The organism is Agrobacterium sp. NPDC058088 (assembly GCF_042885035.1).
Taxonomy (GTDB): domain Bacteria; phylum Pseudomonadota; class Alphaproteobacteria; order Rhizobiales; family Rhizobiaceae; genus Agrobacterium.
Genome location: NZ_JBHVSU010000015.1, coordinates 1 through 55,804 on the forward strand (window position 1 = coordinate 1; position 55,804 = coordinate 55,804).

The 55,804-nt window shown below is 55.8% G+C and carries 53 protein-coding genes, 5 pseudogenes and 2 other annotated features; of the genes and pseudogenes, 27 read left to right on the forward strand and 31 right to left on the reverse strand.

All coding sequences use genetic code 11. The features are described 5' to 3' along the window. Nucleotides 1-197 precede the first annotated feature (197 nt). The 8 genes from ACFVTJ_RS23825 to ACFVTJ_RS23860 all read right to left on the reverse strand — a co-directional run bounded on the left by ACFVTJ_RS23825 (nt 198) and on the right by ACFVTJ_RS23860 (nt 7,608). Nucleotides 198-956 (reverse strand): hypothetical protein, encoded by a 759-nt coding sequence (locus tag ACFVTJ_RS23825; protein WP_386911037.1) that lies wholly within the window; start codon nt 954-956, stop codon nt 198-200. Further along, a complete protein-coding gene (locus ACFVTJ_RS23830; RefSeq protein WP_386911038.1) occupies nt 956-1,987 on the reverse strand; it encodes a zinc-binding dehydrogenase in 1,032 nt (343 codons plus the stop codon). Before ACFVTJ_RS23830 ends, ACFVTJ_RS23825 begins: the two co-directional genes overlap by 1 nt. A 29-nt stretch (nt 1,988-2,016) precedes the next feature. Next, on the reverse strand, nt 2,017-2,745 hold the full coding sequence (locus ACFVTJ_RS23835) for an ABC transporter permease (protein WP_386911065.1): 729 nt from the start codon (nt 2,743-2,745) through the stop codon (nt 2,017-2,019). A gap of 121 nt (nt 2,746-2,866) precedes the next feature. Then, nucleotides 2,867-3,634: an ABC transporter ATP-binding protein gene (locus tag ACFVTJ_RS23840; RefSeq protein ID WP_386911039.1), complete on the reverse strand. Its 768-nt coding sequence runs from the start codon at nt 3,632-3,634 to the stop codon at nt 2,867-2,869. A gap of 49 nt (nt 3,635-3,683) precedes the next feature. Next, nucleotides 3,684-4,706 carry an ABC transporter substrate-binding protein gene (locus tag ACFVTJ_RS23845; RefSeq protein ID WP_386911040.1) on the reverse strand — a complete coding sequence of 341 codons (1,023 nt, stop codon included), beginning with the start codon at nt 4,704-4,706 and terminating at the stop codon, nt 3,684-3,686. 128 nt (nt 4,707-4,834) lie between these two features. Next, nucleotides 4,835-5,758, reverse strand: a complete 924-nt coding sequence (locus ACFVTJ_RS23850; protein ID WP_186376859.1) for a LysR family transcriptional regulator — start codon at nt 5,756-5,758, stop codon at nt 4,835-4,837. Between the two features lie 10 nt (nt 5,759-5,768). Then, nucleotides 5,769-6,683 (reverse strand): alpha/beta fold hydrolase, encoded by a 915-nt coding sequence (locus tag ACFVTJ_RS23855; protein ID WP_386911041.1) that lies wholly within the window; start codon nt 6,681-6,683, stop codon nt 5,769-5,771. Further along, nucleotides 6,676-7,608 carry a LysR family transcriptional regulator gene (locus ACFVTJ_RS23860; protein ID WP_386911042.1) on the reverse strand — a complete coding sequence of 311 codons (933 nt, stop codon included), beginning with the start codon at nt 7,606-7,608 and terminating at the stop codon, nt 6,676-6,678. The genes ACFVTJ_RS23855 and ACFVTJ_RS23860 overlap by 8 nt, the downstream gene beginning before the upstream one ends. A 164-nt stretch (nt 7,609-7,772) precedes the next feature. Here ACFVTJ_RS23860 and ACFVTJ_RS23865 point away from each other — a divergent pair. From ACFVTJ_RS23865 to ACFVTJ_RS23890, 6 genes and pseudogenes are all read left to right on the forward strand, one after another. Next, nucleotides 7,773-7,940: pseudogene (locus ACFVTJ_RS23865) on the forward strand (shikimate dehydrogenase); the annotation flags it as partial. A gap of 94 nt (nt 7,941-8,034) precedes the next feature. Next, a complete protein-coding gene (locus ACFVTJ_RS23870) occupies nt 8,035-8,538 on the forward strand; it encodes a shikimate dehydrogenase family protein (RefSeq protein WP_386911066.1) in 504 nt (167 codons plus the stop codon). Beyond that, nucleotides 8,531-9,796 carry an FAD-dependent oxidoreductase gene (locus ACFVTJ_RS23875; protein ID WP_386911043.1) on the forward strand — a complete coding sequence of 422 codons (1,266 nt, stop codon included), beginning with the start codon at nt 8,531-8,533 and terminating at the stop codon, nt 9,794-9,796. Before ACFVTJ_RS23870 ends, ACFVTJ_RS23875 begins: the two co-directional genes overlap by 8 nt. Before the next feature lie 687 nt (nt 9,797-10,483). After that, nucleotides 10,484-11,008, forward strand: a complete 525-nt coding sequence (locus ACFVTJ_RS23880; protein ID WP_386911044.1) for a hypothetical protein — start codon at nt 10,484-10,486, stop codon at nt 11,006-11,008. After that, the gene (locus ACFVTJ_RS23885) at nt 11,008-11,574 is read left to right on the forward strand and encodes a hypothetical protein (RefSeq protein WP_386911045.1); all 567 of its coding nucleotides are present in this window, start codon (nt 11,008-11,010) and stop codon (nt 11,572-11,574) included. Before ACFVTJ_RS23880 ends, ACFVTJ_RS23885 begins: the two co-directional genes overlap by 1 nt. Beyond that, nucleotides 11,564-12,136, forward strand: coding sequence for a hypothetical protein (locus tag ACFVTJ_RS23890; protein ID WP_386911046.1), 573 nt, complete (start codon nt 11,564-11,566; stop codon nt 12,134-12,136). Before ACFVTJ_RS23885 ends, ACFVTJ_RS23890 begins: the two co-directional genes overlap by 11 nt. A gap of 2 nt (nt 12,137-12,138) precedes the next feature. On the opposite strand, the gene ACFVTJ_RS23895 is transcribed toward ACFVTJ_RS23890, so the two are convergent. The 4 genes and pseudogenes from ACFVTJ_RS23895 to ACFVTJ_RS23910 all read right to left on the reverse strand — a co-directional run bounded on the left by ACFVTJ_RS23895 (nt 12,139) and on the right by ACFVTJ_RS23910 (nt 17,634). After that, nucleotides 12,139-13,455, reverse strand: coding sequence for a hypothetical protein (locus ACFVTJ_RS23895; RefSeq protein ID WP_386911047.1), 1,317 nt, complete (start codon nt 13,453-13,455; stop codon nt 12,139-12,141). A 1,188-nt stretch (nt 13,456-14,643) separates the two neighbouring features. Beyond that, nucleotides 14,644-14,979: pseudogene (locus ACFVTJ_RS23900) on the reverse strand (acyl-CoA thioester hydrolase/BAAT C-terminal domain-containing protein); the annotation flags it as partial. 380 nt (nt 14,980-15,359) lie between these two features. Then, nucleotides 15,360-15,920 carry a hypothetical protein gene (locus tag ACFVTJ_RS23905; RefSeq protein ID WP_386911048.1) on the reverse strand — a complete coding sequence of 187 codons (561 nt, stop codon included), beginning with the start codon at nt 15,918-15,920 and terminating at the stop codon, nt 15,360-15,362. A 226-nt stretch (nt 15,921-16,146) separates the two neighbouring features. After that, entirely contained in the window at nt 16,147-17,634 is a 1,488-nt protein-coding gene (locus ACFVTJ_RS23910) for a SulP family inorganic anion transporter (RefSeq protein ID WP_386911049.1), read from the reverse strand. Nucleotides 17,635-17,708: 74 nt separating this feature from the next. Then, nucleotides 17,709-17,764 (reverse strand) — a sequence feature (sul1 is cis-regulatory element that is thought to sense ions involved in sulfur or methionine metabolism; They are found in Alphaproteobacteria). Nucleotides 17,765-17,875: 111 nt separating this feature from the next. On the opposite strand from ACFVTJ_RS23910, the pseudogene ACFVTJ_RS23915 reads away from it, so the two are divergent. Continuing rightward, nucleotides 17,876-17,998 (forward strand): annotated as a pseudogene (locus ACFVTJ_RS23915) (DDE-type integrase/transposase/recombinase); the annotation flags it as partial. A gap of 232 nt (nt 17,999-18,230) precedes the next feature. Here ACFVTJ_RS23915 and ACFVTJ_RS23920 read toward each other — a convergent pair. Further along, complete coding sequence (locus ACFVTJ_RS23920) at nt 18,231-19,115, reverse strand: LysR family transcriptional regulator (protein WP_386911050.1); 885 nt, start codon at nt 19,113-19,115, stop codon at nt 18,231-18,233. A gap of 94 nt (nt 19,116-19,209) precedes the next feature. Here ACFVTJ_RS23920 and ACFVTJ_RS23925 point away from each other — a divergent pair, with 94 nt between their 5' ends. Together ACFVTJ_RS23925 and ACFVTJ_RS23930 are read left to right on the forward strand one after the other, a co-directional pair. Further along, nucleotides 19,210-19,623 (forward strand): CidA/LrgA family protein, encoded by a 414-nt coding sequence (locus tag ACFVTJ_RS23925; RefSeq protein WP_386911051.1) that lies wholly within the window; start codon nt 19,210-19,212, stop codon nt 19,621-19,623. Beyond that, nucleotides 19,595-20,305 carry an LrgB family protein gene (locus tag ACFVTJ_RS23930; RefSeq protein WP_386911052.1) on the forward strand — a complete coding sequence of 237 codons (711 nt, stop codon included), beginning with the start codon at nt 19,595-19,597 and terminating at the stop codon, nt 20,303-20,305. The genes ACFVTJ_RS23925 and ACFVTJ_RS23930 overlap by 29 nt, the downstream gene beginning before the upstream one ends. Nucleotides 20,306-20,541: 236 nt before the next feature. On the opposite strand, the gene traA (ACFVTJ_RS23935) is transcribed toward ACFVTJ_RS23930, so the two are convergent. Then, a complete protein-coding gene (traA, locus tag ACFVTJ_RS23935) occupies nt 20,542-24,264 on the reverse strand; it encodes a Ti-type conjugative transfer relaxase TraA (RefSeq protein WP_386911053.1) in 3,723 nt (1,240 codons plus the stop codon). Between the two features lie 301 nt (nt 24,265-24,565). On the opposite strand from traA (ACFVTJ_RS23935), the gene ACFVTJ_RS23940 reads away from it, so the two are divergent. From ACFVTJ_RS23940 to ACFVTJ_RS23960, 5 genes are all read left to right on the forward strand, one after another. Next, nucleotides 24,566-25,672 carry an IS110 family transposase gene (locus ACFVTJ_RS23940; RefSeq protein ID WP_386911054.1) on the forward strand — a complete coding sequence of 369 codons (1,107 nt, stop codon included), beginning with the start codon at nt 24,566-24,568 and terminating at the stop codon, nt 25,670-25,672. A gap of 636 nt (nt 25,673-26,308) precedes the next feature. Then, complete coding sequence (locus ACFVTJ_RS23945; RefSeq protein ID WP_065660187.1) at nt 26,309-27,223, forward strand: nucleotidyltransferase and HEPN domain-containing protein; 915 nt, start codon at nt 26,309-26,311, stop codon at nt 27,221-27,223. A gap of 185 nt (nt 27,224-27,408) precedes the next feature. Then, nucleotides 27,409-27,717, forward strand: a complete 309-nt coding sequence (locus ACFVTJ_RS23950) for a mobilization protein (protein ID WP_386911055.1) — start codon at nt 27,409-27,411, stop codon at nt 27,715-27,717. Continuing rightward, nucleotides 27,714-29,378 (forward strand): type IV secretory system conjugative DNA transfer family protein, encoded by a 1,665-nt coding sequence (locus tag ACFVTJ_RS23955; RefSeq protein ID WP_386911056.1) that lies wholly within the window; start codon nt 27,714-27,716, stop codon nt 29,376-29,378. The genes ACFVTJ_RS23950 and ACFVTJ_RS23955 overlap by 4 nt, the downstream gene beginning before the upstream one ends. Before the next feature lie 519 nt (nt 29,379-29,897). Beyond that, on the forward strand, nt 29,898-30,128 hold the full coding sequence (locus ACFVTJ_RS23960; protein ID WP_386911057.1) for a hypothetical protein: 231 nt from the start codon (nt 29,898-29,900) through the stop codon (nt 30,126-30,128). 148 nt (nt 30,129-30,276) lie between these two features. Here the strand turns inward: ACFVTJ_RS23960 and ACFVTJ_RS23965 are convergent, their stop codons facing one another. The 3 genes from ACFVTJ_RS23965 to ACFVTJ_RS23975 all read right to left on the reverse strand — a co-directional run bounded on the left by ACFVTJ_RS23965 (nt 30,277) and on the right by ACFVTJ_RS23975 (nt 32,201). Beyond that, entirely contained in the window at nt 30,277-30,555 is a 279-nt protein-coding gene (locus ACFVTJ_RS23965) for a helix-turn-helix transcriptional regulator (protein WP_386911058.1), read from the reverse strand. Nucleotides 30,556-30,572: 17 nt separating this feature from the next. Then, a complete protein-coding gene (locus tag ACFVTJ_RS23970; protein WP_386911059.1) occupies nt 30,573-31,895 on the reverse strand; it encodes a type II toxin-antitoxin system HipA family toxin in 1,323 nt (440 codons plus the stop codon). 78 nt (nt 31,896-31,973) lie between these two features. Next, nucleotides 31,974-32,201, reverse strand: a complete 228-nt coding sequence (locus ACFVTJ_RS23975; protein ID WP_386911069.1) for a hypothetical protein — start codon at nt 32,199-32,201, stop codon at nt 31,974-31,976. On the opposite strand from ACFVTJ_RS23975, the gene ACFVTJ_RS23980 reads away from it, so the two are divergent. From ACFVTJ_RS23980 to ACFVTJ_RS23990, 3 genes are all read left to right on the forward strand, one after another. Next, entirely contained in the window at nt 32,151-32,279 is a 129-nt protein-coding gene (locus tag ACFVTJ_RS23980) for a HipA domain-containing protein (protein ID WP_386911067.1), read from the forward strand. The genes ACFVTJ_RS23975 and ACFVTJ_RS23980 overlap by 51 nt on opposite strands. A gap of 398 nt (nt 32,280-32,677) precedes the next feature. Beyond that, entirely contained in the window at nt 32,678-33,367 is a 690-nt protein-coding gene (locus ACFVTJ_RS23985; protein ID WP_386911060.1) for a hypothetical protein, read from the forward strand. Nucleotides 33,368-33,483: 116 nt separating this feature from the next. Beyond that, complete coding sequence (locus tag ACFVTJ_RS23990; protein ID WP_386911061.1) at nt 33,484-33,750, forward strand: type II toxin-antitoxin system prevent-host-death family antitoxin; 267 nt, start codon at nt 33,484-33,486, stop codon at nt 33,748-33,750. Nucleotides 33,751-33,867: 117 nt separating this feature from the next. On the opposite strand, the gene ACFVTJ_RS23995 is transcribed toward ACFVTJ_RS23990, so the two are convergent. Both ACFVTJ_RS23995 and ACFVTJ_RS24000 read right to left on the reverse strand, forming a co-directional pair. Then, on the reverse strand, nt 33,868-34,236 hold the full coding sequence (locus ACFVTJ_RS23995) for a hypothetical protein (protein ID WP_004444360.1): 369 nt from the start codon (nt 34,234-34,236) through the stop codon (nt 33,868-33,870). Next, the gene (locus tag ACFVTJ_RS24000) at nt 34,233-34,523 is read right to left on the reverse strand and encodes a DUF6516 family protein (RefSeq protein WP_386911062.1); all 291 of its coding nucleotides are present in this window, start codon (nt 34,521-34,523) and stop codon (nt 34,233-34,235) included. Before ACFVTJ_RS24000 ends, ACFVTJ_RS23995 begins: the two co-directional genes overlap by 4 nt. A gap of 986 nt (nt 34,524-35,509) precedes the next feature. Here ACFVTJ_RS24000 and ACFVTJ_RS24005 point away from each other — a divergent pair. Both ACFVTJ_RS24005 and ACFVTJ_RS24010 read left to right on the forward strand, forming a co-directional pair. Then, on the forward strand, nt 35,510-35,800 hold the full coding sequence (locus ACFVTJ_RS24005) for a DUF6516 family protein (protein ID WP_386911062.1): 291 nt from the start codon (nt 35,510-35,512) through the stop codon (nt 35,798-35,800). Continuing rightward, nucleotides 35,797-36,165: a hypothetical protein gene (locus tag ACFVTJ_RS24010; RefSeq protein ID WP_004444360.1), complete on the forward strand. Its 369-nt coding sequence runs from the start codon at nt 35,797-35,799 to the stop codon at nt 36,163-36,165. Before ACFVTJ_RS24005 ends, ACFVTJ_RS24010 begins: the two co-directional genes overlap by 4 nt. 117 nt (nt 36,166-36,282) lie before the next feature. On the opposite strand, the gene ACFVTJ_RS24015 is transcribed toward ACFVTJ_RS24010, so the two are convergent. The 4 genes from ACFVTJ_RS24015 to ACFVTJ_RS24030 form a co-directional block, all read right to left on the reverse strand. Next, the gene (locus ACFVTJ_RS24015; RefSeq protein ID WP_386911061.1) at nt 36,283-36,549 is read right to left on the reverse strand and encodes a type II toxin-antitoxin system prevent-host-death family antitoxin; all 267 of its coding nucleotides are present in this window, start codon (nt 36,547-36,549) and stop codon (nt 36,283-36,285) included. 116 nt (nt 36,550-36,665) lie between these two features. Further along, nucleotides 36,666-36,959 carry a hypothetical protein gene (locus ACFVTJ_RS24020; protein WP_386911063.1) on the reverse strand — a complete coding sequence of 98 codons (294 nt, stop codon included), beginning with the start codon at nt 36,957-36,959 and terminating at the stop codon, nt 36,666-36,668. A 6-nt stretch (nt 36,960-36,965) separates the two neighbouring features. After that, on the reverse strand, nt 36,966-37,355 hold the full coding sequence (locus ACFVTJ_RS24025) for a hypothetical protein (protein ID WP_386911064.1): 390 nt from the start codon (nt 37,353-37,355) through the stop codon (nt 36,966-36,968). 398 nt (nt 37,356-37,753) lie between these two features. Next, a complete protein-coding gene (locus ACFVTJ_RS24030) occupies nt 37,754-37,882 on the reverse strand; it encodes a HipA domain-containing protein (RefSeq protein ID WP_386911068.1) in 129 nt (42 codons plus the stop codon). Here ACFVTJ_RS24030 and ACFVTJ_RS24035 point away from each other — a divergent pair. From ACFVTJ_RS24035 to ACFVTJ_RS24045, 3 genes are all read left to right on the forward strand, one after another. Further along, a complete protein-coding gene (locus tag ACFVTJ_RS24035) occupies nt 37,832-38,059 on the forward strand; it encodes a hypothetical protein (RefSeq protein ID WP_386911069.1) in 228 nt (75 codons plus the stop codon). The genes ACFVTJ_RS24030 and ACFVTJ_RS24035 overlap by 51 nt on opposite strands. Nucleotides 38,060-38,137: 78 nt before the next feature. Beyond that, nucleotides 38,138-39,460, forward strand: coding sequence for a type II toxin-antitoxin system HipA family toxin (locus tag ACFVTJ_RS24040; RefSeq protein ID WP_386911059.1), 1,323 nt, complete (start codon nt 38,138-38,140; stop codon nt 39,458-39,460). 17 nt (nt 39,461-39,477) lie between these two features. Then, complete coding sequence (locus tag ACFVTJ_RS24045) at nt 39,478-39,756, forward strand: helix-turn-helix transcriptional regulator (protein ID WP_386911058.1); 279 nt, start codon at nt 39,478-39,480, stop codon at nt 39,754-39,756. Between the two features lie 148 nt (nt 39,757-39,904). On the opposite strand, the gene ACFVTJ_RS24050 is transcribed toward ACFVTJ_RS24045, so the two are convergent. The 5 genes from ACFVTJ_RS24050 to ACFVTJ_RS24070 all read right to left on the reverse strand — a co-directional run bounded on the left by ACFVTJ_RS24050 (nt 39,905) and on the right by ACFVTJ_RS24070 (nt 45,467). Next, nucleotides 39,905-40,135, reverse strand: a complete 231-nt coding sequence (locus tag ACFVTJ_RS24050; protein WP_386911057.1) for a hypothetical protein — start codon at nt 40,133-40,135, stop codon at nt 39,905-39,907. 519 nt (nt 40,136-40,654) lie between these two features. Beyond that, on the reverse strand, nt 40,655-42,319 hold the full coding sequence (locus ACFVTJ_RS24055) for a type IV secretory system conjugative DNA transfer family protein (RefSeq protein ID WP_386911056.1): 1,665 nt from the start codon (nt 42,317-42,319) through the stop codon (nt 40,655-40,657). Continuing rightward, nucleotides 42,316-42,624 carry a mobilization protein gene (locus ACFVTJ_RS24060; protein ID WP_386911055.1) on the reverse strand — a complete coding sequence of 103 codons (309 nt, stop codon included), beginning with the start codon at nt 42,622-42,624 and terminating at the stop codon, nt 42,316-42,318. Before ACFVTJ_RS24060 ends, ACFVTJ_RS24055 begins: the two co-directional genes overlap by 4 nt. A 185-nt stretch (nt 42,625-42,809) precedes the next feature. After that, entirely contained in the window at nt 42,810-43,724 is a 915-nt protein-coding gene (locus ACFVTJ_RS24065; protein ID WP_065660187.1) for a nucleotidyltransferase and HEPN domain-containing protein, read from the reverse strand. Between the two features lie 636 nt (nt 43,725-44,360). Next, nucleotides 44,361-45,467, reverse strand: coding sequence for an IS110 family transposase (locus ACFVTJ_RS24070; RefSeq protein WP_386911054.1), 1,107 nt, complete (start codon nt 45,465-45,467; stop codon nt 44,361-44,363). A 301-nt stretch (nt 45,468-45,768) separates the two neighbouring features. Between ACFVTJ_RS24070 and traA (ACFVTJ_RS24075) the strand changes: the two genes are divergently transcribed. Further along, entirely contained in the window at nt 45,769-49,491 is a 3,723-nt protein-coding gene (gene traA / locus ACFVTJ_RS24075; protein ID WP_386911053.1) for a Ti-type conjugative transfer relaxase TraA, read from the forward strand. A 236-nt stretch (nt 49,492-49,727) separates the two neighbouring features. Here the strand turns inward: traA (ACFVTJ_RS24075) and ACFVTJ_RS24080 are convergent, their stop codons facing one another. Then, nucleotides 49,728-50,438 carry an LrgB family protein gene (locus tag ACFVTJ_RS24080; protein WP_386911052.1) on the reverse strand — a complete coding sequence of 237 codons (711 nt, stop codon included), beginning with the start codon at nt 50,436-50,438 and terminating at the stop codon, nt 49,728-49,730. After that, nucleotides 50,410-50,823, reverse strand: a complete 414-nt coding sequence (locus ACFVTJ_RS24085; RefSeq protein ID WP_386911051.1) for a CidA/LrgA family protein — start codon at nt 50,821-50,823, stop codon at nt 50,410-50,412. The genes ACFVTJ_RS24080 and ACFVTJ_RS24085 overlap by 29 nt, the downstream gene beginning before the upstream one ends. Before the next feature lie 94 nt (nt 50,824-50,917). Between ACFVTJ_RS24085 and ACFVTJ_RS24090 the strand changes: the two genes are divergently transcribed. Further along, nucleotides 50,918-51,802, forward strand: coding sequence for a LysR family transcriptional regulator (locus ACFVTJ_RS24090; RefSeq protein ID WP_386911050.1), 885 nt, complete (start codon nt 50,918-50,920; stop codon nt 51,800-51,802). Between the two features lie 232 nt (nt 51,803-52,034). Here ACFVTJ_RS24090 and ACFVTJ_RS24095 read toward each other — a convergent pair. Continuing rightward, nucleotides 52,035-52,157 (reverse strand): annotated as a pseudogene (locus tag ACFVTJ_RS24095) (DDE-type integrase/transposase/recombinase); the annotation flags it as partial. Between the two features lie 111 nt (nt 52,158-52,268). Continuing rightward, nucleotides 52,269-52,324, forward strand: a sequence feature (sul1 is cis-regulatory element that is thought to sense ions involved in sulfur or methionine metabolism; They are found in Alphaproteobacteria). A 74-nt stretch (nt 52,325-52,398) separates the two neighbouring features. Between ACFVTJ_RS24095 and ACFVTJ_RS24100 the strand changes: the two are divergent. The 3 genes and pseudogenes from ACFVTJ_RS24100 to ACFVTJ_RS24110 all read left to right on the forward strand — a co-directional run. Continuing rightward, the gene (locus ACFVTJ_RS24100) at nt 52,399-53,886 is read left to right on the forward strand and encodes a SulP family inorganic anion transporter (protein WP_386911049.1); all 1,488 of its coding nucleotides are present in this window, start codon (nt 52,399-52,401) and stop codon (nt 53,884-53,886) included. A 226-nt stretch (nt 53,887-54,112) separates the two neighbouring features. Further along, nucleotides 54,113-54,673, forward strand: a complete 561-nt coding sequence (locus ACFVTJ_RS24105) for a hypothetical protein (protein WP_386911048.1) — start codon at nt 54,113-54,115, stop codon at nt 54,671-54,673. A gap of 380 nt (nt 54,674-55,053) precedes the next feature. Next, nucleotides 55,054-55,389 (forward strand): annotated as a pseudogene (locus tag ACFVTJ_RS24110) (acyl-CoA thioester hydrolase/BAAT C-terminal domain-containing protein); the annotation flags it as partial. Nucleotides 55,390-55,804: the final 415 nt, after the last annotated feature.

The window sequence follows — 55,804 nt, forward strand, 5'->3', positions numbered from 1 at the left end:
GCAAACACGTCAGAAACGGAATGCTGTCGCCCGTCGAGTTCGAGAGGCAGCAGAAAATCTAACCCGGGGGTGTCTACGAAACTCGGGGCTATTCACCCAGTCCCAAATCAGTCGTGCGATGAAGCAAGCTCTTGGTTAGCAAAACGAATCTCGAACTAAGGAGACTTCGTAATAACGGGTCGTAGGTTCACATCCATTCAAGGCGATATGTATGAACGGATGGGTCGTGGGTCCGTAAAATCAGTTTCACGTCTTGAAACTCTGGTCGTATCGATTTTCGTTCGGTCTTTTGGAAACTCATCGCCGCGATAGCTGATTAACATCGTGAAAAGGTCGTTGCGCAGAATTTTCTGAGGTTCGAGCGTGGTTTGGATCTGCTCGGTTAATATGTTCTGCACGGCAACAAGCGATTGAACGGATTCGCCTTCAGCGATTACCACCACGTTGACAGTGTCCGGGTCGGTCTTCTCGTCCTGCGAAAAAACCTCGTAAATCTGGTTTGGTTCGGCAAGAGCCACTCTGAAACTAATTAGGCGGGACTGCGTGACCAAATGGTACAACAATGTCTCGAGTGCGCGCACCGATGCTTGCGCTTTGCCACGATTTACGGAGTAAGCCTGAACGTTCGCGGCTCCACCAATTCCTTTTCCTCCAGTTGCCGCGATCTTGCCTGGAATTCTAAGGACCTTCGAGAAATTTCGACGCATCTTGAGCGACCAGGGGGTGGGGTTGCGTACGAGGTCGATATAAGCGGGGTGTTCAATCACGCTAATATCCTCAAGATCGTAGAGCGTGAAATAGGTTTCGACTTGGCTGGCCGACACGTAACGGCGTGCGGCCTCCATGCCTGGTACGGTCAAACGCTCGGGCACGTGCTCGAACGTGTGCCATGATGCGTACTCTTCGGCGAGGTCTGCCGGATAGTCGTTCCAGAGCGCGAGAATGGCTGCGGCCATCAAATTTCTCCCATACGTAAAATCACTTTGGAGGCGACATGGTCACGCGCAGCCTGAAAGCCGATAAGAGCGTCGGTTAGTGGCAGTGTGTGGGAAATCAGTTGCCGCATCAAATCCTGATGGCCATCAAGAAAGGCGATGACAGCGTCCCAATCGGCTGCGGGGGCTCGATAGGATCCACGTATTTGCTGGTGCATGCGCACAAGTGTTGTAAGATCGATTTCGGCGGGTCTGGGATGGATGCCGACGACGGTGAAAATTCCGCGCTTCTTAAGAAATGGCAAAGTAGCGGCGACCAGCGTTGGCACACCTGCCGCTTCGATGATCGCATCGAACGGAGCAAATTTGGAAAGCGCGGTTTCCATGTCGACATCGCTCGTATCGATCAGATGCTGAAAACCAGCAGCGGCAAGGTTTTTGAGACGTGGCCCATCATCGCGCCCCATGATGACGACTTTCGCGCCGCGCGAGCGCGCCAGGATTGCTATACCCTGGCCGATGAAGCCCGGCCCAATGACGAGTATGGTCTGACCTGCCGCAACCTCGGTCGTCGCGACGGCCTCTGCGCAGACAGTCATCGGTTCCGTTAGCGCAGCGATATCCATATCGAGACTGTCCGGCAGCGTGTGACAATTGCTGTAGGGAACGCAGACATAGGAAGTGAAGGCACCGTTTCGGCCAATGCCAACGCCCTTGCGTGAAGTGCAATTATCTTCGTCGTCTTTCAGGCAGGCCTCGCAATGGCCGCATGTTGTAGAGGGTCGGGCGGTGACACGGGTTCCGATGACGTCAGTTGGGACGTTTTTTCCGACTTGTTCTATCGTGCCTGAAAATTCGTGGCCGAGCGTGACGGGCATGGCACTTTCCATCGACTCGTAGCCCGGCGTCCAGTGGGCGATATGCAGGTCGGTCCCGCAGATGCCAGCGAAATGCACACAGATCAACACCTCGCCAGCAGCAATGTTTTCAGGCTTGGCTATCGTATTGAAGTGCACGCCCCTGCCGGGCCGGACTTTTTGCAATGCCAGCATATTCAATCTCCATTGATAAGGTGCAGGTATTAGCCGCGCCAGCTTAAAAAGCGCTTCTCGACCAGTCCGATTGCGAAGTTCACGATCAGGCCCATGACAGAGAGGATCGTGACACCGGCAAACAGCTTTTCGAGATCATAGAGCGAGCCTGCCTCGAGAATGTAGGAGCCGACACCATATTGGGCACCAAGCATTTCGGCCGCGACGAGGAGGATAATGGCAATCGAGATCGACACCCGTAGGCCCGACAGGATGGCAGGGAACGCACCGGGCAGGACAATCTTGCGAACGATCGACCACCAGCTTAGCCCGAAACTCTGGCCCATACGGATCAGGGTGCGATCGACATTGTCGACGGCGCCGTAAGTCGCGACCACGGTTGGCGTGAATGTGCCGAAAGCAATCAGGGCGTATTTCGACGTCTCATCGATGCCGAACCAGATCACGAATAGCGGCAGAAGCGCAATCTTCGGGATTGGAAACAGCGCCGCGACCAGCGGCACCAGCCCTGCGCGAACGTAGCTGAAAAGGCCGATCATCACGCCGACCGATATACCAACAGCGATGCCAATGAATGCGCCGATGAACAGCCGCTGAAGCGATGGCAGGAGGTGTTTCCAAAGCAATCCAGTCTGCCAAAGCTGCACGAATGTATCGAGGACGGCGGAGGGCCTCGGCAGTGTCAGGTTGGAAATAAAACCGCTGCGCGTTCCAATCTCAGCAAGAGCGATCAGGATGATGAACACCGCAATGCCCATGCCGCGCACTGGGATCGGCGCAAAGCCGCCGCCACGAAATGCGACAGGGCGCACAGGCGCAGTTCTCGTTTCCGTCCTGTTGTCGCCGGATGCTCCAGCGGGGTTTGCAAGTGTGGTGATGTTAGACATTGACCAACTCCTTGTCGGCAGCCATGGCCTCTTCGCGCATCAGGTCCCAAAGCTGCTTCTGCTTGTCTTCCAGCACGGGATCGCCAAGGTGGCGTTCGGACAGAGGGATATCGATATCGACGATTTCGCGAATCAGGCCTGGGCGGCGGGAAAGAACGACAACGCGGTGGCCAAGCCGAACCGCTTCGTTGAGATTGTGGGTGACGTAGACGGATGTGAAAGGCTGCCGTGTCCACAGAGCGACAAGATCATCCATCAAAAGTTCGCGCGTCTGGCTGTCGAGGGCCGAAAGCGGCTCGTCCATCAGCATCAGCGCGGGGCGCACTGCCAGTGCCCGGCTGATCGCGACACGCTGGCGCATGCCGCCCGAAAGTTGCTTGGGAAGTGCCATGCGGAAATCCGTCAGGCGGGTACGGTCAAGAACGTCTGTGACGATCTCGTCCATTTCCCGCCGAGTGAGATTGTGATCTTCGAGCACAAGGCGAATATTGCCTTCGACTGTGCGCCAGGGCAGCAGGGCGAAATGCTGGAAGACGTAGGTGAGGGGATTGAGGGAGCCGGGTGGAGGATTCCCGATCTGCAGCACCTCGCCTGAACTTGGTCTTTCAAGGCCGCCGAGAAACCGAAGCAAGGTCGATTTGCCACAACCGGATGGCCCGATCAGACAGATGATCTGCCCTTGCGGGATATCGAGTGAGATATCTTTCAGAACCTCTACGGCTCCGTAGGAATGGCTGATGTTTTTCAGCTTCAGATCCATGGTTCCTCCATGCGAAGGCCGTGAGGCCTCCGCAAAAATAGCTGGCTGATCAAATGGTTTTTACGAAGGACGTGTCGAACAGCTGTTCGTTCGTAATTGCGTCCTTGACCATGCCTTCTGCCTTGAACCATTCAAGCTGCTCGACACAGCTGCCAAGCGACAGTGCCAATCCCGAATTGATGCGCATGGCGCCGTCGATCAGATTTTGTTTGGCAGCGTCGAACGGGCTATCGCTTTCGACATATTTGTGGACGATTTTCGCCAGAGCGTCGCGTTCGGCATCGTCCGCCTTGTTGTCTGCGAAGGCGGCATTGTAATCGTCAATAGCGCGCGAATAGGCTTTGACGAACGCTGCCGTCATCTCGCGTTCACTGGCCGCATTCTTGGTCGAGGTGAAGGCGGTAGTGACCTGATAATCCGGCGCGTAATCAGATACCAGACCGATCTGCTTGGCGGCACCCTCGCGGATCATCTTCTTGGCGACATTCGGCTGGATCGCCCACGCATCGATCTGACCTGTGGTCAGGGCTCCGACGATGGCGCCCAACTTCTGCAATGGGCGCAGTTGGATATCGGAAAGCTTAATCTTGTTAGCAACGGCAATCTTGTGGGCCATAAAGTGGAATGACGAGCCAGCGGTCGTGATGCCGAAGCTTTTGCCGGACAGCTTGGACGGGTCGGTCAGACCGGCCTCATAGGCTTTGTTGGATGCCAGAATGATCGCGCCGGTGACACCCTTCTCCTCAGTCAGCGCGCCGCCGATAACCTTAATGGCGTCCTTCTGTGCGAGGCTGATAAGACCACCGCTCATCGAGGTCACGCCGAAGTCGGCATCGCCGGACGCAATTGCCACGGCCATAGGCTGGGCGGCCTCGAAGAACTTCAGCTCGATATCGAGACCGGCGTCCTTGTAGTAGCCGCGCTCAAAAGCAATGAAGCTTGGCGCGTGGCTGGCAAGGTGCAGCACTGCAAGATTTCGGGTTGCTGCGCGGGCAGGCAGACCGAAAGCAGCGGCGCTGCCAAGTGCGCCCATGCCGATAAGTGCCTGACGGCGGCTCAAAAATACATTCATTCCGATTCTCCTCCCAAAGATGGCTGTCCGAGACGCCATTCGCTTTTACTGCCACCGGCTGAAGAGGAAGACAACGAACAATGATTATGCCTCCCATGCCCTTAAGACATGCAGAAGGTTATTTGCAATCAGGCGAGCGGCGGCAGGTCGGCCAATCTGCGAGAGAGAATTTCAGTGAGTTTACGCAGATTGGCGGAATGCGACCGGCGGCGGTTCCATAGAACCGATATCGAGAATTGTGGGGCGTTTTCGATGGGCCGAACGACGAGGTTGCTGCCAACGGGTCCGAGCGTGGTGACGTAGTCAACCAACACGATGCCCATTGCTTCATTCGCCAGCGCCAGTGCGGTGTCGGAAAAACGGGCGACAGCGCGCGTATTGACCTTCAATTTTTCGCGACTGAGAAATCGATCGACAACTGTCTGATGAGCGCCGCCCGGGGCGAAGGCTATGAAATCCATATCCGCAAGATCGGCCGCTCGTATGACAGACGTCATTGCAAGGCTATGATCCTTATGAATGACCGCGACCAGATCGACCCGCCCCACATGCTCGACAGCAATGAGCGGATGATCTGGCGAGGCGATCGTCACCACCGCTTCTCCACGTCCGGTAATCAGGTATTCCTCGATCTGGTCTACCGGAAGTACGTCGAAGAAAAGCTCGATACCGGGCACCTCGACGGACAATGTTCTTAGAGCCTGTGGCACGAGCGCGCGCGCGACACTGGCTGTCGATCCAACCCGGAATACAGCCGTTTCACCGCGTGCGATGCGGCCTATCTGAGTGCCGACGCCGGTCAGTTGCCGTATCAGCGGGTCGATCTCGGCATAAATCTCAAGTGCTTCAGATGTAGGGACAAGACCGTTGCGGTCGCGTGTGAAAAGCGCAATGCCAAGCAGGTCTTCGATTCGACGGATCGTACGGCTTAGCGCTGGTTGAGAGACATTGAGAACCTTTGAGGCACCAGTGATGGAGCGCGCCTGCATGACCGCATGGAAGACTTCCATTTGGCGAAGGCTGAGGAGACCGTCATCAGGCCGTTGGGCCATCGAAGTTTCATCATTGTCCTGGGACATCGATCGCCTTTTCAAGAAATGGCAAGAGCTCTTCGAGCATTTCGCTGGCGGCGGTCTCCGGCAGCAGATGGCCACCACCAATGCCCTTTCCTTGGACCTTGGATGCCCAGTCTGCCCATATATCGAGTGGTTCGCGACCGCCGCCATAGAGCCTGTCCTTCTCCCAGAATAAAAGGACAGGTACCTCGATTTTGCGGTCTGACATGCGATCCGCAAGATCGTCAGTTTCGTCTGTCGTGGCACCAGCCCGATAATCCTCACACATGGCGTGGCGAACATCGGGATTGTCGAATGCGAGCCTGTAGTCTTCCAGCGCCAGCGGATTAATCCGTTCAATATTCTCAGCCATTTTGCCGAGCGTGAGATCGACGAGAAAACGCGGATCCGCGGCCATCAGTGTTTCAGGCAGGGGCGCGGGCTGGGCCATCATGAACCAGTGCCATGCTCCCATGCCGAAGGCTTTGCTGGCACCTTCCCACATTTCCGGTATGGGCACGACGGTGACCGAGACGAGTGCCGTGACCGTTTCTGGAAAATCAAGCGCCATGCGATAGGCAACCCGGCCCCCACGGTCGTGACCAACGACAGCATACCGCCGATGTCCTAGCGCCAGCATCATTTCTCTGAGGCTTTTCGCCATGCGACGTTTAGAACCCATTCCTCGCGAGTTGCCGGTGACGCGGCTTTCACCATAGCCCGGCAGGTCTGGAACAACGACGGTATAGGTCTTAGCAAGTACCGGCGCGAACCGGTGCCATGCCGAGCGGGTTTCTGGATAGCCGTGCAATAGCAGGATCACCGAACCGCTGCCGGCTGTCAGAACGGCGAAATTGATGTCGGGCGTTTCGATGCGGTATTCTTCAAAACCCGGAAACAGCTCGTTAGCGCGTCTATACATCGATTGGCTGTCCCATTTGAGCGTTTGTGGTCACTGCGGCTATGTCCCTCAGCGCCTCGATCAGTCTGTCTACGCCTTTCTGTCGCGGGCGAAGATGGCAGATATGGACGTAGGCGGAAACGCTGACGCTGTTTTCGATCGGTATTGCCACGAGCCCGTTTGCTTCGCAATCGATAGCGGAAAATGCGTCGAGTATGGTGATGCCAATGCGTTCTGTGACAAATGACAGTGCGGCCTCAACAAAATGCACATAGACCGCCGTGTTCCTCGATAAGCCCCAGCGCCGAAAGGTTTCATCAATCAGAAGACCGTGTGTGGTGGTGGTTTCAAAAGAGATCAGCGGTTCACCGGCAAGCGCCAGCGGCGTTACGGATTTGTAGCCAGCAAGAGCGTGATCATTGGGGACGACACAGACGAGACCGGCGCTGGCTATTTTCGCCGTTTCGATTACCGGATCGTTGACCTCTGCAATCGTTGCAACACATGCACCTTGGCCGAACAGCAGGTAGTCGCGAACATCGCGCTGCGATAGTGAGTCACTGTAGTAGGTGCCCGCAGCCCCCTCCAGTTGCAGGCGTTTCAATGCCTTCGGCACCAACCGCATGCCAAGACTTGGCGTCGAGCCAAACCGAAAGACAGAGGCGTCGCCACGGACAATCGAGTAGATGACATCAGACAGCATTTCGGATTGCTGGTGGACGCGCTCGACCTCGGCAAAGATCAGCTCCGCCTCCTGGGTCGGCACCAGTCGGCCGGAAAGGCGCGCAAACAGCGCTATACCAAGCTGGTCTTCGAGACGCTTGATGGCAATCGAGAGGCTCGGCTGGGAAACGCCGAGGTGACGGGCTGCTGCCGTCAACGAATGCGTCGCCATGATCGTTCGGAAAATCTCGATCTGCCGTTCTCTGAGTTTCGGATTTGGCATCCGTGCTCGCATTCTTCCTATAAATCCAACTTATAGCATGGGTTGAAAGGTATATTGGCGTCAATAGGTATTTGTCCCATATCGTCGCTCCAAAATTGGGAGGGAGCTTTGTGATTGGAAGCGAAACACGGCTGGTGGCGATTATCGGATCACCCATTGTCCAAGTGAAATCCCCAGATAACTTCAACCGCTGTTATGCCGATGACGGTGTGGATAGGGCAATGATGGTCATCGATCTCGTCCCCGAGCGCGTTGCCGATTTCGTCACAACAGTCCGCGGCTGGCAGAATATGGATGGCTTCGTCGTCACCATTCCCCACAAGGCCGCAGTCGCCGCGCTGGTCGATGAACTCAGTGCAAAAGCGCAGTTTCTCGGTGTTGCGAATGTGGTGAGGCGTCACCCAAATGGAAAGCTTTGTGACGGACATGACGGACGGCGAGGGTTTCCTCACAGCCTCAAGGCCGCAGGGTTTCGTTCCCAATGGCAAAGTCGTTCTGGTGGTCGGGGCAGGAGCTGCTGGCAGTGCAATTGGCTACTTGCTTGCAGGCGCAGGCGTTTCGCATCTGGTTATCTCCGATCGCAACAAGGATCGTGCAGCCAGTCTCTGTGCTCGTCTGTCCAACGCTTTCCCAGCCGTTTCCATCTCGGCAGGAGCAGTACCCCAGCGCGCCTTCGATCTTGTCGTCAACGCGTCTTTGTCGGGTATGCAGTATGACGATCCGCTGCCGGTACCTCACTCAACGCTGGCATTGGTGCCACCAGAAGGTCTGGTGGCTGATGTCGTGACAAGCCCGAAAATGACGCCGCTGCTCACACTTGCGAAAGCTCGTGGCCTGAAAATTGAGACGGGTGAGGAAATGGCCAAATCACGACTTTTTGCGCTTGGAAAAGTGATGGGCATATTCAGGGGAGTACCAGTTGATGTGTAAAGACCGAGGTGGACGATACGACGTCGTGGTGGTTGGAGGCGGCGCGGCCGGAATGAGCGCGGCTGTAGCTGCTACCCGCATGGGTGCGAAAGTCGCACTCATCGAGCGATACGGTTTCCTGGGCGGAGCGGCTGCCAATTCGCTGGTTTTAGCCTACTGCGGCTTCTTCCTGAAAGGTCCTGAGCCTGTTTTTGCAGTAGGAGGAATCGGTGTCGAACTGCTGGCTACGCTTGCGAAGATTGGCCAGAATATCGCTCCGATACGATCTAGCAGCGGCAACTGGATTGTCATGCTGGACCCTGAGGCGGTCAAGTTTGCGTTCGACCAAATGACCGACATGACTGGCCTCGAAATCCTGTTGCACAGTCGTGTCACTGCGGTGTCCACGAAGCCGAGTGGAATTGCGGCCATCACGGTGACTGACCATGCCGGTAGCTACGGGATCACTGCAGCCGCATTTGTAGATGCCAGCGGTGAAGCTGCTGTGGCGTCGCATGCGGGACTTGAGATGACGACCGACAGCCGCGCTGGTGATCACGTCCAACCTGCGTCAATGCCGGTTCGTATCGGTGGCGTAGGAGCGGAGGTAACATTCGACCGTGGTCGGATGACGCAACTGATTATCGAGCACAACGCAAGCTCTGAAGCTCCAATCCACCGAACCGACGGTGGCGTCATGTTGAGGCTGCCGACGTCGAACGATTATTGGTGGATGATGATTGATCTTGAAACCAATGGTTTGAGCGGTGCCAGTCTGGGCGGGGCGGAGCGTCAGGCGCGGCGGGAAGCCTGGCGGAACCTGCAGTTGCTACGGCAGATGCCGGGCTTTGAAAACGCGTTCATCTCATCCACGGGGCCGCAGATCGGTATTCGCGAGACACGCCGTCCGCGCTCGCGAAACGATTTGACCGGTGTGGCTTTACATGGAGGTGACCGTCGCGAAGATGGCATCGGGCGCGCTGCATGGCCCATGGAGGTTCACGAAGCACCCGGTCGGGCACATTTCGTCGATCTTGGCGGCGACGGCTTTGCTGATATACCAATGGGAGCCATCCAGGCTGTCGGCGCGGATAATCTGTTCATCGCGGGTAGGGTCGCTGGCGCAGATGCTGCTGCCTACGGTTCTTTGAGAGTCATGGGTACAGCCTTTGTCACTGGTCAAGCAGCTGGAATTGCGGCCGCCTTAAGTGCTTCATCAGCGTCTGTTTCGGCTTACAGCGTCAGAAAGCATCTTTGCTTTCAAAATGCGATAATTTGATAGCCTGAAGAGCGAACAATGAGACCCGAGAAAAAAGTTAGCGTCACATTCGACCCATTCGGTCTACCGAAACGCATCTATTCTATAGCGTTGCCGAAGCGGGATTGATATCTGCAACACGCGCTATACCAGCTATTGGCGTAAGGCGATCTGACGGCCCGTCGATAAGTAATTTTAGTGTGTTAGCTCCATTCCAATGGCAGTGTCGACGGTCCGGATCCTTTCAAGAGCTTGTGGCTTCTGTGGGCCGTTGCCACAGCCGGCGGGCTGTCGAATTCGCCATGTAGCGGTGTTCTCATGTACCGCCTCATGCGGGTCGATGACATATGTGCGCAGGATGTGCGCGACATCCGATTGTGGTCTGGGGTGAAAGATCGGGGTTTATGCGTTCAACCTCGGCTAGGATGACGTCCTGTTCCCATGAGCCCGACCATGGTTTGTCAGCGTCTCGCTGGAGACAAACAAGCCTATGCGGCGAAATAGGCTTGATCGTTTGACCGCCCCTAAATCCTTATGGTTCAGCTGCTGCGCGGTTATGTTTCGGGTGAATGTCACCTAGCGGGTCGAACCCGACGCATTGTTTTGCTATTTTCTCGCTCGAATGATGGGATTGATAATTTGAAGCGACCGATAATACGTCAGAAGCCCAAGGGGCAGCTCGCCAAGCTTCTCGCCGGAGCAGGCGGCTTGTTGGCTGCCACCGTCTCGCTCGGCTATTCCCTCTATGAGAAGCGGGAATCTGAAATCGTACCGGAGGTGGAGGTCTCTACACCCATCGGAGCCGGGCGGTGGAAGGTGTCCGTCACCGCTGGCTCCTTTGTTACGGTCATGCCAAATGGCGGGAAAATATCACCAGGTAAAAAAGCTATTGCCCTCGATATGATACTGGAGAACGTCTCTTCGGAAAGCTCTAACCTCTATGCCGACCTGATCAAGATTACCAACGTCTCCGATGCGGCCAGACCACAATATTTCCTCAAGCGTGATCGGGCTATCCTATGGGATCTGCATCCACGGATGCCAGAAGCTGTAACAGCAGTGTGGGAAGTTTCCGATTCCCAAACGCTGCCTTATTCCCTGCAGCTTCGGGTCGAAGGCGCCGTCTTCAAACCTCGAGATAATTTATACGCCGCACCTGGCTGGTTTCCGTCGGGGAGCGTCGCGGAGATAAGATTGCCTCTCGCGAATGCGGGGCAGGGGGGATTGCCATGATGCGATCAGTCGTGCTGGGGGTGGGGCTACTTGTAAGTGCCGTGATCCTTGCAGCCTTGCAGGCGACGACGCCGCCTTATACCATGCTGACCGGGCCGATCGTGAAATCCGGCCGCCAGAGCGAGACAATTTCGAGCACAACATTCAGCGTGAAGATCAAAGGCGTCGTAAAAGCCCGGACGATCGCTTTTCAACGATTTGGGCGGCCAGCTGATCTGCAAAGCTCAGGTATCTGGGTCGTTGTCAGCGCGGAACTGCACGCCTTTCAGAGAACTATGCCGATACGTGCGGCGACCTTGGTCGGCGGGACGGGCCGCATGTATCGCCAGTCACACAGGGCAGGGGAGGCTCCAGATTTACTCTCAGCGAAAATGTTGCAGCCGGGACTGCCGACGACTGGCGTTTTCGTGTTCGAGCTTCCCGAAGACGAAACGCAAGGCATGAAACTTCTTCTGTCCGAGCAGTTCGATCCGCAGTTGAAGGATCAGGTCCGCGTCTCGCTCGAGAACGACAACCTTAAGCTTGCTCCGCGCGAAAAACTGGAGATTGGCAAGGATGGTATCTAACCGCGAAAGAAGAATGTGGTGGCTGTCACTTGCCAGCCTGCCTGTTCTCGTCGCGGCTGCGGTCGCAATAAATGCGTGGCGCAATGCCGCCGATTACAGGCATCGTGTAGAGACCGATATCGCGCAAGGCGCTGACCAACTCGATTACGCCGGCGCCCGATGGCAACTCGATAAGGTTCGTCTGATCGGCGATGGCCGGGATACACAAGTGCGTTTTCCCGGCCAGATGCGGCTTGTCATTGTTCGGATGGAGGCGACTGCCACTCGCGACATCGGAGAGGACTGGGGACAATGCGAGGTCAGTCTGACGGACAGCGTGGGACGCCGCTGGCTGCCGCTCGATGTCAGCCTTTCGAACGACATCAGCCGCGACCTTGACCCGAAAGTAACTCCAGTCAGTGGTTGTGGGATCACCTCGCTGACGCCGCCCCGTCAAGACCACGCAGCCTTGATCGAGGAGAAGTTCGTGGTTCCCGCGAACGCAGTTCCGTCCCTATCTGTTAGACTGAGTGTCGCAGCCTCGCGACCGAAAGCGATCGGCTTTCCACTCAAGCTTAACTGACATCACGCGGTGTGCTCATTCTGTTGTCGCCCTCGCCACTCCCGTCCCTGGCTGAAACCGATTTCGAGCGTTGCGGCCAGAAGGCATATCTTGACCGGCGTAATGAGCAGGCCTTCGCCCGGATCGCTCGGCGTGCCGATGAACGGCGAGATGACTTGTGCGATGATCTGCCAAACCGGTAGCTCATGCGGGCCGATGAGCTGCGTGAGCTCATACCAGGTCCAGGCCGCTCCCCAGTCCAATAGCCGATAGAGGACAATGGCAACCACAACCGGGGCAATACCGGAGTTCAGCGCAAGACCGATCCCTTCGGCAAGCGCGCGATACCGCTTCAGCGTGCCAGAGATAAAGTGCGAAACGAAATCGCGGATGGATTTTGGCAACGCTTCCCAACGGGATAAAGCGCGAGAAACTCGGTCGCCACCACGATCACGCTTACTGTCGATATCGTAGCCATAGACGAGAGCTGCGATCGTTAGCCAAACCACCGGATAAAGTGCGTAGAAAAACAGGCTGGTCAGCACTTTCCCGATTGGCGGAGGGGCGAATTCCGGCGGAGGGGCAAGGGCCTGTTGGGCGGTGGCGTCGGTTATCGGCGCAAGGAAGCTGAGAAGCCCGCCGATCGTTTCCGGCAGGTGGCTGAACCATGTGCGGATATCATCCTGCCATTCGGAGATCACGAAAACACCGATAAAAGCCCAGTTAGCTTCGCAGATCACGATCAGAACCGGCCAGATCGAAGAGCGAGACCGCTTGTGCATCGCCTTCGAGAAACGCCGCACCGCCCAGGCGGCAGCAACCGGCAAAATGAGCCATGACCCCTCCGATACATTCAGCAGGCCAGCGCTTTCGCCCGCCATGAACAGGGTAAGCGACAGGCGGGAGTAATCCCTAATGGTGTCGCCGAGAAAACCCCACGCAGCGTAGAACGCGAAGAATGGGACAAGACTGAGGGCAAGCGCGCCGATAAAATTGCGTGTCCCCGTATCTATCCTGTTGTCGACATGAGTCTGGCCGGTCACCGCACGCGATGCGGCATCGAGCGCCGGAAGGCCCGGTCTGACAGTCTCGAACAAGGCAAGGATGACTATGAGCTTAACGAGAACGACGATCGCAAGCATCGACAGTCCGGCAAGTGAATTCCAGCGCCCGATCAGGGCGGCAATCTCATTCAGTAGCAGATTTCCTATGAAGCCTAGCAGCCAAAGCGCTGCGAGTTGCGGCCAAAAGCGCCATAGCAGAGCACCCGTCAGTCGTAGCTGCAGGAATGTGCTGTGAAGACAACCGATGGGTTTGGCCAGTTGATCGGAATACGACATCCCTTGCTGATATCACGTTAGAAAGGCGAGACAAACAAACTCGGCAGTTCCTGACCGATAGCGCCCGTCGAATGATACGGAAGCTTGATCGCGTCGCGATCGGGGGCTCCACGCTGAAACCATCGCTCGTTGGGCTTCCGGTTCAAGAGGAGGCGTTGCGAAGCCGCCGAGATATAGGGGAACCATGGCGATGAGTTCGGCATAATCCGTTACATTCTCAAAGCGCTTCGCGGCCTCTGCTCTCTGGTCAACTCGTCACCAGGAGCCCATCAGCAGAGATTTCGTTAGATCAACTCATGATCGCCACGATAATGATTGCCGCGAAAGACAGGAATATAACGCACCCGACGATAATCGTGATGAGCGCTTGCGCTGAAATATAAGTGCCAGCAATACCTCCGATAACACTAGGCCACCCGCTTTTTCCACTCTGACTGCTCACTGGATAACCGCATGCAGGGCAGGCAAAGGCTTTGTCAGATACCCGGCCCTCGCATTCCGGACAAACAATAAGCGCCATATCAATTCCCTCCGATTACGAATTCAACACAACGGTTTTTCTGCCGCCCATTTGGATCGTCTGCGCCCGACGCCGTTTGGTTGGGGCGACGGGGGATCGCTCACCCTTGCCCGCGGTGGTCATTCCTCCCTTGACCTCAAGTTCAGTTGAGGTTGTACGAATTTTGAGGCGGTCGCATCGCATCAGAGGCGACGCAGTTCCAGGGAGGTTGTCGTGGTCAGGTATTTTCGCAATTCGAAACCCAAATATTCCTTCGGAACACGGCTTATTGGAGCCGCCGTTTTGCAATTAATAGGCTCCGGACTTTTGGCGTCCATTTTCTCCCTGCTGGATACATTTTTGGACAAGCCAACAATAATTCTCGGTCACTTCATGCCATGCTTGGTGGGATGCATTCCTGGCTTTCACTTTGTGGCTTTTCGTCGGGCGGTCACGGACGGCCAACCTAGTCTTATCGCAACATTATTCCTGGCATTTGGGGCCTTTTACTGGCTTGTGTCGTATTCCTTGCCTGACCTTTTGCTAGCAAGATCGATTTCCGGATTTGGACTGGGGGTGGTTGTAGCGGGAGTTTTCCGACGGCGCTGTCTGGAAAATCCCGTAGTCCCACGCGTTCGATAAACACTCATTGTCCTTTTGAAGGACGTGTACATTGCCGGCTGATGCCCTCACAGCAATTCCCTAATCGCTCGACATGCGTTCTGCCCGAGCTTCGCATCCGCCTCGTCGCTTCCGCCATGGGCATGGAGTTTTGATCGTTGTGTCGTCTCGCCGGGCAGGAGAATGCGATGCCCAGCATCTTTATCGAAGATCAGCGTAGCCTGTCTTCCATGTGCCTGCCTCGACTGGAGTATCTGTCTCGCAAAATATCCTGATGGCCAAAGCGCGTCGTCTCCACAAGCCACAAGGATCATGTCGGCAGGGGACGATTCGACCGGAATTCTGGCTCGTTCGTTTAGCTCAACATCGTAGGAGAGGCATTTCTCGAAAAACGACCGATAGGAAACAAGGCCATCCCGGTAGTCTTTCTACCAGTTGATATCGGCCGGAACGAAGTCTAGTGGGCTACGCTTGAAAGACCAGGATGATCGTTCAGGCCACGATATACCGTCCACTCCCGCTCCAATGTTGCCCCAGACCACGGAACTTGGACTGATTGCGATGACCACGTTAATGCCTGAGTTGGTACTTTGAAGCAAAGCGCCTCTCACCTTGCCTTCCAGTTGCTCGACGTCGTAAGCGACCATTTTCTGTCTCTTCGTAAGCGGTCTGTGGATCATGTGCGCTACGACCACATGTACGACGCGCCTCTAAGACTTTGCAGGTTCAGACAGGGCCGTCCATCTTATATAGACCCATCGTCACCGTAGCGAGGACCAGCAGGCTAGTTTCGTAGCTCCTGCCGCAGGAAGCTATCGACGTCCTTGTTCGCTTGCGCCGTGGCGGAAGCGCTGTATTCGAGCCGATGACCGAAGTAGACCGTGCCCGGCTTTGCCGCGGGGACATCGAAGTCGTGGAAAGCTGCAGGGTAAACAATGAGCCGAATCTCTGAACCTTTTTCACTCAAGTTAGCCAGCCTCTGTCCGCATTTGGCAGGAGTGTTGATGTCCACCAGAATGTGACCCGCTTTTTTATTTGGCAGTGGCCCACCAGATCCGACGTAGCGTACTGTATGCAAACAACTTTGTTCCGGCATGTGTGGATCACGGCCAATGGAAAAGTGGTGCAAATCGAGTTGAAACTCGACAAACGCCCCAACGAGGAGCAACTCCGCTGTAGCGGCCATGGCCGTCTGTTTATACCATTCGTGATCATTGGTGCTGTCCCAACGCCAGCGACTACAACGAGCAAATCTCAAAGTGCCCCATGTCTCTTCAAATTTCGAACTGGGCTTCGAAAACAGGCCCAACGCCCTGAGAATACCCGGCGGCTTTTTGTCGTCCACGACCCTGTACGAGCGGAAGCGGACGTTGACGGAGGAGGCCGCAAATTAAACCTGCGGCTCTGGGAAATTTGACTGTTGGTCATGTTTCCGTCAGCCGGCCGGTCTTGGGGGGTGACGAGAGCCAGATAGATGAGCTTTTGCCTTCGCATACTTCGCGCTTGGAGTTGACGAACAGGCAGCGATAGCGGAGGAGATGGGTGCGCACGATGGTACGCAGCCACGTTGTTCAGTGTAGTGAGGCGCTTGCCGCAAGCCGCTCATCCTTATCGTGCAGCGCGAAGCGGTCAATCATATCAGCACTCGCTTCGTTGAAGCCAAGAATATCGACCTCGTCGCCCGCCAGACGGAACTTGAGCACGACCTTGTCCAACGCGCCAATTGCGGTGATGTCCCAAAGATGGGCCTTGGTAAGATCGATGATGATCCGCTTACCCTTATCGGTGAAGTCGAAAGCGTGGATAAAGGCTTGTGCCGACGCAAAGAAGACCTGCCCCACTACTGCATAGGTGACACTGTTTTCTTCGGGATTCTCCAAGCGAGTGACCCTGAACAGACGGGCTACCTTGCCAGCAAAAAAGATGCCGGACAGCAGGACGCCAACGATCACGCCTTTCGCCAAATCATGCGTTGCGACGACGGTGATGACCGTCGCCAGCATGACGACGGATGACGGAAGCGGGTGGCGTCTCAGGTCGAGGATTGACCGCCAGGAGAACGTACCAATGGAAACCATAATCATAACCGCAACAAGCGCGGCCATCGGGATGATCTGGACGAGGTCGTTAAGGACGACGATTAGGAACAACAGGAAAGCTCCCGCGACGAACGTTGAAAGCCGTCCTCGACCACCAGATGTTACGTTGATGACCGACTGTCCGATCATGGCGCATCCGCCCATGCCGCCGATGAGTGCCGAGGCGATATTCCCTGCGCCCTGTCCAACGCATTCTTGACTCTTGTTGCTGGGCGTATCCGTCATGTCGTCGACGATCTGGGCGGTAAGCAGCGATTCCAGCAGGCCGACAGCAGCGAGCGTCACCGAGTATGGGAAGATGATCTGTAGTGTCTCCCAGGTCAACGGAACCTGCGGAAGCATCAGGAATGGGATCGAAGACGGAAGTTCGCCGAGGTCGCCGACGGTGCGTAGGTCCATGCCAAACCACCACGCCATGGCCGTGAGGACCGCGATGGCCACGAGCGGCGATGGAATTGCCTTGGTCACGTATGGAAAGAGGTAGATGATGGCGAGGCCGGCTGCGATCATCACGTAGGTGAGCGCTGGGACGCCGATAAGTTCAGGCAACTGGGCCATGAAGATCAGGATCGCAAGCGCGTTGACAAAGCCTGTGATGACGGAACGGGAGACGAAACGCATCACCCGACCGAGCCTCAGCCATCCCGCGACGATCTGGATGATACCCATAAGGATCGTGGCGGCGAACAGATACTGAAGGCCGTGCTCCTTGACCAGCGAGATCATGACAACAGCGGTCGCGGCCGTTGCAGCAGAGATCATGCCGGGTCGGCCGCCCACAAAGGCCGCCACGCAGGCGATTGCGAAGGAGGCGTAGAGGCCAACCTTGGGATCGACGCCCGCTATTACGGAGAAGCCTATCGCTTCCGGGATAAGCGCGAGAGCGACGACGATACCCGAAAGCACGTCGCCACGGATGTTGGAGAACCACTCCTGACGGTAGTTTGAAAAAGTTTGCATTGATGATTTTTCACAGTTGATGCAACGGGCCGAGCGAAACTCGGTCCTCGAAAACGGAATAGGTTGCGTTGCTGTGTTGTCTGGCGGATCGGCGGCCAGAAGAGCCACCCGGAGTTTCACCGGGTCCTTGTGGATGACGCTAAGTAGCTCACGCAGGCCAGTTTTGCAATTATTTGTTGGTCTGAACCAAACACGAAACATTGGACGCGGCGGTCAAGGTGCGGATGCGACACCGTTTACGATGATGGTGACGATCAAGGGAAAGAAATACTGGCTACGGCGAGCCGTCAATGCGAACGGTTATGTCCTCGACGCTCTGCTGCAAAGCCAACGAAACATGGCGGCGGCCTTGCATCTGATGAGAAGCACATCTCGTGTCCGTTACCTTTGGCAGGAGCTTTAGACGGCGGCAGATGATCTGTTCACAAGGATTTTACACGCTTCGATATAGGGGCTGGGCTGGTCGCTATTGATGCCCATGGCACCGTAGCCGCTCCCTATAACGAACATGGATTGTTTCGCGGTTGGGTCACCGCGTCCGGTGAAGGATCAGTGGCAACTCGCGACAGTATCTATCAAGTTGCTCTCTAGTCTGATCAATTCTCACCGTGGACCTCGCGGACGAGATTCAGCCAGGCTTTCGCTGCGCCTGACAAATAAGCGTCACGACGCCATGCTATGGCCATAATCCATTCAGTTCCCGCGTCATCAAGCAAGACTTGACGAACAGAGGAGTTACGCCGTTGGATTGCGATCATGCGGGGTAGAAAAGCAACCCCTAAACCGGCGCCGACAAGCCCGATCATGAAGTCTATCTGGCTACTCTGCGCGATTATGTTGGCCTCGAACCCGGCACGCCGACTGGCGTCGAGGATCACGCGGTGCAGGGCAAATCCATCCTCGAAAAGAATGAATGGGGTGTCCTTGAGATCGCTAAGCGAGATAGAACGGCTGTCTGCGAACCGGTGATCCGCTGGAAGCAGTGCCACCAAGGGCTCGCGTGTCACCGTGTGCCAGTCAAAGTCCGGCGAAGTCGGCAGCAAAACGCCAGCAAGGTCGATCTCGCCGGCGCTTAAGCTCTCCTGGAGTTGAGCGCTGCCATGCTCGACCAGTCGGACTTCGATGCCGGGATAACGTTGCCTATAGACAGCAAAAAGCGGCGCAAACAGTATGCTGCTACCGACAGGCGGAAGACCTAGCCGCAGCGCTCCCTGCTTAAGTTCACGGATTTCATCGAGCTCGGCGAGCAGATCGTCACGGCCGGCGAGCAGCTTTACGCCATGACGGTAGACGACTCTTCCGGCTGCGGTCAGCAAGCTACGATGGCCGATCCGATCGAGCAACGGGAGGCCGAACTCGTCCTCCAATTGCTTTACCGCCTTGCTGATGGTGGACTGAGTCGCGAACACGGTCCTTGCGGCTTGGGAAAAGCCGCCCTGGCGCACTACCTCAACGAATGCTCGTAACGTCCTGAATTCCATATCCAGTCCATATCAGAATATTGTGTAGTCAATCAATTCATTTTCATCATACTGCGTTGCGATATATGGTCGCCTGCATCAGAGAGGTGCGTCCATGAGCAGGCAACGGCAGACAATAAGATTTATTCATCACAGCAGATTGCTGCAGGTTAGCATCGTCGTCGCATCTTGGCTGACGGGTGAGGAGTTGGTACGTTTTTTTGCCCTCCCGCTCCCTGGTGTCCTACCCGGACTTGCGTTGTTGCTTCTGTTGCTCATGTCACGACAACTGAGTGTTGTCAGTATGCGGCGCGGGGCAAACTGGTTTCTCGGCGATATGCTGCTGTTCTTCGTGCCAGCTGTGCTGGCGGTGCTGGACCACCGCGAGTTCTTCGGCCTCGTTGGCCTCAAGATAGCGTTCGTTATCCTGCTCAGCACTGTGGCCGTAATGATAATGACGGCCTTTGCCGTCGATCTTAGTTATCGTTGGAGGGTTGGCCATGTCCGCACCACACCAGATCTTCATTGAAACGGCCATTCACGGACTGGCCTGGTCGCTCGTAACGATCGGATTTTATTGGGCCGCGAAGAATGTTTACCGGAGATGGCCCCGCTGGTGGTTGATGCCTTTGGCCGTGGCGCCGGTCCTCGTCGCTGCTGCTGTCCTGTCTTTCCATGCGACCTATCAGGAATACATTCGGGGGACGAAGTGGCTTGTGCTACTGCTCGGTCCCGCGACCGTCGCGTTCGCTATCCCGATATACGAGCAGCGTGCCCTGATACGCCGGCACTGGCCGGTGCTGCTGATCGGTATGCTTGTCGGCAGTCTGACCGCGACCGTTTCGAGCTGGGCGCTTGCAACGCTGGTCGGGCTGGACCACATGATCGTTCTTAGTCTCGTGCCGCGCTCTATCAGCACACCCTTTGCCATGGAGGTCTCGGGCGATATTGGGGGCGTTCCAGATCTGACGGCGGTGTTTGTCGTCGTGACCGGCATCGTCGGAGCTGTCATCGGTGATATGATCCTGGCGCGCATCCCGATTGCCTCGGTGCTAGCGCGCGGAGCTCTCTTTGGCCTTGGCGCTCATGGTGCAGGCACGGCTCGCGCGCAGCAGATTGGCGAAACTGAAGGGGCCGTGGCGGGCCTCGTCATGGTGCTGGTCGGGCTTTTGAATGTGATTGCGGCGCCGCTCGTCGTACACCTAATTTAATCGGGCCTGCAATTCGTATCAGCACGCCGAACCCCATTCGATAGCCTCGTGAAGTGCACACCGTTTCGCCGGGCCGCTCGGCTAGCTTGGATTTATTCGTGATAAACTGCTGAGGGAAGCCATCTTGAGCCCTGAAAGGGGGATAGGTGCACCGGGACGCTTATGCAATTTGGAAGCGCGGCGCACTTTCAGCCGTTCCCCGCTTAAAAGGGCGCCAAGATTGTCGTCGGCGCCTACTATCGGCTCAACCCAAGCCCTTGTGACCGGTTAAGCTGCCGTCTGAGTGCGTGGTCATGGCTAAGCTCGGCCATGCGCGTTCGGTTCACGATACGGGCGGTCATCTGGATCTGCTCGGCCTGTTTTGCGAGCTCCGGACGTGCCTCGAGTTCTTCGACGAACCTGCGAGGATCAGAACTACCGAACCGCCGCGTAAGTGCATCGGCCACCTGCCTGGCCTCATCAAGCGCGGCTTGCCCCTCAGGCGACGATCGCAGCTCTTTGATGAACTTGCCTCGCTTGTCGACCTGCATCTTCTCCACCTGGGCAAGGATTTCGGCGCTGCGCGGGGTGAGGCCTGGTACCTCGATCACGTCACGCTGTTCCCGCTGCCACTGCTCGCTTTGACGTTCCTCGGCAAGCCGGCGTTCCCATGCCTCGGAGACATAACCGATATGGGCGGAGAGAGACCTCGCATATTGCAGCGCCTCTTTGCGCTCCTTGTTGTTGCCGAACAGACCTGACTTGCCGCGCAGGTCTCCGAAGCGCTCTGGCTGCTCGGCCATGGCCTTTGCCATGATCTTGCCATTGCCTTCCTTCTCGGTCATCGCGGTGCGCAGTCTTGCAGCGACTTCCTCTGGATCACGGAACGCACGCCGCACGAGAGATTCCACCGTATCGAGCCTCTGATCGATAACGGACGTCGCCCTTTGCTGCGCCACCTCTTCGATGCTGCGGTCGTAACGGGTAATCGCCGGCACAAGCGGAGCTGGCTTACCGGGTTCCAGAGAATTTTGCTGGTCGGAAGCTTCTATGGGGGCAGGGACGGCGCCGTCTTTCGACATGAGGTCGGACCACCGGATGCGGCGATAGCCTTTGTTGTCCTCAGTTCTATGCTGATCTTCGCTGCGAACAGGGCCGGCCAGATCGCCGGCACGTTCCTCGTCAACCTGCTGACGCTCTGATGGCCGGTCCTGCTGCTCCCGTTGCAGGTGGGCCGCACGGGACATGACCTCTTGGCGCGCATTTTGGCCGGACGCAAGCTCGATCTCGCTCCTGAGCCCGAGCTCTTGCCCGATCCATCTGCCGCTTGCGATCCCGCGCCGCTCGGCAAAATCGCTGATGTAATCCAGCGTGGTTTCCTTGGCGCCGGAACGCGACAGGCGGCTAGCCAGCTTCTGGTAGGCGAGTTCCTCACCCTTGACGACACGCCATGCATTGCGCTCTGCCTTTGTGCCGTCCGGAAGCGTGACAGGCGTGGCGCCTTCATGCTGCAGTCCGATCCTGTCACCGATCGCGGGTGATGCGTCTCGCATGGCCCGTTTGAGATCAACGCCCCACACGGTATGCCGCTCTCCCTTGTCATTCTCCAGCGTCACAAAATAGCTGTCGCGTGACTGCGGATTATGCTCGTAGGGCGCAACGCCGTGATCAACCAGCCGGCCCGCATTCGTGAACTCCGTGATGTCGGCATAGAGCTGCACGCTGTCGCGATGCCTTGTCATGGCGACATAGGCCAGATGCCGGTCCATGGTGCCGGACGCCAGCACAAAAGCGCGATCGACCGTCGCTCCCTGGTTTTTATGGATCGTGGTCGCATAGCCATGGTCGATCGCCTGATAGCTGTCTGTTGGAATGCTGACACTGTCGCCGTCTCGACCATCGAGCCGAGCAACGATCCGACCCTTCTCGACATGCTCGACGGTGCCAAGCATGCCGTTTTTGACGCCGAGGTCGCGGTTGTTTTCGAGGAAGATGATCCGGTCACCGGGTGCGAAAGCGCGTTTGCCGTTACTGGTCTGGAATGTGAGTTCCTCACCATCCCCACGGCCCGCACCGTCGCTCAGCTCGGGGCTGCTCCCGAACTGATGGCTGCGATCGAGATTTTGCCGGTTCTGAAGCTCGGAGCGGATGGCGGCATTGAGGGCGCGCACATCGGCCCGGCGATGCGCCATGGCAACCCGGGTGCCATCCGGACGCTCAGAACTGCCGGCAACATAATCTCGCACGATCTGCGCCATCGCTTCGTCGCGGCTTTCCGCAAAGTGGATGTTGCCGTGATCGCGATAGGCGGCCAGGCCCTCGGCCGTCTTGTGGGTCGCAAAGGCAACTGATGCTTGCCGCTGCCAATCATGGCGCTGGCGGCGAATGTCGGAAAGCTCGACATGGCCAATCTGTTCGGCAATCGCCCTGAAGGGTGCACCGGCTCCAATTGCCTGCAGCTGCTCGTGGTCGCCAACAAGCACGATCTTTGCGCCGCGCTCTTCCGCCTCGCCGATGAACCGGGCAAGCTGCCGGCTTCCGACCATGCCGGCCTCGTCGATGACGAACACGTCGCTGCTGCCGATAACGCCCCGACCATGATCCCAGCTGTAACTCCATGACGAGAGCGTGCGGCTCTCGATACCGGAGCTTTCCTCAAGACCCTCGGCGGCCTTACCGCTAAGTGCTGCACCATGGACCTGATAACCTTCAGCCTCCCACGCCGCACGCGCGGCTGCGAGCATGGTGGACTTTCCAGCACCTGCAAATCCGACCACAGCCGCGATGCGTTCTCGCCCGGTAATATGCGCGATTGCCTGGCGCTGTTCATCCGACAATCCTGATGACGGATCGCTCGCGGCCACCATTCCGCCAGCGCTTTTGCGAAGAGCGTGATCCTGTTTTTCTATCGCACGTTCGACATGGCGAGGATCGACGCCATGGGAATGCGCCTGATGCAACCGGTTCGCCGACTGCGCCATTGCGAGTTCCAGATCGATCATCTCACGCGTCGAATAGCGCGCATTGGAAACGTCGCCTGTCTCAGGATCGATGCGCTCAGCCTGAAGTTCCACCAGCGCTGTCGAGGCCATCACAGCTGCAAAGGCGTTCCGGAACATTTGCGCGTCATCGTTGATATAGCGATGCAGGGTTTTGGCAATATCGTGCCGATCGAACACGCTCTTCTCGTTGCTGATCAGCGTCAGAACCTGTTCCGGTTTTTGGCGGATCAGCTCGGCATTTTGCCGTGCCGCCTCGTCATCCAGCCGGCCGCGCTCGACGGCCATTCCCTGCTGTTGCATCTGCGAGGCATGCACGCCCATATGTTCGGTCGGCGACAACTCAAGACCGCGCTCCACATGCGAGCGATGGTCGATGCGAACGTCCAGGCCTTCGCGCTGAAGCTGACGGTTGGCGATGCCTTCCCATGACTGCCGGATATCGCGCAGCTGCATGTCGGTTGTCGCCATGCCATGTGCCAACAGCCGTGCGTTCTTGTGCTCAAGATAAGTTTTCTCCCCAAGACGGGTTCTGCCAAGCTGTCGCGTCGTCATCAGCACATGAGCATGGTAGTTCCTGATATCACCATGCTCGCTGGGTGAATGGATCGCAAAATCCACGGCTGCGCCATAGCGGTTTGCCAAATCCCGGGCAAAGGCGCGTGCCGCCTTCAGTCGCCCTTCTGGCGACAGCTCATGCGGAAGCGCGATTTCGAATTCGCGGGCGACGCGGGCATCTTTTCGCTTTTCTGCAAACTCGGCAGCGTTCCACAAAGCCGAACGATCAAAGGCCCACTCGGCAGAAAGACCGTCCGGCAGCACGATCTCTTTATGCTCGACGCCCTCTTTGCGGGTGAAGTCATGAACAAGGCCATCGCGCTGATTGGTGAGAAGAACCGCGCAACGGTAGGCGGCAGATGCGACGGCACTTCGGCCGGATGAGCGCGAGACAGGCTTGGTGCTGAGATGATAAATCGCCAACCGAAATCTCCGGTCCTCAAACGGGGAAATTCAGCGCTCAACTGCGGTGCAAGTCGTAAGTGCGCCCTTGTCTGTTTACCGGTGGCGAGGTTAGCAACATCGAAGAGGCATTTCGACTACTAAAAGTAGTGGTCGAATAAAGACAATCTCGCGTTTTCGGATAGGTGCCAAACGCATCGGTTTGAAGAGGAAAATTCCCGCGCTGAAAAATGGGGCATTCGGTCAGGTCGATGTCCGCGGACATCAAGGCTTGGATCTATGGGCTCTCCGAGGCCTGAACGAAAAGCGAAGGCGGCGCCGTGTGCTTCGCGTCATCAATTTGAAATCGAGCAATGATATCGTGGCATCGATCCCGAAGGTCTCAAGAGAGCGGCCGATGCAGGACGTGGCGACGGTAGGGCTTGATATAGCCAAGCAGGTTTTCCAGGCGCATGGAGCAGATGCGAGCGGAGAAACCCTTTTCAATAAGCAGATCAAACGAGAGAACGTTCTGGAGTTTTTCAGCAAGCTCAAGCCATGCCTGATCGGAATAGAGTCCTGCGCTACAAGTTATTATTGGGCACGGCAGCTAGTAGAGTTCGGTCATGACGTCCGCTTGATCCATACCAGTTACGTGAAGCCGTTCGTGAAACGGGGCAAAACTGATGCCAATGATGCAGAGGCGATCAATGTTGCGCTTACGCAAAAAACAATGCGCTTCGTACCGGTCAAAACCCTAAACCAACAAGCGGCGATTACGAGTTTTCGAACTCGCAGCCTTTTTGTTTCACAGCGCACGCAACTCGTAAACGCGCTGCGGGGGCACCTAGCGGAGGCCGGCCTGGTAACGGCAAAGGGCATTCAAAATTATTCTAGATTACTCAAATTGATGGAAAGTGCAGCAGATACCGTCCTGCCTACCGTTATGAAACAAGCTCTCACCGACATTTGCGACCAGATACGTCGATTGAATGATTTGGTCAAGAAACTAGACAAGGAGATTGAGCGACGTGTCAAACACGATGAGAACGCGTGTAGGCTTCTGACGATACCTGGTGTTGGCCCGAAAACTGCGATGTGCGTCATTGCGATAGTTCCGGATATCCATCGGTTTCCCTCTGCTCGCCATTTCTCTTCATGGCTGGGTCTTACTCCTCGCACGCATTCAAGCGGAGGCCGTTCGGTTTTAGGGCACATTACGAAAATGGGGAATAGCGAACTCCGAACGATGCTTTATCTCGGGGGCACAGCAATCATGATGCGAGATAACAAAACTCCAATCGGTCGTTGGGCCGGTCGATTGCGCGCGAGACGACCGTACAAAGTTGCCGTTATCGCTGTGGCAAATCGTATAGCGCGCATCATTTGGGCTCTTTTGACAATTGGGGGAGTTTACGATCCGACATACGGCCGAGAAGCCTCAGCGTGACGCAGTGATAATCTTGGGCGTTTGAATAGGTGGTGGTCGGCGGTAAGCTAACGGGTAGCGTACTAGAGAGCGAATTGTCCGAATCATGAGATGTACCTCGAGTACGGGCCTGTTGTAGGGATTTGCTCTGCGTTTGAAGGGGTGGCAATCGTAACAGGTCAAGCCGTGATAATTGCTGCAGCGCTTACGATGCTCTTGCCTTCGGTCTTCCATCTAGCGGGCCGCTTCAACCAAAGGGGGCGGCCCGCACTCCTGTCTGAATGGTGATGGCCGCCTCCATGAGGTGAGCGGCAGTGCAGGCGGGCATCTGGCTGCAGCGGTTGGACAGGGTGCGTCGTTAACGGTCCTTCGTCACCTCTACGCTCCACTCTGTCGGCCACGGTATGGCGCCCGGAGCGCCTGCGATTGGGAAACAACCGGGAAGCGATATGCAACCTAGGATAAAGTACCATTGAATGTTCGCTATTGAGGAATGAAGGTATTCCAATACCATATGCGCAAATCAGAGCCGTTTGCCCCAAGATCAAATGTGCATCGTCCAGAAAGACAGGCATTCGCTTGGTGGCTACCAAAAATCGAAGTTTCAAAGGCCTCTGGAATGGCCCATACAGGACACCGTCGATAAGCGGAGCAGACATGAAGACCAGCCTTGAACATTTGCCAGAACGAAAGCAACGCGAGCTCGCGCGCGTCGTCGGAATTATTCAGGAAGAGTTTGCTGATCTGGTGGAGCGCTCGAAGTCTGACGCCAAGAAGGATGGACGGATTTTCAAAATCATTCTGTTCGGTTCCTACGCACGTGGCACCTGGGTGGATGAACCGCATACGTCGAAAGGTTACCGATCGGATTTCGATATCCTCGTCATCGTCAGCAACAAGGAACTTGCCGATCCCAAATACTGGGACAAGACAACAGACCGGCTGATGTGGGACAAGGAGATCGAGACGCCGGTTAGCCTGATCGTGCACGGCGCTCGCGAGATCAGCAATTTCCTGCAGGAAGGGCAATACTTCTTCAGCGATATTCGACGTGATGGCATTGCTCTCTACGAACTCGACGATAGGGAACTCGCCGAGCCAAAGAGTCTCACGGGCGAGCAGGCATATGAGCTGGCAAAAAGACATTATGCCAGCCGCCTCGGTGTCGTTGACAGTTTTATAGACCACACGCTCTTTGCTCTGCAGAAGCACAACGCAAAGAGCGCAGCTTTCATGCTGCATCAATCCATAGAGCAGGCCTATTCCACTCTGCTTTTGACCCTCACCAACTACAGCCCTGCCAGCCATAATCTGAAATTTTTGCGAGGGCTGGCTGAAGGGCAGGATATCCGCCTCGCCGAGGCCTGGCCGCGGGATCACCATCGGTTTCAGTCGTGGTTCAACACGCTGAACGAAGCCTATGTGAAGGCCCGCTACTCCGATCATTATGAAATTACCGAGGAGGCTCTGACCTGGCTGACTGCCAGAACGTCCATCCTCTACGAGCTCGTCAACACGGTCTGCCGCGAGCACATCGAAAAGCTCGAACAGGCCGCGAAAGCCAGCGACTGAGCTTCACCGGTGACACAACAATCCTTAGCTCAGATAGCAGCCACCACAGCGTCATGAACCATAGGGTCCAACCTCAACTTTCAATCGCTATGTCGATCTCCTCATAGAAACTGGTCTGTCTTCCGGGAGCAAAGCCGCAGTCAACAGCGGCAGTTCCGGTGCGACCGCAATCGAAAGGAACAATCGTGGCAAGGAAAACAATCGAACAGCGCCTGGCTGAACTGGAGGCGCAGCGGTCTGCATTGAAGGCCCGACTTTCGAAAACCGAGCGTAACAACGATATGCGTCGCAAGGTCCTGATCGGCTCGCTCGTCCTGCATCACCTGGAGACTTCGAATGATCAGGAGTTCAGCAAACAACTCGGTGAATGGCTGCGCCGCGAACTGCCAGGGTTTCTGAAACGCGATAATGACAAGGCGCTGTTTGTCGATCTGATCGGACCAGGACTGACAAACAAGGGAGAGGGTGGCGAAAGCGCGAAAGGGTATTCATGAACCGGTTGCGACTTTCTCGGGACGCATTCAAAAACATGATGCGAGCCGCCGCGCGTGATCCGCTTTGGGCATTTCTGGCTTTGATCACCATGCCCTTCCGGATCTGGAAACGGCTTCTTGGATTTATGTTCATCCTGTTCAACGTCACCTTTGTGATCGGCATGGGTGGCGGTCATTTCCTCGAGCAAACGGGTTTCGAGCGGGGCTCGCTTGTCCACATCATCCCGGGTCTCTTAACCCTGCTGGCGCTTGCCGTTATCACCTTCTGGTTCATCACCACCCCACTGATTTTGCATTTCGGGGAGAATGACGATGAGACCCATGGCTCCGCCCGCTTTGCGACAAACAAGGAGATAGCCGCTCTCACCTCATCCGGTTCAGGCCTTCTGATTGGTCGTGATACGAAAACGGGCAAGCCCCTGCGCTATGATGGCCCTGCCCATCTCCTGACGATGGCACCGACGCGTACCGGCAAGGGTGTGGGCACGATCATCCCGAACCTGCTGACTGCCGACCGTTCCGTGATCTGTGTCGATCCAAAAGGCGAGAATGCGAGGATCACCGGCCGTGCTCGTCAAAAATTCGGGCCCGTCCATGTGCTCGATCCTTTCGGGATCACCGGCAGACCCTCGGCAGCCTTCAATCCGCTGGCCATGCTTGATCCCCAAAACCTCGATGTCGCGGAAGATGCGAGTACCCTTGCCGACGCTCTCGTGTTCGACGAACCGGGAATGGCGGGGGAGGCGCATTGGAACGAGGAGGCAAAAGCGCTGATTGCCGGATTGCTGCTCGAGATCGTTTCGACGGAGCCTTTGCGATTCCGGCACCTTGCAACACTTCGCGAGTATCTCACCCTTGCTCCGGAACAGTTTGTAGCGCTGCTGAAACGGATGCAGGACAGTGATGCGGCAAGAGGTCTTGTCGCCCGCGCCGCAAACCGCCACCTCGGAAAATCCGATCGCGAAGCTGCAGGCGTTTTGTCGGCAGCCCAGCGCCATACGCATTTCCTCGATTCACCGCGCATGACGACCGTCCTCAGCCGCTCGGATTTCCGGTTTGCCGATCTCAAGCGCAGCAACATGACGGTGTTCCTCGTGCTTCCGCCTGATCGTCTCTCGACCTATTCGCGCTGGCTGCGCCTGCTTGTTTCCCAAAGCCTGCTCGAAATGGCTCGCGATCCGACAAAGCCAGCGACACCGGTTCTTTATCTGCTCGATGAGTTCGCATCGCTTGGGCACTTAGCACCAGTCGAACGCGCGATGGGTCTGATGGCGGGGTATGGTGTCCAGCTTTGGCCCATCCTTCAGGACATCCATCAACTGCGTGCCACGTACGGTCACCGCGCCGGAACTTTTTTGTCAAACGCCGGCGTGCTACAGGTTTTTGGCGTCAATGATCATGATAGCGCCCGCCTCATCTCTGACTTGCTCGGACAGGAGACAGTCGTGTTCCAGACAATGGCGAGAGCGCTTGATTCCGATAAGACCGGGATTTCCTATAGCCAACAGCATACCGGCCGGCCGCTGCTTACCCCTGATGAGGTACGCAATCTGCCGGCGAACGGACAACTGCTGTTCCTTGCCGGACAGCGGCCAGTTTTTGCCGACAAGCTTGCCTATTTTGCCGACCCGGAGTTCAGGGAGATGTTCGACCTGGTCTGACGGGAACGGGACAAAAGGCAGATCGGCAACCCGTCACACTATCGTACGCGCGGCCGTCAAGCAATCTTGACCGTAGCGGGAAGTGGAGATGGCCAGATAAGCCCCGAGAACAGGCGTCCACGGCAACGGAATATGGGAGCGGTGAACAAGCCTGTCCCGACGGGAACGCGCTCCCCAAAGCGCCGAAGTGAGCGGCAGGACGGGGGTGCGTCTTGCTGTGAAGGAATAAAAGTGGAGTCTTGCTGCGTGTTTTCAACGACAACGACCATGAAAGCGTCCGCTGTATCGTTGGCGCGGCCCGGATCGGGATGGGCGAAACAGGCCGGAGCTATAGAGGACTGCTCTATTCACGGTTCTCTCGTGCTAGGCGAGACAGCCGATATTTTTAGGAGCGCATATGATCCGTGTTACGACATAGCGGGCTCTGGATCGATTGCGTATACCTACACCCAGGAAGGATTGAATTTCGGCGTCCGTGAAAAGGAACTGCCGGAAGTCTTCGCCACCTAGGAATATCAGGTGCTGCTCGTTGCCGAGAACTATCAGACGGGCTTCGATGAACCCTTGCTGCACACGACGTATGTCGACCGGCGACTGGCTGGTATCCAGGCGGTGCAAACGCTGTCCCGCCTCAACCGCATTCATCTGCTGAAGGAAGACACATTCGTTCTCGATTTCGTCAACGAGAGGGATGAAATTCGCCAGGCCTTCAAGACCTATTATGAATGCGCGGAGATCGGTGTCCTCTGAAGCGCATCGGAAGCTTCGACTTACAGATCCAACGGGATTGGGCGGCGAGCTGCATGATGCCAAGACCTAGTTTACAGCGTGCATTTTCAGGTTGCCTTTGCTGATGTGCCGGGACCGCCTGCCTGGCGTGCTAGCAAGGATGATGAGTTCAACCGCCTTTGGGTACAAAACCCACTCCAAAACCGAACAGTCGCCCAATCTTCTCCAACGTCTCCAATGTTGGATTTCCCGCACCAGCTTCAATCTCCGCAACTTGGCGCCTAGTAAGCGACAAGGTCTTTGCAAACTCTGCCTGCGTCATGCCGAACCCTTTGCGGATTTCGACAACCGCTTCAGGTAACCTCAAGTCGCCAGTCCGAGCCCGTTCCGCCAGTGTTCGCCGGTTCTCAAGAATTTCCTCTTTCGTTGGCTTTCTCCATCGAGCCATTTAGCTGTCCTCCGGCATCACTGGCACGCCGCCAGAACGCTCTCCGCGATTTCAATGCAGCGGCCCATTGCACGCTCCAGAATTTCCAGAGACCCACCCATATCTTTCGCCATAGCCGGCGTTTGCTGGAGGTAACCGGCAAACACGGAAAACTCAGCTGCGAGCGCATTCTGCTCATCAGGATCAGGGATCAGTTCAGCGCAAATGCGTTTCCAATCGGGAAGGTGATCGCGACCACCGTCCCGCATCATGGCCCAGCGGGTGGAACGAACGATCCCCTCTTTGGCAAGCCGCATTGGCGCGAAATCAAAGAGCGGAGACAGGCGGATCGTGCCGTCCTGGTGCTTACTCAGTGCAGAATTTTGGCCGTGATTATCGGGATTGCCGAGCGCCAAATTGGCGATGTCCCGCTTCAGGTATTCGACAATGTCCGCGAAGGGATTAGCAGAATATTGGCGCAAAACGTCGATGTAGGCCTCGTGCGAGCCGACATGACCGAAATCAGCAACGCCGATCGCGGATACCAGGCTTTCTTGGCCCAGCCTAACGGTTCCGCCACCTTCTTTCTTCTTCCGGTCGAACCGAGGAATGATCAGGACACTTTCGGCATAGGTCGAAGGTTCGTGCACATTCAGGCCGATCTCTTGAGCGATCCGCGAATAGAGAGCTTCGCCTTCGAGTATAAGGCGGTCCACGGGCTCGTTGCTGCGGACCAGCTTGACAATGACGTGGCGCACGGCCTCATCGTCAGTTACGAAGCTGTCGGGATAATAGAGACCGTCCTTCGCTTGGGTCATCGAGACCTTAGGCCATTCGCCTTGCAGGCCACTTGAGCCAGAGGCGAGCATTCCGAAGCGATCGGCGACTTCCATGAAACGATCGGAGCGCTCAAGGATTTCCGCTTCTGTCACCCCTTGGCGCTCAACACCGCGCAATCGTTCCGTCTCGGCCTCTGCCGCTTCTTTGATCCGGATATTACCTATGCCGCCCGTTGCCGATCGCAGAAGCAGCGGGAGATCAGAAGCGCGCGAGCCTTCAGCAAGACTGAGATGCTCGGCAAGATTTCGCCTTGCATGCCCCTGGGGCATAAGATCCAAGAGGAAGGGCGGCCAGCTGCGGCTATATCGATTTTCGAGATCAACGGGATATCGGACAGATAACGCGCGATGGTCGCGAACCGTTTTTCCACCCGCGAACTCCGCAGATGCAACTGTGACGAAATAGTCGAGATCGTAATCGACGATGGACGCGCCCTGGAAGCCGGCCGCGTCATCCTTAAGTTCCAGCGTCGCGGCGTGGTGCCACTGGCCATAAAAATGGGTTTGGAGCGTTAGGCGCATTAATTGACCCTTTCAATGGTTCAATTAATGCATATTTTCGTTTTATTCAACCCATCAAAGTGGGTTGAATAACTGCCTTCAGAAATGCCAGCTACCGAAACGATCATTGAAACTTCTGATCCGGCTGACCATCTTCCGGCCGCTCAACGCATTGCCGCAAGCGAACAGAATAAGCGGCAGGCTGAGCACTGGTGTCATCCAAGCTTCGGAACCGCTACTCACATAATGACCCGGGACGCTACGGAAGTCCTGAAGATGTTCCGAAACATGGTGTTCAATGTCTATGCCAGAAATCGCGACGATCATGCGAAGAACCACGCCTTTCTTATGGACGTGAATGGCCGCTGGTCTCTGGCGCCCGCATACGATCTTACTTTTTCGTAGGATCAGGTGGAGAGCACAGCGCGGCAATAGCCGGGGAAGGCAGGAATCCCGGCATGTCCCACCTTCTGGCAGTCTCCAAAGGGGCCTCGATTTCTGATCAGGACGCACGGGAAGTTATAGAACAGGTTAGAGCGGCCGTAGACCGATGGCCTGAGTTTGCTGGGGAAGTTCAGTTATCCAGAACTCGGACCGCTGAACTCGACAGGTTCTTGAATGGTAATCGGCTGGCTTAAAGGCCGATGATCACCTTTGCCACGTTCGTTGTCGAAACCGACGATACGCCTGCCGTCCTTGCCATAAAACACTCGATACTCGAACAGTTGCGTCCTACCGCGAACGGGTTCCGGCACCTGTATAAAAAATCCTGAAACTTTCATAAATTGGAAGTATCAAGAATTATGTCTTCGTTGGTTGACCAGATTTCTGCAGCCGGATTGGCTGATCGTTTTCTGAATGACCGGCAACTCGCCGAGTTGCTGGGCGGCAGTGACGCGCGCCGTTATGGCCTTGTCAACCGCGCTTTGAAAGACGGGTCCCTCATCCGCCTGAAGCGTGGTTGTTATGTGCTGGCGCGACGCTATCGACGTGACCCGGTTCATCCGTTTGCCGTCGCCCAAAACCTCGTGCCGGGCAGCTATATCTCTTTCGAAACAGCACTGTCGTTTCGTGGATGGGTTCCGGAGGCGGTGTTTGTTACGGCCAGTGTTTCACCTGGACGCAAAAGCCAGGATTTTTCGACGCCCGGGTTCGGGACCTTTAGCTATCATCCTCTGGCGATCAACGATTATCGGTTCATGGCGAGTGTTGACCGTGTCCCGCTCAACGGATCGATTGCGTTCGTTGCTAGGCCTCTTCTTGCGCTTATGGATCTGGTGGCGCTCCGCAAGGTGGAGTGGAGCGGGCTTGAATGGCTGACGATTGGTATGAGGATTGAGGAAGATGCCCTTTTCGGATTGCGATGCAAGGATTTTGCTGCATTGAAGCCGGTGTACAGGCACAAGGCTGCAAATGCTTTTCTCCGGGCGTTGGAGGGTACAGCTTCACCTGTCAGACTATTGAGGGAAGACCTGTGGGCTGAGATTCAGTGAAAGGGGTGAAATTTATCACAGCGTTCAATTAATGCAGCATTTACAGGATTGCTGTATTTTATGGATTTACTTTTGTGACCGTCCTATCCTCGCGATTCAAGACGGGAGTGTATTTGATGGCAGGTTCAGGTAATTCCTACACCACGAGTGATCTTTCCAGGAAGTCGGGTGATATTATCGCTGAGGCGCTTCGTCATCCGGTGACGATCACCCAGCGCAACAAGCCTCGTCTGGTTCTTCTTAATATCGAGGATTATGAACGTTTGATGCGGCAGTCTGATCTGCGTGCGGTTGGCACTATTGATAATATGTCTGACGCTTTGCTAGAGGAATTTGAGGCCGCAGCCGACACTTATGCGGAAACTGAAGAGACGGTTCGGTGAACGGTTTCGATACGATCGAGACTGCAGTCGTAATCCGCTACCCTTATCTGTGGAGGGAGGCTTCCCGCGGTGAAACCGAAGGCTGGAAGCGGTGATGGTTTGCGTTGCGGCCCCTGATCAGGCTGCCGCTCTGAGGTCGAAATTCGCGTGGATGACTTCGTAGGGTACGTGAACCTTTCCGTCTTCGGTTTGTTCGAATATACCCCAGTCCGACAATGCGGACACGTCCTCGTGGACACGCTTAACGTCACGTTCGACGGATCGGGCAAGTCCGCGTATGCTCGATGGACCGATCTTCTGAAGATGTTCAATCAATTCCCACCTTTTGGGGGTGATGACAGAAAAAAGCTGTGCGGGCGACGAAAAGGTGAAGACTGCCACGGGTTCTGAGGGATTGCCTGAACGCATGGCGTTCGTTGCCCTTTCAAAAACCTCATTGAGGGCAGCTTCGCTGTCTGCTCTGATTTGAATCAAGGCTTCTCTCATGGCTTCTTCCTCCTCTTGATTATCTCCTTCCGAAAGTCGGACAGGAGGGCATCGGTCGTTGTGAACATGTAAGGATGCTCGTCGCCGTCGAGATGGCAATGATCGCCTTTGCCGCGTTCTTTGTCGAAACCGACGATGCGCCGACCATCCTTGCCAAAAAACAGTCGATACTTGAACAGGTGCGTGCTACCGGGAACGGGTTCTGGCACCTTCCACACGACGATCTCGACAATCGCACCATCTGGCAAAACAGTTTTCGAACGTTCCACAAGTACCGCGGCAATCATGTTGTTGTTTATGCCATCACAACACGCTGTTGTCAAGGATGCCAACGCGGCTTTGAGGTTGTTTTGGCGGCAGGTTGCAGGATGTTTATGCTTGGAATATTTTACTGATTTATCTGTTTTAAATACATATATTAGTATTTTTATACTTTCTTTAAGGAATAAATTACCGGTATTAACTTAAGTGAACGATCGCGGCGCGCTATTGGTTTGAGGGCAGGGGAGTGTCACTAGCAAACATATAATTTATGTAGGTGTGGCGCTAAAACATATAAATAGTGTAAGTAGACTGTTGCTGTGAAAAGTGGGGAGTTTGATTGGCGGATTTGGCTTGTTGTACGGGCGGGCAATTTGAACTGCCTGCAATCAAGTGATTTATATAGGTTTTTGCATGAAGGATGAATTATTTATTGGTGGAGCAGAGAGGGAATCTGATTATGAAGTGGGCTGAAAAGGCGATGAAAATTGGTAGCGATCAATCATAATAACAATATCATGATATTGTTATTATGATTGATCGCTACCAATTTTCATCGCCTTTTCAGCCCACTTCATAATCAGATTCCCTCTCTGCTCCACCAATAAATAATTCATCCTTCATGCAAAAACCTATATAAATCACTTGATTGCAGGCAGTTCAAATTGCCCGCCCGTACAACAAGCCAAATCCGCCAATCAAACTCCCCACTTTTCACAGCAACAGTCTACTTACACTATTTATATGTTTTAGCGCCACACCTACATAAATTATATGTTTGCTAGTGACACTCCCCTGCCCTCAAACCAATAGCGCGCCGCGATCGTTCACTTAAGTTAATACCGGTAATTTATTCCTTAAAGAAAGTATAAAAATACTAATATATGTATTTAAAACAGATAAATCAGTAAAATATTCCAAGCATAAACATCCTGCAACCTGCCGCCAAAACAACCTCAAAGCCGCGTTGGCATCCTTGACAACAGCGTGTTGTGATGGCATAAACAACAACATGATTGCCGCGGTACTTGTGGAACGTTCGAAAACTGTTTTGCCAGATGGTGCGATTGTCGAGATCGTCGTGTGGAAGGTGCCAGAACCCGTTCCCGGTAGCACGCACCTGTTCAAGTATCGACTGTTTTTTGGCAAGGATGGTCGGCGCATCGTCGGTTTCGACAAAGAACGCGGCAAAGGCGATCATTGCCATCTCGACGGCGACGAGCATCCTTACATGTTCACAACGACCGATGCCCTCCTGTCCGACTTTCGGAAGGAGATAATCAAGAGGAGGAAGAAGCCATGAGAGAAGCCTTGATTCAAATCAGAGCAGACAGCGAAGCTGCCCTCAATGAGGTTTTTGAAAGGGCAACGAACGCCATGCGTTCAGGCAATCCCTCAGAACCCGTGGCAGTCTTCACCTTTTCGTCGCCCGCACAGCTTTTTTCTGTCATCACCCCCAAAAGGTGGGAATTGATTGAACATCTTCAGAAGATCGGTCCATCGAGCATACGCGGACTTGCCCGATCCGTCGAACGTGACGTTAAGCGTGTCCACGAGGACGTGTCCGCATTGTCGGACTGGGGTATATTCGAACAAACCGAAGACGGAAAGGTTCACGTACCCTACGAAGTCATCCACGCGAATTTCGACCTCAGAGCGGCAGCCTGATCAGGGGCCGCAACGCAAACCATCACCGCTTCCAGCCTTCGGTTTCACCGCGGGAAGCCTCCCTCCACAGATAAGGGTAGCGGATTACGACTGCAGTCTCGATCGTATCGAAACCGTTCACCGAACCGTCTCTTCAGTTTCCGCATAAGTGTCGGCTGCGGCCTCAAATTCCTCTAGCAAAGCGTCAGACATATTATCAATAGTGCCAACCGCACGCAGATCAGACTGCCGCATCAAACGTTCATAATCCTCGATATTAAGAAGAACCAGACGAGGCTTGTTGCGCTGGGTGATCGTCACCGGATGACGAAGCGCCTCAGCGATAATATCACCCGACTTCCTGGAAAGATCACTCGTGGTGTAGGAATTACCTGAACCTGCCATCAAATACACTCCCGTCTTGAATCGCGAGGATAGGACGGTCACAAAAGTAAATCCATAAAATACAGCAATCCTGTAAATGCTGCATTAATTGAACGCTGTGATAAATTTCACCCCTTTCACTGAATCTCAGCCCACAGGTCTTCCCTCAATAGTCTGACAGGTGAAGCTGTACCCTCCAACGCCCGGAGAAAAGCATTTGCAGCCTTGTGCCTGTACACCGGCTTCAATGCAGCAAAATCCTTGCATCGCAATCCGAAAAGGGCATCTTCCTCAATCCTCATACCAATCGTCAGCCATTCAAGCCCGCTCCACTCCACCTTGCGGAGCGCCACCAGATCCATAAGCGCAAGAAGAGGCCTAGCAACGAACGCAATCGATCCGTTGAGCGGGACGCGGTCTACTCTCGCCATGTACCGCTAATCGTTGATCGCCTGAGGATGATGGCTAATGGTCCCGAAGCCGGGCGTGGAATAGTCCGGGCTGTTGCGTCCGGGTGAAACACTGGCCGTAACAAACACCGCCTCCGGAACCCATCCACGAAACGACAGTGCTGTTTCGAAAGAGATATAGCTGCCCGGCACGAGGTTTTGGGCGACGGCAAACGGATGAACCGGGTCACGTCGATAGCGTCGCGCCAGCACATAACAACCACGCTTCAGGCGGATGAGGGACCCGTCTTTCAAAGCGCGGTTGACAAGGCCATAACGGCGCGCGTCACTGCCGCCCAGCAACTCGGCGAGTTGCCGGTCATTCAGAAAACGATCAGCCAATCCGGCTGCAGAAATCTGGTCAACCAACGAAGACATAATTCTTGATACTTCCAATTTATGAAAGTTTCAGGATTTTTTATACAGGTGCCGGAACCCGTTCGCGGTAGGACGCAACTGTTCGAGTATCGAGTGTTTTATGGCAAGGACGGCAGGCGTATCGTCGGTTTCGACAACGAACGTGGCAAAGGTGATCATCGGCCTTTAAGCCAGCCGATTACCATTCAAGAACCTGTCGAGTTCAGCGGTCCGAGTTCTGGATAACTGAACTTCCCCAGCAAACTCAGGCCATCGGTCTACGGCCGCTCTAACCTGTTCTATAACTTCCCGTGCGTCCTGATCAGAAATCGAGGCCCCTTTGGAGACTGCCAGAAGGTGGGACATGCCGGGATTCCTGCCTTCCCCGGCTATTGCCGCGCTGTGCTCTCCACCTGATCCTACGAAAAAGTAAGATCGTATGCGGGCGCCAGAGACCAGCGGCCATTCACGTCCATAAGCAAGGCGTGGTTCTTCGCATGATCGTCGCGATTTCTGGCATAGACATTGAACACCATGTTTCGGAACATCTTCAGGACTTCCGTAGCGTCCCGGGTCATTATGTGAGTAGCGGTTCCGAAGCTTGGATGACACCAGTGCTCAGCCTGCCGCTTATTCTGTTCGCTTGCGGCAATGCGTTGAGCGGCCGGAAGATGGTCAGCCGGATCAGAAGTTTCAATGATCGTTTCGGTAGCTGGCATTTCTGAAGGCAGTTATTCAACCCACTTTGATGGGTTGAATAAAACGAAAATATGCATTAATTGAACCATTGAAAGGGTCAATTAATGCGCCTAACGCTCCAAACCCATTTTTATGGCCAGTGGCACCACGCCGCGACGCTGGAACTTAAGGATGACGCGGCCGGCTTCCAGGGCGCGTCCATCGTCGATTACGATCTCGACTATTTCGTCACAGTTGCATCTGCGGAGTTCGCGGGTGGAAAAACGGTTCGCGACCATCGCGCGTTATCTGTCCGATATCCCGTTGATCTCGAAAATCGATATAGCCGCAGCTGGCCGCCCTTCCTCTTGGATCTTATGCCCCAGGGGCATGCAAGGCGAAATCTTGCCGAGCATCTCAGTCTTGCTGAAGGCTCGCGCGCTTCTGATCTCCCGCTGCTTCTGCGATCGGCAACGGGCGGCATAGGTAATATCCGGATCAAAGAAGCGGCAGAGGCCGAGACGGAACGATTGCGCGGTGTTGAGCGCCAAGGGGTGACAGAAGCGGAAATCCTTGAGCGCTCCGATCGTTTCATGGAAGTCGCCGATCGCTTCGGAATGCTCGCCTCTGGCTCAAGTGGCCTGCAAGGCGAATGGCCTAAGGTCTCGATGACCCAAGCGAAGGACGGTCTCTATTATCCCGACAGCTTCGTAACTGACGATGAGGCCGTGCGCCACGTCATTGTCAAGCTGGTCCGCAGCAACGAGCCCGTGGACCGCCTTATACTCGAAGGCGAAGCTCTCTATTCGCGGATCGCTCAAGAGATCGGCCTGAATGTGCACGAACCTTCGACCTATGCCGAAAGTGTCCTGATCATTCCTCGGTTCGACCGGAAGAAGAAAGAAGGTGGCGGAACCGTTAGGCTGGGCCAAGAAAGCCTGGTATCCGCGATCGGCGTTGCTGATTTCGGTCATGTCGGCTCGCACGAGGCCTACATCGACGTTTTGCGCCAATATTCTGCTAATCCCTTCGCGGACATTGTCGAATACCTGAAGCGGGACATCGCCAATTTGGCGCTCGGCAATCCCGATAATCACGGCCAAAATTCTGCACTGAGTAAGCACCAGGACGGCACGATCCGCCTGTCTCCGCTCTTTGATTTCGCGCCAATGCGGCTTGCCAAAGAGGGGATCGTTCGTTCCACCCGCTGGGCCATGATGCGGGACGGTGGTCGCGATCACCTTCCCGATTGGAAACGCATTTGCGCTGAACTGATCCCTGATCCTGATGAGCAGAATGCGCTCGCAGCTGAGTTTTCCGTGTTTGCCGGTTACCTCCAGCAAACGCCGGCTATGGCGAAAGATATGGGTGGGTCTCTGGAAATTCTGGAGCGTGCAATGGGCCGCTGCATTGAAATCGCGGAGAGCGTTCTGGCGGCGTGCCAGTGATGCCGGAGGACAGCTAAATGGCTCGATGGAGAAAGCCAACGAAAGAGGAAATTCTTGAGAACCGGCGAACACTGGCGGAACGGGCTCGGACTGGCGACTTGAGGTTACCTGAAGCGGTTGTCGAAATCCGCAAAGGGTTCGGCATGACGCAGGCAGAGTTTGCAAAGACCTTGTCGCTTACTAGGCGCCAAGTTGCGGAGATTGAAGCTGGTGCGGGAAATCCAACATTGGAGACGTTGGAGAAGATTGGGCGACTGTTCGGTTTTGGAGTGGGTTTTGTACCCAAAGGCGGTTGAACTCATCATCCTTGCTAGCACGCCAGGCAGGCGGTCCCGGCACATCAGCAAAGGCAACCTGAAAATGCACGCTGTAAACTAGGTCTTGGCATCATGCAGCTCGCCGCCCAATCCCGTTGGATCTGTAAGTCGAAGCTTCCGATGCGCTTCAGAGGACACCGATCTCCGCGCATTCATAATAGGTCTTGAAGGCCTGGCGAATTTCATCCCTCTCGTTGACGAAATCGAGAACGAATGTGTCTTCCTTCAGCAGATGAATGCGGTTGAGGCGGGACAGCGTTTGCACCGCCTGGATACCAGCCAGTCGCCGGTCGACATACGTCGTGTGCAGCAAGGGTTCATCGAAGCCCGTCTGATAGTTCTCGGCAACGAGCAGCACCTGATATTCCTAGGTGGCGAAGACTTCCGGCAGTTCCTTTTCACGGACGCCGAAATTCAATCCTTCCTGGGTGTAGGTATACGCAATCGATCCAGAGCCCGCTATGTCGTAACACGGATCATATGCGCTCCTAAAAATATCGGCTGTCTCGCCTAGCACGAGAGAACCGTGAATAGAGCAGTCCTCTATAGCTCCGGCCTGTTTCGCCCATCCCGATCCGGGCCGCGCCAACGATACAGCGGACGCTTTCATGGTCGTTGTCGTTGAAAACACGCAGCAAGACTCCACTTTTATTCCTTCACAGCAAGACGCACCCCCGTCCTGCCGCTCACTTCGGCGCTTTGGGGAGCGCGTTCCCGTCGGGACAGGCTTGTTCACCGCTCCCATATTCCGTTGCCGTGGACGCCTGTTCTCGGGGCTTATCTGGCCATCTCCACTTCCCGCTACGGTCAAGATTGCTTGACGGCCGCGCGTACGATAGTGTGACGGGTTGCCGATCTGCCTTTTGTCCCGTTCCCGTCAGACCAGGTCGAACATCTCCCTGAACTCCGGGTCGGCAAAATAGGCAAGCTTGTCGGCAAAAACTGGCCGCTGTCCGGCAAGGAACAGCAGTTGTCCGTTCGCCGGCAGATTGCGTACCTCATCAGGGGTAAGCAGCGGCCGGCCGGTATGCTGTTGGCTATAGGAAATCCCGGTCTTATCGGAATCAAGCGCTCTCGCCATTGTCTGGAACACGACTGTCTCCTGTCCGAGCAAGTCAGAGATGAGGCGGGCGCTATCATGATCATTGACGCCAAAAACCTGTAGCACGCCGGCGTTTGACAAAAAAGTTCCGGCGCGGTGACCGTACGTGGCACGCAGTTGATGGATGTCCTGAAGGATGGGCCAAAGCTGGACACCATACCCCGCCATCAGACCCATCGCGCGTTCGACTGGTGCTAAGTGCCCAAGCGATGCGAACTCATCGAGCAGATAAAGAACCGGTGTCGCTGGCTTTGTCGGATCGCGAGCCATTTCGAGCAGGCTTTGGGAAACAAGCAGGCGCAGCCAGCGCGAATAGGTCGAGAGACGATCAGGCGGAAGCACGAGGAACACCGTCATGTTGCTGCGCTTGAGATCGGCAAACCGGAAATCCGAGCGGCTGAGGACGGTCGTCATGCGCGGTGAATCGAGGAAATGCGTATGGCGCTGGGCTGCCGACAAAACGCCTGCAGCTTCGCGATCGGATTTTCCGAGGTGGCGGTTTGCGGCGCGGGCGACAAGACCTCTTGCCGCATCACTGTCCTGCATCCGTTTCAGCAGCGCTACAAACTGTTCCGGAGCAAGGGTGAGATACTCGCGAAGTGTTGCAAGGTGCCGGAATCGCAAAGGCTCCGTCGAAACGATCTCGAGCAGCAATCCGGCAATCAGCGCTTTTGCCTCCTCGTTCCAATGCGCCTCCCCCGCCATTCCCGGTTCGTCGAACACGAGAGCGTCGGCAAGGGTACTCGCATCTTCCGCGACATCGAGGTTTTGGGGATCAAGCATGGCCAGCGGATTGAAGGCTGCCGAGGGTCTGCCGGTGATCCCGAAAGGATCGAGCACATGGACGGGCCCGAATTTTTGACGAGCACGGCCGGTGATCCTCGCATTCTCGCCTTTTGGATCGACACAGATCACGGAACGGTCGGCAGTCAGCAGGTTCGGGATGATCGTGCCCACACCCTTGCCGGTACGCGTCGGTGCCATCGTCAGGAGATGGGCAGGGCCATCATAGCGCAGGGGCTTGCCCGTTTTCGTATCACGACCAATCAGAAGGCCTGAACCGGATGAGGTGAGAGCGGCTATCTCCTTGTTTGTCGCAAAGCGGGCGGAGCCATGGGTCTCATCGTCATTCTCCCCGAAATGCAAAATCAGTGGGGTGGTGATGAACCAGAAGGTGATAACGGCAAGCGCCAGCAGGGTTAAGAGACCCGGGATGATGTGGACAAGCGAGCCCCGCTCGAAACCCGTTTGCTCGAGGAAATGACCGCCACCCATGCCGATCACAAAGGTGACGTTGAACAGGATGAACATAAATCCAAGAAGCCGTTTCCAGATCCGGAAGGGCATGGTGATCAAAGCCAGAAATGCCCAAAGCGGATCACGCGCGGCGGCTCGCATCATGTTTTTGAATGCGTCCCGAGAAAGTCGCAACCGGTTCATGAATACCCTTTCGCGCTTTCGCCACCCTCTCCCTTGTTTGTCAGTCCTGGTCCGATCAGATCGACAAACAGCGCCTTGTCATTATCGCGTTTCAGAAACCCTGGCAGTTCGCGGCGCAGCCATTCACCGAGTTGTTTGCTGAACTCCTGATCATTCGAAGTCTCCAGGTGATGCAGGACGAGCGAGCCGATCAGGACCTTGCGACGCATATCGTTGTTACGCTCGGTTTTCGAAAGTCGGGCCTTCAATGCAGACCGCTGCGCCTCCAGTTCAGCCAGGCGCTGTTCGATTGTTTTCCTTGCCACGATTGTTCCTTTCGATTGCGGTCGCACCGGAACTGCCGCTGTTGACTGCGGCTTTGCTCCCGGAAGACAGACCAGTTTCTATGAGGAGATCGACATAGCGATTGAAAGTTGAGGTTGGACCCTATGGTTCATGACGCTGTGGTGGCTGCTATCTGAGCTAAGGATTGTTGTGTCACCGGTGAAGCTCAGTCGCTGGCTTTCGCGGCCTGTTCGAGCTTTTCGATGTGCTCGCGGCAGACCGTGTTGACGAGCTCGTAGAGGATGGACGTTCTGGCAGTCAGCCAGGTCAGAGCCTCCTCGGTAATTTCATAATGATCGGAGTAGCGGGCCTTCACATAGGCTTCGTTCAGCGTGTTGAACCACGACTGAAACCGATGGTGATCCCGCGGCCAGGCCTCGGCGAGGCGGATATCCTGCCCTTCAGCCAGCCCTCGCAAAAATTTCAGATTATGGCTGGCAGGGCTGTAGTTGGTGAGGGTCAAAAGCAGAGTGGAATAGGCCTGCTCTATGGATTGATGCAGCATGAAAGCTGCGCTCTTTGCGTTGTGCTTCTGCAGAGCAAAGAGCGTGTGGTCTATAAAACTGTCAACGACACCGAGGCGGCTGGCATAATGTCTTTTTGCCAGCTCATATGCCTGCTCGCCCGTGAGACTCTTTGGCTCGGCGAGTTCCCTATCGTCGAGTTCGTAGAGAGCAATGCCATCACGTCGAATATCGCTGAAGAAGTATTGCCCTTCCTGCAGGAAATTGCTGATCTCGCGAGCGCCGTGCACGATCAGGCTAACCGGCGTCTCGATCTCCTTGTCCCACATCAGCCGGTCTGTTGTCTTGTCCCAGTATTTGGGATCGGCAAGTTCCTTGTTGCTGACGATGACGAGGATATCGAAATCCGATCGGTAACCTTTCGACGTATGCGGTTCATCCACCCAGGTGCCACGTGCGTAGGAACCGAACAGAATGATTTTGAAAATCCGTCCATCCTTCTTGGCGTCAGACTTCGAGCGCTCCACCAGATCAGCAAACTCTTCCTGAATAATTCCGACGACGCGCGCGAGCTCGCGTTGCTTTCGTTCTGGCAAATGTTCAAGGCTGGTCTTCATGTCTGCTCCGCTTATCGACGGTGTCCTGTATGGGCCATTCCAGAGGCCTTTGAAACTTCGATTTTTGGTAGCCACCAAGCGAATGCCTGTCTTTCTGGACGATGCACATTTGATCTTGGGGCAAACGGCTCTGATTTGCGCATATGGTATTGGAATACCTTCATTCCTCAATAGCGAACATTCAATGGTACTTTATCCTAGGTTGCATATCGCTTCCCGGTTGTTTCCCAATCGCAGGCGCTCCGGGCGCCATACCGTGGCCGACAGAGTGGAGCGTAGAGGTGACGAAGGACCGTTAACGACGCACCCTGTCCAACCGCTGCAGCCAGATGCCCGCCTGCACTGCCGCTCACCTCATGGAGGCGGCCATCACCATTCAGACAGGAGTGCGGGCCGCCCCCTTTGGTTGAAGCGGCCCGCTAGATGGAAGACCGAAGGCAAGAGCATCGTAAGCGCTGCAGCAATTATCACGGCTTGACCTGTTACGATTGCCACCCCTTCAAACGCAGAGCAAATCCCTACAACAGGCCCGTACTCGAGGTACATCTCATGATTCGGACAATTCGCTCTCTAGTACGCTACCCGTTAGCTTACCGCCGACCACCACCTATTCAAACGCCCAAGATTATCACTGCGTCACGCTGAGGCTTCTCGGCCGTATGTCGGATCGTAAACTCCCCCAATTGTCAAAAGAGCCCAAATGATGCGCGCTATACGATTTGCCACAGCGATAACGGCAACTTTGTACGGTCGTCTCGCGCGCAATCGACCGGCCCAACGACCGATTGGAGTTTTGTTATCTCGCATCATGATTGCTGTGCCCCCGAGATAAAGCATCGTTCGGAGTTCGCTATTCCCCATTTTCGTAATGTGCCCTAAAACCGAACGGCCTCCGCTTGAATGCGTGCGAGGAGTAAGACCCAGCCATGAAGAGAAATGGCGAGCAGAGGGAAACCGATGGATATCCGGAACTATCGCAATGACGCACATCGCAGTTTTCGGGCCAACACCAGGTATCGTCAGAAGCCTACACGCGTTCTCATCGTGTTTGACACGTCGCTCAATCTCCTTGTCTAGTTTCTTGACCAAATCATTCAATCGACGTATCTGGTCGCAAATGTCGGTGAGAGCTTGTTTCATAACGGTAGGCAGGACGGTATCTGCTGCACTTTCCATCAATTTGAGTAATCTAGAATAATTTTGAATGCCCTTTGCCGTTACCAGGCCGGCCTCCGCTAGGTGCCCCCGCAGCGCGTTTACGAGTTGCGTGCGCTGTGAAACAAAAAGGCTGCGAGTTCGAAAACTCGTAATCGCCGCTTGTTGGTTTAGGGTTTTGACCGGTACGAAGCGCATTGTTTTTTGCGTAAGCGCAACATTGATCGCCTCTGCATCATTGGCATCAGTTTTGCCCCGTTTCACGAACGGCTTCACGTAACTGGTATGGATCAAGCGGACGTCATGACCGAACTCTACTAGCTGCCGTGCCCAATAATAACTTGTAGCGCAGGACTCTATTCCGATCAGGCATGGCTTGAGCTTGCTGAAAAACTCCAGAACGTTCTCTCGTTTGATCTGCTTATTGAAAAGGGTTTCTCCGCTCGCATCTGCTCCATGCGCCTGGAAAACCTGCTTGGCTATATCAAGCCCTACCGTCGCCACGTCCTGCATCGGCCGCTCTCTTGAGACCTTCGGGATCGATGCCACGATATCATTGCTCGATTTCAAATTGATGACGCGAAGCACACGGCGCCGCCTTCGCTTTTCGTTCAGGCCTCGGAGAGCCCATAGATCCAAGCCTTGATGTCCGCGGACATCGACCTGACCGAATGCCCCATTTTTCAGCGCGGGAATTTTCCTCTTCAAACCGATGCGTTTGGCACCTATCCGAAAACGCGAGATTGTCTTTATTCGACCACTACTTTTAGTAGTCGAAATGCCTCTTCGATGTTGCTAACCTCGCCACCGGTAAACAGACAAGGGCGCACTTACGACTTGCACCGCAGTTGAGCGCTGAATTTCCCCGTTTGAGGACCGGAGATTTCGGTTGGCGATTTATCATCTCAGCACCAAGCCTGTCTCGCGCTCATCCGGCCGAAGTGCCGTCGCATCTGCCGCCTACCGTTGCGCGGTTCTTCTCACCAATCAGCGCGATGGCCTTGTTCATGACTTCACCCGCAAAGAGGGCGTCGAGCATAAAGAGATCGTGCTGCCGGACGGTCTTTCTGCCGAGTGGGCCTTTGATCGTTCGGCTTTGTGGAACGCTGCCGAGTTTGCAGAAAAGCGAAAAGATGCCCGCGTCGCCCGCGAATTCGAAATCGCGCTTCCGCATGAGCTGTCGCCAGAAGGGCGACTGAAGGCGGCACGCGCCTTTGCCCGGGATTTGGCAAACCGCTATGGCGCAGCCGTGGATTTTGCGATCCATTCACCCAGCGAGCATGGTGATATCAGGAACTACCATGCTCATGTGCTGATGACGACGCGACAGCTTGGCAGAACCCGTCTTGGGGAGAAAACTTATCTTGAGCACAAGAACGCACGGCTGTTGGCACATGGCATGGCGACAACCGACATGCAGCTGCGCGATATCCGGCAGTCATGGGAAGGCATCGCCAACCGTCAGCTTCAGCGCGAAGGCCTGGACGTTCGCATCGACCATCGCTCGCATGTGGAGCGCGGTCTTGAGTTGTCGCCGACCGAACATATGGGCGTGCATGCCTCGCAGATGCAACAGCAGGGAATGGCCGTCGAGCGCGGCCGGCTGGATGACGAGGCGGCACGGCAAAATGCCGAGCTGATCCGCCAAAAACCGGAACAGGTTCTGACGCTGATCAGCAACGAGAAGAGCGTGTTCGATCGGCACGATATTGCCAAAACCCTGCATCGCTATATCAACGATGACGCGCAAATGTTCCGGAACGCCTTTGCAGCTGTGATGGCCTCGACAGCGCTGGTGGAACTTCAGGCTGAGCGCATCGATCCTGAGACAGGCGACGTTTCCAATGCGCGCTATTCGACGCGTGAGATGATCGATCTGGAACTCGCAATGGCGCAGTCGGCGAACCGGTTGCATCAGGCGCATTCCCATGGCGTCGATCCTCGCCATGTCGAACGTGCGATAGAAAAACAGGATCACGCTCTTCGCAAAAGCGCTGGCGGAATGGTGGCCGCGAGCGATCCGTCATCAGGATTGTCGGATGAACAGCGCCAGGCAATCGCGCATATTACCGGGCGAGAACGCATCGCGGCTGTGGTCGGATTTGCAGGTGCTGGAAAGTCCACCATGCTCGCAGCCGCGCGTGCGGCGTGGGAGGCTGAAGGTTATCAGGTCCATGGTGCAGCACTTAGCGGTAAGGCCGCCGAGGGTCTTGAGGAAAGCTCCGGTATCGAGAGCCGCACGCTCTCGTCATGGAGTTACAGCTGGGATCATGGTCGGGGCGTTATCGGCAGCAGCGACGTGTTCGTCATCGACGAGGCCGGCATGGTCGGAAGCCGGCAGCTTGCCCGGTTCATCGGCGAGGCGGAAGAGCGCGGCGCAAAGATCGTGCTTGTTGGCGACCACGAGCAGCTGCAGGCAATTGGAGCCGGTGCACCCTTCAGGGCGATTGCCGAACAGATTGGCCATGTCGAGCTTTCCGACATTCGCCGCCAGCGCCATGATTGGCAGCGGCAAGCATCAGTTGCCTTTGCGACCCACAAGACGGCCGAGGGCCTGGCCGCCTATCGCGATCACGGCAACATCCACTTTGCGGAAAGCCGCGACGAAGCGATGGCGCAGATCGTGCGAGATTATGTTGCCGGCAGTTCTGAGCGTCCGGATGGCACCCGGGTTGCCATGGCGCATCGCCGGGCCGATGTGCGCGCCCTCAATGCCGCCATCCGCTCCGAGCTTCAGAACCGGCAAAATCTCGATCGCAGCCATCAGTTCGGGAGCAGCCCCGAGCTGAGCGACGGTGCGGGCCGTGGGGATGGTGAGGAACTCACATTCCAGACCAGTAACGGCAAACGCGCTTTCGCACCCGGTGACCGGATCATCTTCCTCGAAAACAACCGCGACCTCGGCGTCAAAAACGGCATGCTTGGCACCGTCGAGCATGTCGAGAAGGGTCGGATCGTTGCTCGGCTCGATGGTCGAGACGGCGACAGTGTCAGCATTCCAACAGACAGCTATCAGGCGATCGACCATGGCTATGCGACCACGATCCATAAAAACCAGGGAGCGACGGTCGATCGCGCTTTTGTGCTGGCGTCCGGCACCATGGACCGGCATCTGGCCTATGTCGCCATGACAAGGCATCGCGACAGCGTGCAGCTCTATGCCGACATCACGGAGTTCACGAATGCGGGCCGGCTGGTTGATCACGGCGTTGCGCCCTACGAGCATAATCCGCAGTCACGCGACAGCTATTTTGTGACGCTGGAGAATGACAAGGGAGAGCGGCATACCGTGTGGGGCGTTGATCTCAAACGGGCCATGCGAGACGCATCACCCGCGATCGGTGACAGGATCGGACTGCAGCATGAAGGCGCCACGCCTGTCACGCTTCCGGACGGCACAAAGGCAGAGCGCAATGCATGGCGTGTCGTCAAGGGTGAGGAACTCGCCTACCAGAAGCTGGCTAGCCGCCTGTCGCGTTCCGGCGCCAAGGAAACCACGCTGGATTACATCAGCGATTTTGCCGAGCGGCGCGGGATCGCAAGCGGCAGATGGATCGGGCAAGAGCTCGGGCTCAGGAGCGAGATCGAGCTTGCGTCCGGCCAAAATGCGCGCCAAGAGGTCATGTCCCGTGCGGCCCACCTGCAACGGGAGCAGCAGGACCGGCCATCAGAGCGTCAGCAGGTTGACGAGGAACGTGCCGGCGATCTGGCCGGCCCTGTTCGCAGCGAAGATCAGCATAGAACTGAGGACAACAAAGGCTATCGCCGCATCCGGTGGTCCGACCTCATGTCGAAAGACGGCGCCGTCCCTGCCCCCATAGAAGCTTCCGACCAGCAAAATTCTCTGGAACCCGGTAAGCCAGCTCCGCTTGTGCCGGCGATTACCCGTTACGACCGCAGCATCGAAGAGGTGGCGCAGCAAAGGGCGACGTCCGTTATCGATCAGAGGCTCGATACGGTGGAATCTCTCGTGCGGCGTGCGTTCCGTGATCCAGAGGAAGTCGCTGCAAGACTGCGCACCGCGATGACCGAGAAGGAAGGCAATGGCAAGATCATGGCAAAGGCCATGGCCGAGCAGCCAGAGCGCTTCGGAGACCTGCGCGGCAAGTCAGGTCTGTTCGGCAACAACAAGGAGCGCAAAGAGGCGCTGCAATATGCGAGGTCTCTCTCCGCCCATATCGGTTATGTCTCCGAGGCATGGGAACGCCGGCTTGCCGAGGAACGTCAAAGCGAGCAGTGGCAGCGGGAACAGCGTGACGTGATCGAGGTACCAGGCCTCACCCCGCGCAGCGCCGAAATCCTTGCCCAGGTGGAGAAGATGCAGGTCGACAAGCGAGGCAAGTTCATCAAAGAGCTGCGATCGTCGCCTGAGGGGCAAGCCGCGCTTGATGAGGCCAGGCAGGTGGCCGATGCACTTACGCGGCGGTTCGGTAGTTCTGATCCTCGCAGGTTCGTCGAAGAACTCGAGGCACGTCCGGAGCTCGCAAAACAGGCCGAGCAGATCCAGATGACCGCCCGTATCGTGAACCGAACGCGCATGGCCGAGCTTAGCCATGACCACGCACTCAGACGGCAGCTTAACCGGTCACAAGGGCTTGGGTTGAGCCGATAGTAGGCGCCGACGACAATCTTGGCGCCCTTTTAAGCGGGGAACGGCTGAAAGTGCGCCGCGCTTCCAAATTGCATAAGCGTCCCGGTGCACCTATCCCCCTTTCAGGGCTCAAGATGGCTTCCCTCAGCAGTTTATCACGAATAAATCCAAGCTAGCCGAGCGGCCCGGCGAAACGGTGTGCACTTCACGAGGCTATCGAATGGGGTTCGGCGTGCTGATACGAATTGCAGGCCCGATTAAATTAGGTGTACGACGAGCGGCGCCGCAATCACATTCAAAAGCCCGACCAGCACCATGACGAGGCCCGCCACGGCCCCTTCAGTTTCGCCAATCTGCTGCGCGCGAGCCGTGCCTGCACCATGAGCGCCAAGGCCAAAGAGAGCTCCGCGCGCTAGCACCGAGGCAATCGGGATGCGCGCCAGGATCATATCACCGATGACAGCTCCGACGATGCCGGTCACGACGACAAACACCGCCGTCAGATCTGGAACGCCCCCAATATCGCCCGAGACCTCCATGGCAAAGGGTGTGCTGATAGAGCGCGGCACGAGACTAAGAACGATCATGTGGTCCAGCCCGACCAGCGTTGCAAGCGCCCAGCTCGAAACGGTCGCGGTCAGACTGCCGACAAGCATACCGATCAGCAGCACCGGCCAGTGCCGGCGTATCAGGGCACGCTGCTCGTATATCGGGATAGCGAACGCGACGGTCGCGGGACCGAGCAGTAGCACAAGCCACTTCGTCCCCCGAATGTATTCCTGATAGGTCGCATGGAAAGACAGGACAGCAGCAGCGACGAGGACCGGCGCCACGGCCAAAGGCATCAACCACCAGCGGGGCCATCTCCGGTAAACATTCTTCGCGGCCCAATAAAATCCGATCGTTACGAGCGACCAGGCCAGTCCGTGAATGGCCGTTTCAATGAAGATCTGGTGTGGTGCGGACATGGCCAACCCTCCAACGATAACTAAGATCGACGGCAAAGGCCGTCATTATCATTACGGCCACAGTGCTGAGCAGGATAACGAACGCTATCTTGAGGCCAACGAGGCCGAAGAACTCGCGGTGGTCCAGCACCGCCAGCACAGCTGGCACGAAGAACAGCAGCATATCGCCGAGAAACCAGTTTGCCCCGCGCCGCATACTGACAACACTCAGTTGTCGTGACATGAGCAACAGAAGCAACAACGCAAGTCCGGGTAGGACACCAGGGAGCGGGAGGGCAAAAAAACGTACCAACTCCTCACCCGTCAGCCAAGATGCGACGACGATGCTAACCTGCAGCAATCTGCTGTGATGAATAAATCTTATTGTCTGCCGTTGCCTGCTCATGGACGCACCTCTCTGATGCAGGCGACCATATATCGCAACGCAGTATGATGAAAATGAATTGATTGACTACACAATATTCTGATATGGACTGGATATGGAATTCAGGACGTTACGAGCATTCGTTGAGGTAGTGCGCCAGGGCGGCTTTTCCCAAGCCGCAAGGACCGTGTTCGCGACTCAGTCCACCATCAGCAAGGCGGTAAAGCAATTGGAGGACGAGTTCGGCCTCCCGTTGCTCGATCGGATCGGCCATCGTAGCTTGCTGACCGCAGCCGGAAGAGTCGTCTACCGTCATGGCGTAAAGCTGCTCGCCGGCCGTGACGATCTGCTCGCCGAGCTCGATGAAATCCGTGAACTTAAGCAGGGAGCGCTGCGGCTAGGTCTTCCGCCTGTCGGTAGCAGCATACTGTTTGCGCCGCTTTTTGCTGTCTATAGGCAACGTTATCCCGGCATCGAAGTCCGACTGGTCGAGCATGGCAGCGCTCAACTCCAGGAGAGCTTAAGCGCCGGCGAGATCGACCTTGCTGGCGTTTTGCTGCCGACTTCGCCGGACTTTGACTGGCACACGGTGACACGCGAGCCCTTGGTGGCACTGCTTCCAGCGGATCACCGGTTCGCAGACAGCCGTTCTATCTCGCTTAGCGATCTCAAGGACACCCCATTCATTCTTTTCGAGGATGGATTTGCCCTGCACCGCGTGATCCTCGACGCCAGTCGGCGTGCCGGGTTCGAGGCCAACATAATCGCGCAGAGTAGCCAGATAGACTTCATGATCGGGCTTGTCGGCGCCGGTTTAGGGGTTGCTTTTCTACCCCGCATGATCGCAATCCAACGGCGTAACTCCTCTGTTCGTCAAGTCTTGCTTGATGACGCGGGAACTGAATGGATTATGGCCATAGCATGGCGTCGTGACGCTTATTTGTCAGGCGCAGCGAAAGCCTGGCTGAATCTCGTCCGCGAGGTCCACGGTGAGAATTGATCAGACTAGAGAGCAACTTGATAGATACTGTCGCGAGTTGCCACTGATCCTTCACCGGACGCGGTGACCCAACCGCGAAACAATCCATGTTCGTTATAGGGAGCGGCTACGGTGCCATGGGCATCAATAGCGACCAGCCCAGCCCCTATATCGAAGCGTGTAAAATCCTTGTGAACAGATCATCTGCCGCCGTCTAAAGCTCCTGCCAAAGGTAACGGACACGAGATGTGCTTCTCATCAGATGCAAGGCCGCCGCCATGTTTCGTTGGCTTTGCAGCAGAGCGTCGAGGACATAACCGTTCGCATTGACGGCTCGCCGTAGCCAGTATTTCTTTCCCTTGATCGTCACCATCATCGTAAACGGTGTCGCATCCGCACCTTGACCGCCGCGTCCAATGTTTCGTGTTTGGTTCAGACCAACAAATAATTGCAAAACTGGCCTGCGTGAGCTACTTAGCGTCATCCACAAGGACCCGGTGAAACTCCGGGTGGCTCTTCTGGCCGCCGATCCGCCAGACAACACAGCAACGCAACCTATTCCGTTTTCGAGGACCGAGTTTCGCTCGGCCCGTTGCATCAACTGTGAAAAATCATCAATGCAAACTTTTTCAAACTACCGTCAGGAGTGGTTCTCCAACATCCGTGGCGACGTGCTTTCGGGTATCGTCGTCGCTCTCGCGCTTATCCCGGAAGCGATAGGCTTCTCCGTAATAGCGGGCGTCGATCCCAAGGTTGGCCTCTACGCCTCCTTCGCAATCGCCTGCGTGGCGGCCTTTGTGGGCGGCCGACCCGGCATGATCTCTGCTGCAACGGCCGCGACCGCTGTTGTCATGATCTCGCTGGTCAAGGAGCACGGCCTTCAGTATCTGTTCGCCGCCACGATCCTTATGGGTATCATCCAGATCGTCGCGGGATGGCTGAGGCTCGGTCGGGTGATGCGTTTCGTCTCCCGTTCCGTCATCACAGGCTTTGTCAACGCGCTTGCGATCCTGATCTTCATGGCCCAGTTGCCTGAACTTATCGGCGTCCCAGCGCTCACCTACGTGATGATCGCAGCCGGCCTCGCCATCATCTACCTCTTTCCATACGTGACCAAGGCAATTCCATCGCCGCTCGTGGCCATCGCGGTCCTCACGGCCATGGCGTGGTGGTTTGGCATGGACCTACGCACCGTCGGCGACCTCGGCGAACTTCCGTCTTCGATCCCATTCCTGATGCTTCCGCAGGTTCCGTTGACCTGGGAGACACTACAGATCATCTTCCCATACTCGGTGACGCTCGCTGCTGTCGGCCTGCTGGAATCGCTGCTTACCGCCCAGATCGTCGACGACATGACGGATACGCCCAGCAACAAGAGTCAAGAATGCGTTGGACAGGGCGCAGGGAATATCGCCTCGGCACTCATCGGCGGCATGGGCGGATGCGCCATGATCGGACAGTCGGTCATCAACGTAACATCTGGTGGTCGAGGACGGCTTTCAACGTTCGTCGCGGGAGCTTTCCTGTTGTTCCTAATCGTCGTCCTTAACGACCTCGTCCAGATCATCCCGATGGCCGCGCTTGTTGCGGTTATGATTATGGTTTCCATTGGTACGTTCTCCTGGCGGTCAATCCTCGACCTGAGACGCCACCCGCTTCCGTCATCCGTCGTCATGCTGGCGACGGTCATCACCGTCGTCGCAACGCATGATTTGGCGAAAGGCGTGATCGTTGGCGTCCTGCTGTCCGGCATCTTTTTTGCTGGCAAGGTAGCCCGTCTGTTCAGGGTCACTCGCTTGGAGAATCCCGAAGAAAACAGTGTCACCTATGCAGTAGTGGGGCAGGTCTTCTTTGCGTCGGCACAAGCCTTTATCCACGCTTTCGACTTCACCGATAAGGGTAAGCGGATCATCATCGATCTTACCAAGGCCCATCTTTGGGACATCACCGCAATTGGCGCGTTGGACAAGGTCGTGCTCAAGTTCCGTCTGGCGGGCGACGAGGTCGATATTCTTGGCTTCAACGAAGCGAGTGCTGATATGATTGACCGCTTCGCGCTGCACGATAAGGATGAGCGGCTTGCGGCAAGCGCCTCACTACACTGAACAACGTGGCTGCGTACCATCGTGCGCACCCATCTCCTCCGCTATCGCTGCCTGTTCGTCAACTCCAAGCGCGAAGTATGCGAAGGCAAAAGCTCATCTATCTGGCTCTCGTCACCCCCCAAGACCGGCCGGCTGACGGAAACATGACCAACAGTCAAATTTCCCAGAGCCGCAGGTTTAATTTGCGGCCTCCTCCGTCAACGTCCGCTTCCGCTCGTACAGGGTCGTGGACGACAAAAAGCCGCCGGGTATTCTCAGGGCGTTGGGCCTGTTTTCGAAGCCCAGTTCGAAATTTGAAGAGACATGGGGCACTTTGAGATTTGCTCGTTGTAGTCGCTGGCGTTGGGACAGCACCAATGATCACGAATGGTATAAACAGACGGCCATGGCCGCTACAGCGGAGTTGCTCCTCGTTGGGGCGTTTGTCGAGTTTCAACTCGATTTGCACCACTTTTCCATTGGCCGTGATCCACACATGCCGGAACAAAGTTGTTTGCATACAGTACGCTACGTCGGATCTGGTGGGCCACTGCCAAATAAAAAAGCGGGTCACATTCTGGTGGACATCAACACTCCTGCCAAATGCGGACAGAGGCTGGCTAACTTGAGTGAAAAAGGTTCAGAGATTCGGCTCATTGTTTACCCTGCAGCTTTCCACGACTTCGATGTCCCCGCGGCAAAGCCGGGCACGGTCTACTTCGGTCATCGGCTCGAATACAGCGCTTCCGCCACGGCGCAAGCGAACAAGGACGTCGATAGCTTCCTGCGGCAGGAGCTACGAAACTAGCCTGCTGGTCCTCGCTACGGTGACGATGGGTCTATATAAGATGGACGGCCCTGTCTGAACCTGCAAAGTCTTAGAGGCGCGTCGTACATGTGGTCGTAGCGCACATGATCCACAGACCGCTTACGAAGAGACAGAAAATGGTCGCTTACGACGTCGAGCAACTGGAAGGCAAGGTGAGAGGCGCTTTGCTTCAAAGTACCAACTCAGGCATTAACGTGGTCATCGCAATCAGTCCAAGTTCCGTGGTCTGGGGCAACATTGGAGCGGGAGTGGACGGTATATCGTGGCCTGAACGATCATCCTGGTCTTTCAAGCGTAGCCCACTAGACTTCGTTCCGGCCGATATCAACTGGTAGAAAGACTACCGGGATGGCCTTGTTTCCTATCGGTCGTTTTTCGAGAAATGCCTCTCCTACGATGTTGAGCTAAACGAACGAGCCAGAATTCCGGTCGAATCGTCCCCTGCCGACATGATCCTTGTGGCTTGTGGAGACGACGCGCTTTGGCCATCAGGATATTTTGCGAGACAGATACTCCAGTCGAGGCAGGCACATGGAAGACAGGCTACGCTGATCTTCGATAAAGATGCTGGGCATCGCATTCTCCTGCCCGGCGAGACGACACAACGATCAAAACTCCATGCCCATGGCGGAAGCGACGAGGCGGATGCGAAGCTCGGGCAGAACGCATGTCGAGCGATTAGGGAATTGCTGTGAGGGCATCAGCCGGCAATGTACACGTCCTTCAAAAGGACAATGAGTGTTTATCGAACGCGTGGGACTACGGGATTTTCCAGACAGCGCCGTCGGAAAACTCCCGCTACAACCACCCCCAGTCCAAATCCGGAAATCGATCTTGCTAGCAAAAGGTCAGGCAAGGAATACGACACAAGCCAGTAAAAGGCCCCAAATGCCAGGAATAATGTTGCGATAAGACTAGGTTGGCCGTCCGTGACCGCCCGACGAAAAGCCACAAAGTGAAAGCCAGGAATGCATCCCACCAAGCATGGCATGAAGTGACCGAGAATTATTGTTGGCTTGTCCAAAAATGTATCCAGCAGGGAGAAAATGGACGCCAAAAGTCCGGAGCCTATTAATTGCAAAACGGCGGCTCCAATAAGCCGTGTTCCGA

What these genes read in the sequence shown, in the direction of transcription:
- ACFVTJ_RS23825 (WP_386911037.1), bottom strand. Translation starts at nt 956, where the DNA reads ATGGCCGCAGCCATTCTCGCGCTCTGGAACGACTATCCGGCAGACCTC.
- ACFVTJ_RS23830 (WP_386911038.1), bottom strand. Translation starts at nt 1,987, where the DNA reads ATGCTGGCATTGCAAAAAGTCCGGCCCGGCAGGGGCGTGCACTTCAAT.
- ACFVTJ_RS23835 (WP_386911065.1), bottom strand. Translation starts at nt 2,745, where the DNA reads ATGGGCATTGCGGTGTTCATCATCCTGATCGCTCTTGCTGAGATTGGA.
- ACFVTJ_RS23840 (WP_386911039.1), bottom strand. Translation starts at nt 3,634, where the DNA reads ATGGATCTGAAGCTGAAAAACATCAGCCATTCCTACGGAGCCGTAGAG.
- ACFVTJ_RS23845 (WP_386911040.1), bottom strand. Translation starts at nt 4,706, where the DNA reads ATGAATGTATTTTTGAGCCGCCGTCAGGCACTTATCGGCATGGGCGCA.
- ACFVTJ_RS23850 (WP_186376859.1), bottom strand. Translation starts at nt 5,758, where the DNA reads ATGGCCCAACGGCCTGATGACGGTCTCCTCAGCCTTCGCCAAATGGAA.
- ACFVTJ_RS23855 (WP_386911041.1), bottom strand. Translation starts at nt 6,683, where the DNA reads ATGTATAGACGCGCTAACGAGCTGTTTCCGGGTTTTGAAGAATACCGC.
- ACFVTJ_RS23860 (WP_386911042.1), bottom strand. Translation starts at nt 7,608, where the DNA reads ATGCCAAATCCGAAACTCAGAGAACGGCAGATCGAGATTTTCCGAACG.
- ACFVTJ_RS23870 (WP_386911066.1), top strand. Translation starts at nt 8,035, where the DNA reads ATGACGGACGGCGAGGGTTTCCTCACAGCCTCAAGGCCGCAGGGTTTC.
- ACFVTJ_RS23875 (WP_386911043.1), top strand. Translation starts at nt 8,531, where the DNA reads ATGTGTAAAGACCGAGGTGGACGATACGACGTCGTGGTGGTTGGAGGC.
- ACFVTJ_RS23885 (WP_386911045.1), top strand. Translation starts at nt 11,008, where the DNA reads ATGCGATCAGTCGTGCTGGGGGTGGGGCTACTTGTAAGTGCCGTGATC.
- ACFVTJ_RS23890 (WP_386911046.1), top strand. Translation starts at nt 11,564, where the DNA reads ATGGTATCTAACCGCGAAAGAAGAATGTGGTGGCTGTCACTTGCCAGC.
- ACFVTJ_RS23895 (WP_386911047.1), bottom strand. Translation starts at nt 13,455, where the DNA reads ATGTCGTATTCCGATCAACTGGCCAAACCCATCGGTTGTCTTCACAGC.
- ACFVTJ_RS23910 (WP_386911049.1), bottom strand. Translation starts at nt 17,634, where the DNA reads ATGCAAACTTTTTCAAACTACCGTCAGGAGTGGTTCTCCAACATCCGT.
- ACFVTJ_RS23920 (WP_386911050.1), bottom strand. Translation starts at nt 19,115, where the DNA reads ATGGAATTCAGGACGTTACGAGCATTCGTTGAGGTAGTGCGCCAGGGC.
- ACFVTJ_RS23925 (WP_386911051.1), top strand. Translation starts at nt 19,210, where the DNA reads ATGAGCAGGCAACGGCAGACAATAAGATTTATTCATCACAGCAGATTG.
- ACFVTJ_RS23930 (WP_386911052.1), top strand. Translation starts at nt 19,595, where the DNA reads ATGTCCGCACCACACCAGATCTTCATTGAAACGGCCATTCACGGACTG.
- ACFVTJ_RS23945 (WP_065660187.1), top strand. Translation starts at nt 26,309, where the DNA reads ATGAAGACCAGCCTTGAACATTTGCCAGAACGAAAGCAACGCGAGCTC.
- ACFVTJ_RS23955 (WP_386911056.1), top strand. Translation starts at nt 27,714, where the DNA reads ATGAACCGGTTGCGACTTTCTCGGGACGCATTCAAAAACATGATGCGA.
- ACFVTJ_RS23965 (WP_386911058.1), bottom strand. Translation starts at nt 30,555, where the DNA reads ATGGCTCGATGGAGAAAGCCAACGAAAGAGGAAATTCTTGAGAACCGG.
- ACFVTJ_RS23970 (WP_386911059.1), bottom strand. Translation starts at nt 31,895, where the DNA reads ATGCGCCTAACGCTCCAAACCCATTTTTATGGCCAGTGGCACCACGCC.
- ACFVTJ_RS23980 (WP_386911067.1), top strand. Translation starts at nt 32,151, where the DNA reads ATGTTCCGAAACATGGTGTTCAATGTCTATGCCAGAAATCGCGACGAT.
- ACFVTJ_RS23975 (WP_386911069.1), bottom strand. Translation starts at nt 32,201, where the DNA reads ATGATCGTCGCGATTTCTGGCATAGACATTGAACACCATGTTTCGGAA.
- ACFVTJ_RS23985 (WP_386911060.1), top strand. Translation starts at nt 32,678, where the DNA reads ATGTCTTCGTTGGTTGACCAGATTTCTGCAGCCGGATTGGCTGATCGT.
- ACFVTJ_RS23990 (WP_386911061.1), top strand. Translation starts at nt 33,484, where the DNA reads ATGGCAGGTTCAGGTAATTCCTACACCACGAGTGATCTTTCCAGGAAG.
- ACFVTJ_RS23995 (WP_004444360.1), bottom strand. Translation starts at nt 34,236, where the DNA reads ATGAGAGAAGCCTTGATTCAAATCAGAGCAGACAGCGAAGCTGCCCTC.
- ACFVTJ_RS24000 (WP_386911062.1), bottom strand. Translation starts at nt 34,523, where the DNA reads ATGATTGCCGCGGTACTTGTGGAACGTTCGAAAACTGTTTTGCCAGAT.
- ACFVTJ_RS24005 (WP_386911062.1), top strand. Translation starts at nt 35,510, where the DNA reads ATGATTGCCGCGGTACTTGTGGAACGTTCGAAAACTGTTTTGCCAGAT.
- ACFVTJ_RS24010 (WP_004444360.1), top strand. Translation starts at nt 35,797, where the DNA reads ATGAGAGAAGCCTTGATTCAAATCAGAGCAGACAGCGAAGCTGCCCTC.
- ACFVTJ_RS24015 (WP_386911061.1), bottom strand. Translation starts at nt 36,549, where the DNA reads ATGGCAGGTTCAGGTAATTCCTACACCACGAGTGATCTTTCCAGGAAG.
- ACFVTJ_RS24020 (WP_386911063.1), bottom strand. Translation starts at nt 36,959, where the DNA reads ATGGCGAGAGTAGACCGCGTCCCGCTCAACGGATCGATTGCGTTCGTT.
- ACFVTJ_RS24025 (WP_386911064.1), bottom strand. Translation starts at nt 37,355, where the DNA reads ATGTCTTCGTTGGTTGACCAGATTTCTGCAGCCGGATTGGCTGATCGT.
- ACFVTJ_RS24035 (WP_386911069.1), top strand. Translation starts at nt 37,832, where the DNA reads ATGATCGTCGCGATTTCTGGCATAGACATTGAACACCATGTTTCGGAA.
- ACFVTJ_RS24030 (WP_386911068.1), bottom strand. Translation starts at nt 37,882, where the DNA reads ATGTTCCGAAACATGGTGTTCAATGTCTATGCCAGAAATCGCGACGAT.
- ACFVTJ_RS24040 (WP_386911059.1), top strand. Translation starts at nt 38,138, where the DNA reads ATGCGCCTAACGCTCCAAACCCATTTTTATGGCCAGTGGCACCACGCC.
- ACFVTJ_RS24045 (WP_386911058.1), top strand. Translation starts at nt 39,478, where the DNA reads ATGGCTCGATGGAGAAAGCCAACGAAAGAGGAAATTCTTGAGAACCGG.
- ACFVTJ_RS24055 (WP_386911056.1), bottom strand. Translation starts at nt 42,319, where the DNA reads ATGAACCGGTTGCGACTTTCTCGGGACGCATTCAAAAACATGATGCGA.
- ACFVTJ_RS24065 (WP_065660187.1), bottom strand. Translation starts at nt 43,724, where the DNA reads ATGAAGACCAGCCTTGAACATTTGCCAGAACGAAAGCAACGCGAGCTC.
- ACFVTJ_RS24080 (WP_386911052.1), bottom strand. Translation starts at nt 50,438, where the DNA reads ATGTCCGCACCACACCAGATCTTCATTGAAACGGCCATTCACGGACTG.
- ACFVTJ_RS24085 (WP_386911051.1), bottom strand. Translation starts at nt 50,823, where the DNA reads ATGAGCAGGCAACGGCAGACAATAAGATTTATTCATCACAGCAGATTG.
- ACFVTJ_RS24090 (WP_386911050.1), top strand. Translation starts at nt 50,918, where the DNA reads ATGGAATTCAGGACGTTACGAGCATTCGTTGAGGTAGTGCGCCAGGGC.
- ACFVTJ_RS24100 (WP_386911049.1), top strand. Translation starts at nt 52,399, where the DNA reads ATGCAAACTTTTTCAAACTACCGTCAGGAGTGGTTCTCCAACATCCGT.